The sequence below is a fragment of the Streptomyces sp. NPDC046197 genome (genome assembly GCF_040646295.1).
In the GTDB taxonomy this organism is placed as follows: Bacteria; Actinomycetota; Actinomycetes; order Streptomycetales; family Streptomycetaceae; genus Streptomyces.
In genome coordinates this window covers 1-56820 of the sequence record NZ_JBEYZY010000038.1, presented here as the reverse complement: position 1 = coordinate 56820, position 56820 = coordinate 1, and the positions used below count along the sequence as shown (strand labels likewise).

Here is a 56820-nt window from a genome sequence, read left to right as displayed (position 1 = left end):
CGGACGGTGCCCTGCGGGATGCCGACGTAGTCCTGGGCGAAGACGAAGACGTCGTTCCAGAGGCGGGCCTCCAGATGGGACTCGGTCTTCGGGAGGTAGAAGTACGGGCCCTTGCCGAGGTCGAGCAGCCGCTGGGCGTTGTGGAAGAAGTACAGGCCGAAGTCGACGAAGGCGCCGGGGACCGGCGTGCCCTGCTCGTCGACGAGGTGGCGCTCGTTCAGGTGCCAGCCGCGCGGCCGCATGACGACCGTGGCGAGCTGCTCGTCGGGGCCCAGGGCGTAGGTCTTGCCGGAGTCCGGGTCCGTGAAGTCGATGTTCCGGGTGTAGGCGTCGATCAGGTTGAGCTGGCCGAGGACGACGTTCTCCCAGGTGGGGGCGGAGGCGTCCTCGAAGTCGGCGAGCCAGACCCGGGCGCCGGAGTTGAGCGCGTTGATGGTCATCTTGCGGTCGGTGGGACCGGTGATCTCGACGCGGCGGTCCTCCAGGGCGGCCGGGGCCGGGGCCACCTTCCAGGAGTCGTCCGCGCGGATCGCGGCGGTCTCGGGGAGGAAGTCGAGGGCACAGGTGCGGGCGATCTCGGCGCGACGCTCGGTCCGGCGGGCGAGGAGCTCGTCGCGACGCGGAGTGAACCGCCGGTGCAGTTCGGCCACGAAGGCGAGCGCCGCGTCGGTGAGGACCTCCTCCTGCCGGGGCAGGGGCTCGGCGTCGACGATGGCCAGCGGGGAGGACGCTGGTGCGGACATGAGCTGTCACTTCCTTCGGGGAGCCTCTTCAGCGAACCACGTTCATCGCCACCATGCCGTGGCACTGGATGCCAAGGGGCGCGAATGGGGTGTTTCGCACCCGGGGCGCGGCCGGGTGCTTCTGATCAGTGGATACTAGTTTCCTCATGGTGGAAGTTCAATGGTTTGTTGATGTCGAGAATCTCCGGCTCGAGGCAAGGTGGCGCTCGGTGCCACCCCGTTCACTCGAGGTGTCCCAGGTCGGCTTCCGTGTCGATGTCGTACGCCTGTGCCACGTCCGCGCACTCGACGAGCGTGATCTCCTCCTCGTGGCTCTTCAGGTAGGCGCGGGCCCCGCGGTCGCCCGTCGCCGTCGCCGCGATGCCCGCCCAGTGGGCGGAGCCGAACAGGACCGGATGCCCGCGGACACCCTCGTACGCGGCCGAGGCCAGTGACGTCTCGTTCCGGTACGCGGCCAGCACCCGGGACACCGCCTCCGGCCCGATGCCCGGCTGGTCGACGAGCGAGACCAGGGCCGCCCGTACCCCCGTCCCGGTGAGCGAGCCGAGACCGGCCCGCAGCGACGTGCCCATGCCCTGCTCCCACTGCGGGTTGTCCACGAGCAGGCAGCCGGACAGGTCCGCCCGCTGCCGTACCGCCTCGGCCTGGGCCCCGAGAACCACATGGACGCGCCGCAGTCCGGCCGCGCGCAGCACCCCGACCGCGTGCTCCACGAGCGGCCGTCCCCGGTGTACGAGCAGCGCCTTCGGCCGCCCGCCGAGCCGCCGCCCCCCACCGGCGGCCAGCACCAGCCCGGCGATGTCCTCTGTGTGTGTCATGCGTCCTGCATACCGGACCGTCCGGCGGCCGCGCGGTCTTCGCGGACTGAATTTCGTTCCCCACGGTGGCGCATCCCGCACCGGGTGGCGTTTACTGGCCCGCGTCCCCCGGCGCCCGACCCGCTCCACAGGGATGTCCCGCGGAGTCGGCGAGGACTTGCACACAACGGGGTGCGAGGGGGAGGGCTGTGTTGCGGAGCTTGGGACAGAGGCCGGTGACGGGCAGCGGAGAGGACCCGAGGGTGGCGGAGCTGCGGACCGCCGTCTCCCGGCTGCGCCGTGAACTCGCAGCTCATCCCGCGGAGTTCCCCGACCGGGCCATCGCCGAGGACGAACTCGCCGCCCTCGCCGCGATGGCCACCCACGGAGTCCCCGAGACACCGCGCCTGCGTCGCTCCCTGCTGCTGATCGCCGGATCGATCGGCTCCGTCAGCGCTCTGGCACGAGGGCTGTCCGAGGTGCGCGCCGCGGTCGATCTGTTCGGGGAGTCACCCCGGCGTTGACGGGTCGTCAAGTTCTGGCTCACCGGGTCCCGGTCGCATTCGGGCCCGTCAAGGTCACGGCCTCGCCCTGACGTTCGTCTTCAGGGCGTCACGGTCGCGTTGGTCGCGTTCAAGGCCCAATTCGCCGGATGACGCCCCGTTCGGTGGCCACCGCCACCGCCACCGCGCCTGACTCCACACCCAACTTGGCGCAGATGTGCACCAGATGGGACTTCCTTGTCCTCCTTGTCCTCCTCCTTGTCCTCCTCCTTGTCCTCCTTCGGTGCCGGCCCCGCGGGCGGACAGGGCAGGGTGACCGCCACCGCCGTGCCCTGGCCCGGTGCCGACTCCACGGTGAACCTCCCGCCCAGTGCCTCTGCCCGCGCGCGCATCGCGGGCAGCCCGATGCGGGACGGACGGCTGACCGCGCTCGGGAGGTGACCGGACCCGCCGGCCGGTGCGCGGACCGGGGCGGTGGCGCTCGCCATGATGTGGGTCAGGCCGCCGGTCCCGGACTCGTCAGCGCCTGCGACAGCTCGGCCGCCACCTGCTGCAGGACCGGCACGATCTTGTCCGTCGCCGCCTCGGTGACCCGGCCGGCGGGGCCGGAGATGGAGATCGCCGCGGCGGTGGGCGATTCGGGCACCGGGACCGCGAGGCAGCGGACCCCCATCTCCTGCTCGTTGTCGTCGAGGGCGTACCCGAGCCGGCGTACGTCCTCCAGCGCCGTCAGGAAGCCCTCGGGCGTGGTGATCGTCTTCTCCGTGGCGGCCGGCATGCCGGTGCGGGCGAGCAGGGCGCGCACCTCGTGGTCGGGCGTGTGGGCCAGCAGTGCCTTGCCCACGCCGGTGGAGTGCGGCAGCACACGCCGTCCGACCTCGGTGAACATGCGCATCGAGTGCTTGGAGGGCACCTGCGCCACGTAGACGATCTCGTCGCCGTCGAGCAGCGCCATGTTCGCCGTCTCGCCGGTCTCCTCGACCAGCCGGGCGAGGTAGGGGCGGGCCCAGGTGCCCAGCAGCCGGGAGGCCGACTCGCCGAGGCGGATCAGGCGCGGGCCGAGCGCATACCGCCGGTTCGGCTGCTGGCGGACGTATCCGCAGACCACCAGCGTGCGCATCAGGCGGTGGATGGTCGGCAGGGGCAGCCCGCTGCTGGCGGACAGCTCGCTCAGGCCGACCTCGCCGCCGGCGTCCGCCATCCGCTCGAGCAGGTCGAAGGCGCGCTCCAGGGACTGGACGCCACCGCTGGCGGAGGACTTGGCGGAGCCGGTGGTGCTGGCGCTGGACGTCGGCACGGCGCGTTCCTTTCGCGACTGGCAGGAAGGGCCAAAGCCTACCGGGGAGCCGCTCGGCCCCCCGGCCGTGCGGAACCACGTTCTGCTGGCTGGAATTCTAATTTCGCGTTGTGGAAACGTCCAGAGAGTGCTCGCCGGAGGCGCCGCGCGAAGTGTGCCTCTTGACGAGGCGGCGGCACGGGTGAAGACTCCTTCAACAGAACGTTGAAGTCCGTTACATGGGTGTAAATCCGGTTTCCCGGAAGTCAACGGCGGCAGAAAGAGGGGTCCGGGGTGTCCGACGCTGAACTGGTGCTGCGCTCGACGCGCGTCATCATGCCCGAGGGGATGCGCGCCGCGTCGGTCGCGGTCGCCGACGGCACGATCACGGCCGTACTGCCGTACGACGCGAAGACACCCGCCGGGGCCCGCCTGGAGGACCTCGGGGACGACGTCCTGCTGCCCGGTCTGGTCGACACCCACGTGCACGTCAACGATCCCGGCCGCACGGACTGGGAGGGCTTCTGGACCGCCACCCGCGCGGCGGCGGCCGGCGGCATCACCACCCTGATCGACATGCCGCTCAACTCCCTGCCGCCGACCACGACGGTCGACCACCTCCGTACCAAGCGCGAAGTGGCCCGGGACAAGGCCCACGTCGACGTCGGCTTCTGGGGCGGCGCCCTGCCCGGCAACGTCAAGGACCTGCGCCCGCTGCACGACGCCGGGGTCTTCGGCTTCAAGGCGTTCCTGTCACCCTCCGGCGTGGACGAGTTCCCGCACCTCACCCAGGACCAGCTCGCACAGTCCCTCACGGAGATCGCCGGGTTCGGCGGCCTGCTGATCGTGCACGCCGAGGACCCCCAGCACCTCGCCGCCGCCCCGCAGCACGGCGGCCCCAGGTACGCCGACTTCCTGGCCTCCCGCCCGCGCGACGCCGAGGACACCGCCATCGCGAACCTCGTCGCACAGGCGAGGCGTCTGCACGCGCGCGTGCACGTGCTCCACCTGTCCTCCGGCGACGCGCTGCCGCTCATCGCCGACGCGCGCGCCGACGGGGTACGTCTCACCGTCGAGACGTGCCCGCACTACCTCACCCTCACCGCCGAGGAAGTCCCCGACGGCGCCAGCGAGTTCAAGTGCTGCCCGCCCATCCGGGAGGCCGCCAACCAGGACCTGCTCTGGCAGGCGCTGGCCGACGGCACCATCGACTGCGTGGTCACCGACCACTCACCGTCCACGGCCGACCTGAAGACGGACGACTTCGCCACCGCCTGGGGCGGCATCTCCGGACTGCAGCTGAGCCTGCCGGCGGTCTGGACCGAGGCACGCGGACGCGGCCACGGCCTTGAGGACGTGGCGGGCTGGATGTCCGCGCGGACGGCGGCCCTGGCCGGTCTCGACCGCAAGGGCGCCATCGAGGCCGGGCGCGACGCGGACTTCGCCGTCCTCGCACCCGACGAGACGTTCACCGTGGACCCGGCCGCCCTTCAGCACCGCAACCGCGTCACGGCGTACGCGGGCCGCACCCTGTACGGGGTGGTGAAGTCCACCTGGCTGCGCGGCGAACGCATCCTGGCGGGCGGCGACTTCACCGAACCGAAGGGCCGGCTGCTGACCAGGTCCCACTGACATCCTGCCGTTCCGCGGCGGCCGACCCCGAAAGGAATCCCTGATCACCGTGACGGCGCAGCATCCATCCGGCCCGGCACGCTTCACCGGCGACGCGCACCCCTACGCGGGCGGCGACCCGTACGCGGACTACCGCACCGCCGACTTCCCCTTCACCCACCACGCGAACCTGGCCGACCGGCAGCTCGGCGCCGCAGTCGTCGCCGCCAACGACGAGTTCTTCGCCCAGCGCGAGAACCTGCTGGTGCCCGGGCGCGCCGAGTTCGACCCCGAGCACTTCGGGCACAAGGGCAAGGTCATGGACGGCTGGGAGACCCGGCGCCGGCGCGGCGCCTCGGCACAACACCCCTGGCCGACCGACGAGGACCACGACTGGGCGCTGATCCGCCTCGGGGCGCCCGGCGTGGTCCGCGGCGTCGTCGTCGACACCGCGCACTTCCGGGGCAACTACCCGCAGGCGGTGTCGATCGAGGGCACGTCCGTGCCGGGTTCCCCGTCGCCGGAGGAGCTCCTCGCGGACGACGTCAAGTGGACGACGCTGGTCCCGCGCACCCCGGTGGGCGGCCACGCGGCCAACGGCTTCGAGGTGAGTGCCGAGCAGCGGCTGACACACCTGCGCGTCAAGCAGCACCCCGACGGGGGCATCGCGCGCCTGCGGGTGTACGGCGAAGTCGTCCCGGACCCGCAGTGGCTGGAGGTGCTCGGCACGTTCGACGTCGTAGCCCTGGAGAACGGCGGCCGGGTCGAGGACGCCTCCAACCTCTTCTACTCGCCGGCCACCAACACCATCCAGCCCGGCCGCTCCCGCAAGATGGACGACGGCTGGGAGACCCGGCGTCGCCGGGATCGGGGCAACGACTGGATCCGCTACCGGTTGGTGGCCCAGGCGCAGATCCGCGCCATCGAGATCGACACGGCGTACCTCAAGGGCAACAGCGCCGGCTGGGCGTCGGTCTCCGTGCGGGACGGCGAGGACGGCGCATGGACCGAGATCCTGCCCCGCACCCGGCTCCAGCCCGACACCAACCACCGCTTCGTCCTGCATGCGCCGGCCGTGGGCACGCACGCGCGCGTGGACATATTCCCGGACGGAGGCATCTCCCGGCTGCGCCTGTTCGGTTCCCTCACGCGGGACGGCGCGAACCGGCTGGCGGCCCGCCACCAGGAACTGGGCGGCTGACGCCGCACCCGAAGGACCCGTGGGGCGCACCGGCCGGACAGCACCGGTGCGCCCCACGCTCGGTGCGGTCCGCGCGCCGCACACGCGGTGTGCCCGTGGCGCGTTCACGCGGTGTGGCCGCCGTCGACGGTCCACTCCGCACCCGTGACGTAGGCCGCGTTCATCCTGCGGTCGCTCACCATCGAAAGCCTCGCCAACGCCCTGAAGAAGGCCCAGGGCGGCGACAAGCAGGGTCCGACGGGCGGACCGTTCTCCTCACACGTCGGATGAACCCGCCGGGGCCGTGAGGGGGCGTCGCCTCCTCGACCCCGACGGCTCCCTGCCCGGCAGGGCACCACGCTCGCTGTTTGTGAGGATCAGGTGAGGGTGCCGGTCGGCAGGTTAACTCCTTGAAAACGCACGAGACTTGCCGGGGAATTCTCCATGGTTGACGTTGACATGCCATTGTCTACGCGCGTCATCCTGTGGCCATGAGATTTCCCCCACGCACCACTCGTATCGGCGCCGCAGCCGCCCTCCTGTCCGCCCTCCTCGTCGGCGGCACCGTCTCCGCCGGCACGGCGGACGCCGCCGCCACCTCGGTCGGCAGTGTCTGCTACGGCGATCTCCCCTCCCAGGCTCACGACACGCTCGACCTGATCGACCAGGGCGGCCCCTTCCCCTACTCGCAGGACGGGACCGTCTTCTCCAACCGCGAGGGCGTGCTCCCCAGGCAGTCGAGCGGCTACTACCACGAGTACACCGTCATCACCCCCGGCTCCCCGACTCGCGGCGCCCGGCGCATCGTCACCGGCGAGCAGTACGAGGAGGACTACTACACCTCCGACCACTACGCCACGTTCGACCTGATCGACTTCGGCTGCTGAGCCCATCTTCCAGTCCCACCCCGGTCGCAACGGAAACGGCGCGACCAGCCGGAGGCCCGGACCGTGCCCGTCCGGGCCTCCGGCCGCGAGCCGTGGTCGACGGCAGTCCATGGGTCTGCCGGCCGTGACCGGGTGGGGCGCGCCGGAAGTGTGCTCCCCGTGGCCTCGGTCGCGTCCGAAGTCCACACCGCCGCGACTTTGGTCGCCGATGCGTCCGCGCGGGGCACTGCGGGTGCCGCCGCTGCGTAGATTGGTTCGCCGTGACGGGAGACGCGACGACGCAGGTGCCGCCGGTGTTCGCGCGGCGGCGATGGCTGCTGCCGTCCGCCGTCGCCGACGAACTCGACCCCGACGCCGGACGCACCGGGCGGTCCCGGCGCACTGCCCGCGACTGGGCCGTCGACTTCTCCTGCTTCCTCCTCGCCGTCGCCATCGGCCTGGCAGCCGCGAACTCCGTACGCCACGACCCCCACACGCCGTACACCCTCGCCGTCGTGGACCAACTGCTGGGCGCACTCGCCGTCCCCGCCTCCGTGGGCCGCACCGCCTACCGCATCGCCCAGGAGGGCCTGACCAACGCCCGCAAGCACGCTCCTGGCACGGAGGTCACCGTGACGGTCACCGGCGCTCCCGGCGAGGGGCTCGTCGTGTCCGTGCGCAACCCGGCCCCCGAGGGCGAGGTTCCCCCCGTCCCCGGGTCCGGCCAGGGCCTGATCGGCCTGACGGAACGGGCCACCCTGGCAGGCGGCACCCTCCAGCACGGACCGACCCCGACCGGCGGCTTCGAAACCCGGGCCGGACTGCCCTGGGGGGAGGGGCTCGACGGCCGTCGTAGGAGTTGAGGGCGGTGGTGCGGTCCGATTGCCGTGGGGGCAGCGGTCCGGTTGCCGTGGGGACGAGGCCCCGAGGTCTCGTCCGCTCGCCCAACCCGGGCTCAGGGGCGCAGCACCACCCGGCGCCCGTGGATTTCTCCCGCTCCCTGCGGCGGTGCATGTCGGCCGCAGCGCTCAGGGGGTGGCATGCCACGGCGCGCGGGCGCAGCGCGCCGGTTGCCGACAGCTCGTTGATCGCCGGCCGCCTCGGCCAGGACCGCGACCGTCGCATGGGAGCGCCGGCGAAGCGGCGCAGGGAACCGCCCTTCGTGTACGGCGGGCCGGCCTCCTGCGCGCCCGGGCGCGGACATCAGCGTGGTCGGCGGAGCGGCCGGCGCGAGCACGCGCGCGTGGGCCCGCGCCGCGAAATCCACCAGCGCACTGCCTACGGTGCACCCCGCCCCGCCGACCAGGACCGTCCCGCCCGGCCGCAGGCCGCCGCGTGTGAAGAGGGCCGGATGGGCGGTGACGGCGGGATGGAACACGGCCACGGCCTCGTCGGGGGGCACACCGGGCGGCAGCCGGTGGAGGCGGTCGGCCAACGACCGTGAGCGCGAGGTCGCGGTCCGGGTCGGCCGGGGCCTGTCCAACGCCCAGATGGCTGCGGAGCTCTTCATGAGCGTCGCCACCGTCAAGGCCCACGTCTCCCGCACACTCGCCAAGCTGACCCTCGACAACCGAGTGCAGATCGCCCTGCTCGCCTACGACGCGGGATGTCTCGAAGAAGACGCTCCCTGGGGGCACTTCTCCGCCGTCCCGAGCGTTCTCCGATCACGGGACGCCGTTCGTGTCCCGGGAGGGAGGGGTTGTGTCGGATGTGATCGACCTGAAGGAGTACGGGGAGGGGTTCCGTGCGGACCCGCACTCCGTCTACGCCGAGTTGCGTGCCCTGGGCCCGGTGCACCGGGTGCGGCTGCCTCCGCCCGAGGAATACGAGAGCTGGCTCGTCGTCGGGTACGAGGAGGCGCGCGCCGCGCTCGCCGACCCACGCCTGGCCAAGGACGTCGGAAGCGTCGGCGCGGCACTCCTCGAGGAGCAGCTGATCGGCAAGCACATGCTGGCCAGCGACCCGCCACAGCACACGCGGCTGCGCTCGCTGGTCACCCGGGCCTTCACCGCGCGCCGCGTCGAGGCGATGCGCCCGCGGATCCAGCAGATCACCGACGAGTTGCTCGACGCGATGCTGCCGCGCGGCCGCGCCGACCTCGTGGAGGCGTTCGCCTATCCGCTGCCGATCACCGTCATCTGCGAACTGCTCGGCGTGCCCGAGCGGGACCGGGCCGTCTTCCGGGAGATGTCGACGGAGGTCGTCGCGCCGACCAGCGAGGAGAGCATGGAGCGGGCCTTCGAGCGGTTCGGCGCCTATCTCACCGAGCTGATCGAGGACAAGCGGCGCGCGGCCCCGGCCGACGACCTGCTCAGCGCCCTGATCCGCACCACCGCCGAGGACGGCGACCGGCTGTCGCAGCGGGAGCTGCGCGGCATGGCCTTCCTGCTGCTCGTCGCGGGCCACGAGACCACGGTCAACCTCATCACCAACGGCGTGCACGCCCTGCTGACACACCCGGAGCAACTCGCGGCCCTGCGCGCGGACTTCGGCCTGATCGACGGCGCGGTCGAAGAGGTGCTGCGGCACGAGGGCCCGGTGCAGAACGCCACGTTCCGCTTCGCCGCGGAACCGCTGGAGATCGCCGGCACCGCGATCGAGCAGGGCGCGCCGGTGCTGATCGGGCTCACCGCAGCCGACCGGGACCCTGCGCGTTACCCCGCGCCGGAGCACTTCGACATCCACCGCGACACCCGCGGCCACCTGGCCTTCGGCCACGGCATCCACTTCTGCCTGGGTTCCCCGCTGGCCCGTCTGGAGGCCCGCACAGCGATACGCACCCTGCTGCAACGCGCCCCCGGCCTGGCCCTGGACGGCCCGCCCGGTGAGTGGTTGCCGGGGATGCTGATGCGGGGAAGGCGAAGCCTGCCCGTGCGGTGGTAGGGCAACCGGCGCGGCCGCAGGGTTTCAGCGACGGGCGGCCCGGAACACCGGTCGCCGGTGGCCCTTGGACCTTCATCTGGACCTTCATCGAGGGCGCACCGCGGCCCGGGGCGGGGCTGCGCCGGGGACAGGGGTCCGTCGGGGCCGGGGGAGCGGTGCCCACACAGCGCGCCGCCTCCCCGGGGGCCTTCCACGCAGGCCCACTTATGGCCGGCGCCGGTGGCTCCCGCCCTCGCGTCGGTCGTGCAGGCCTCACCGGCGGTCGGCGGGAGTGGGTCTCGCCGTCGTGTCAGTCACGTAAGACTCACCGATGGCCGGGCGGCAGCGGCTCCCGCCCTTGCGTCGGTCGCGCAGGCCTCGCCGATGGCCGCAGGGAGTGGTCGGCGCTGTCACGGCACTGGTTCACGGGAGTGCGGCCTGGGCCGCGCCGGGGATCTCGGGCAGGGCCACCGGGCGGCGCTCGCGCCGGGAGACCTCGCACGCCTCGGCGATGCGCAGCGCCTGCAGTGCCTCGCGCCCGTCGCACGGGTTGGGCCGCTCTCCGCGCACCACCTCGACGAAGGCGGACAGCTCGGCCTCGTACGCGGGGCCGAAGCGCTCCAGGAACCCCGTCCACGGCTTGTCCGCGGCCGGTGGTCCGGTCGGCTCGGTGGACGCGATCGGCGTGCGGTCGTCGAGGCCGACCACGACCTGGTCCAGCTCGCCGGCCAGCTCCATGCGCACGTCGTAACCCGCACCGTTCAGCCGGGTCGCCGTCGCCGTGGCAAGGGTGCCGTCGTCGAGGGTGAGCACCGCCGCACCCGTGTCCACGTCGCCCGCCTCACGGAACATCGACGGCCCGGCGTCGGACCCGGCCGCGTACACGTGAACGACCTCCCGTCCGGTCACCCAGCGCAGGATGTCGAAGTCGTGGATCAGCGTGTCCCGGAACAGCCCGCCGGACAGGGGAAGCCATGACGCCGGCGGCGGTGCCTGGTCGGACGTCAGCGCGCGGACCGTGTGCAGCCGCCCCAGCCGTCCCGAGCGCACCGCCTCACGGGCACCGGTGTAGCCCGTGTCGAAGCGGCGCTGGAAACCCATCTGCAGAATCGTTCCCGCTGCCTCCACCTCGGCCAGCGCCTGCAGTGTGCCCGGCAGGTCCAGTGCGATGGGCTTCTCGCAGAACACCGGGAGCCCGGAGCGTGCTGCCCGACCGATCAGTTCGGCATGGGCCGGCGTCGCCGTCGTGATCACCACGGCGTCCACGCCCCACTTGAAGATCTCGTCCGTCCCCGGCGCGGCGGTCTCGCCCAGCCGGTGCGCGAGCTCCTGGGCGCGCGCCGGATCCACGTCCGTGAGGATCAGCGAGCCGACGTCGCGATGGCGGCTGAGCGTGTTCGCATGAATGGTGCCGATGCGGCCCGTACCGATGACCCCGATGCGCATGGAATCAAAGTGAGGGCCGACCCCGGGCGCTGTCAATGCGCATGTCCGGACAATCGAACTACACAACTTCCCGTCAACCGGCCACGGAGCTACGCTCGCCCCGTGCCGAAACCAGAAATGGACCCGACCCTTTCGTTGGAGCTCAGTGTGGACCGGAGCTCTCCGGTCCCGTTGTACTTCCAGCTGTCCCAGCAGCTCGAGGCCGCGATAGAGCACGGGACCCTCACCCCCGGAAGCCTGCTGGGGAACGAGATCGAGCTCGCCGCACGGCTCGGCCTGTCCCGGCCAACCGTCCGCCAGGCCATCCAGTCCCTCGTGGACAAGGGCCTCCTCGTCCGCCGCCGCGGTGTCGGAACGCAGGTGGTGCACAGTCAGGTCAAGCGCCCCCTGGAACTGAGCAGTCTCTACGACGACCTCGAGGCGGCCGGGCAGCGCCCGGCGACGAAGGTCCTGGTGAACAGCGTTGTCGCGGCGTCGGCCGAGGTTGCGGCCGCCCTGGGGGTGACCGAGGGCTCGGACGTGCACCGGGTGGAGCGGCTGCGGCTCGCGCACGGCGAGCCGATGGCGTACCTGATCAACTATCTGCCGCCCGGCCTGCTCGACCTGGCCACCGGCCAACTGGAGGCCACCGGCCTGTACCGCCTGATGCGCTCCGCCGGAATCACCCTGCACAGCGCCCGTCAGTCCATCGGTGCCCGGGCCGCCACCTCCGCCGAGGCCGAGCGCCTCGGTGAGACGGAGGGGGCACCACTGCTCACCATGCAGCGCACCACCTTCGACGACACCGGCCGCGCGGTCGAGTTCGGCACCCACACCTACCGGCCGTCCCGCTACTCCTTCGAGTTCCAGCTGCTCGTTCGGTCCTGACGAGCTCCTGAGCGCCCGGTGCGCTCGTCCCGATGTCCGGACAATGTGACCGAAGCCCGCTCCCCGCCTTCGGGACCCTTGGTGGCTGTGTTCGATAATGCGTCGTTTGGGGCTGGTCAGACCATCACCGGCCCCTTGCGTACGTCGGAACACAGCAAGAAGGGCTCGGCCTCGTGGCACGGTTTCAGACCTGGGTAGGCGTCGCGCTGGCGGGGGCACTGTCCGTGTCCCTCGCCGGTTGCAGCAGCACCGGCGGCAAGCGGGCGGAGGACGCCCGCAAGGCCGCGGCGGCCCAGGGGAGGGCGGCGGTGAACACGCCCCGCTGGACCTTTGCGATGATCACCCACTCCGGTGACGGCGACACCTTCTGGGACATCGTGCAGAGCGGCGCCAAGCAGGCCGCCGTGAAGGACAACATCAACTTCCTGTACTCGCACGACGCCGAGGCCCAGCAGCAGGCGCAGCTGGTGGACGCGGCGGTCGACAAGAAGGTCGACGGCATCATCGTCACGCTCGCCAAGCCCGACGCCCTGAAGGCCGCCGTGGCCCGCGCCGAGAAGGCCGGCATCCCGGTGATCACCGTGAACTCCGGCTCCGCGGAGTCCAAGGCGTTCGGCGCGCTCACCCACGTCGGCCAGGACGAGACGGTCGCGGGCGAGGCCGTGGGGGAGGAGCTGGCCAAGCGCGGGAGGAAGAAGGCGCTGTGCGTCCTGCACGAGCAGGGCAACGTCGGTCACGAGCAGCGCTGCGCCGGTGTGGCGAAGACCTTCGGCGGCACGGTGGAGAACCTCTACGTCAACGGCACCAACATGCCCGACGTGCAGTCCGCGATCGGGGCGAAGCTGCAGGCCGACAAGTCCATCGACGCGGTCGTCACGCTCGGCGCCCCGTACGCCGACACCGCCGTGAAGGCGAAGGCGGACGCGGGCAGCACCGCCGAGGTCGACACGTTCGACCTCAATGCCAAGGTCGCCGCCGAGCTGAAGGACGGCACCCTCGGCTTCGCCGTCGACCAGCAGCCGTACCTCCAGGGCTACCAGGCCGTCGACCTGCTGTGGCTGTACAAGTACAACAGCGACGTCCTCGGCGGTGGCCGGCCGGTGCTCACCGGCCCGCAGATCGTCACCGGGGACCAGGCCGCCGCGCTGGAGGAGTACACCAAGCGGGGTACGCGATGAGCGCCGCCACCGACGAGACGAAGTCCCTCGCCGTCGAGACGGAGGCCGTCGCTGACGAAAGGATTCTGCGGACCTCTGTACTGCGGAAGCTGCTGTCCCGCCCCGAACTGGGCTCGGTCGTCGGCGCGGTCGCCGTCTTCCTCTTCTTCGCCTTCGCCGCGGACGGTTTCCTGCGCGCCTCCAGCCTCAGCACCGTCCTGTACGCCTCCTCGACGATCGGCATCATGGCGGTGCCGGTCGCGCTGCTGATGATCGGTGGGGAGTTCGACCTGTCGGCGGGTGTCATGGTGACGTCCTCCGCGCTGATCTCGTCGATGTTCAGCTACCAGATGACGGCGAACGTCTGGGTGGGCGTCGGCGTGTCCCTCCTGGTCACCCTCGCGATCGGCGCCTTCAACGGCTTCGTGCTCAGCCGGACCCGCCTGCCCAGCTTCATCGTCACGCTGGGCACGTTCCTGATGCTCACCGGGATGAACCTGGGCTTCACCAAGATGATCGACGGCACCGTCTCCACGAAGACGATCGCCGACATGGAGGGCTTCCCCACGGCGCACGCCGTCTTCGCCTCCACACTCACCGTCGGCGGCGTCGACTTCAAGATCACGATCCTGTGGTGGCTGGCCCTGGTCGCCCTCGCCTCCTGGATCCTGCTGCGCACCCGCTCGGGCAACTGGATCTTCGCGGTCGGCGGCAACCAGGACGCGGCCCGCGCGGTCGGCGTGCCGGTCACCAAGACCAAGATCGGCCTGTACATGGCCGTGGCCCTCGGCGCCTGGATCTCCGGCCAGCACCTGCTCTTCTCCTACGACGCGGTGCAGTCCGGCGAGGGCGTCGGCAACGAACTGATCTACATCATCGCCGCCGTCATCGGCGGCTGCCTGATCACCGGCGGTCACGGCAGCGCCGTCGGTTCGGCGGTCGGCGCGTTCCTCTTCGGCATGACCAGCAAGGGCATCGTCTTCGCCGAATGGAACCCGGACTGGTTCAAGTTCTTCCTCGGAGCGATGCTGCTCCTCGCGACCCTGCTCAACGCCTGGGTGCGCAGGCGGGCGGAGGCCACCAAGTGACACAGACCCAAGCACGTACGGCGCTCGTGGAGCTGTCCGGCGTCAGCAAGCACTACGGCACCGTCCGCGCCCTCGAGGGCGTCTCCCTGGAGGTCCACGCCGGGGAGATCACCTGTGTCCTGGGCGACAACGGCGCGGGCAAGTCCACCCTGATCAAGATCATCGCAGGGCTGCACCAGCACGACGGCGGTGTGCTGCGCATCGAGGGCGAGGAGACCCGCCTGTCCTCCCCGCGCCAGGCGCTCGACCGGGGGGTGGCGACCGTCTACCAGGACCTCGCCGTCGTGCCGCTCATGCCGGTGTGGCGCAACTTCTTCCTGGGCTCGGAGCCGCGCAAGGGCCTCGGCCCCTTCAAGCGCATGGACGTCGACTTCATGCGCGACACCGCCCGCGCCGAGCTGCGGCGGATGGGCATCGACCTGCGCGACGTCGACCAGCCGATCGGCACCCTGTCGGGCGGCGAGCGGCAGTGCGTGGCGATCGCGCGGGCGGTCTACTTCGGTGCCAAGGTCCTCGTGCTCGACGAGCCGACGGCGGCGCTGGGGGTGAAGCAGTCGGGCGTGGTGCTGAAGTATGTGGCGGCGGCACGGGACGAGGGCCTGGGTGTTGTCTTCATCACCCACAACCCCCACCACGCGTACCTGGTGGGAGACCGCTTCGTGCTCCTGAAGCGGGGCGGGATGGTGGGCAGCCACCTGCGGGACGAGATCTCGCTGGAGGAGCTGACGCGCCAGATGGCGGGCGGAAACGAGCTGGACGACCTGCGCCACGAGCTGCGGCGTTCCTAGGGGCGCGGGGCGCTGCTGAGACGCGGCTCTGTCGCACGGGCGCGACCGGCCCGGCGGCACCCGCACCCGGCAACGTCACATATCCCCTTCGCTCCCCCGTACGGCACCCTCACCGCCGGTGCGGCAGAATCGGGGCCGATGAGCACCTACCGCGACTTCAGCGCCCCCATCGGTTCCCGGCGTGCCCCGGTACTCCGCACGGTCGGCACCCGGGAGCGCCGGTCCCACCTGACGGCGCCCCGGGTGCCGACGGTGGGCATCGACATCGGCGGTACCAAGGTGATGGCGGGCGTCGTCGACGCGGACGGCAACATCCTGGAGCGGCTGCGCACGGAGACCCCGGACAAGTCCAAGAGTCCGCAGGTCGTCGAGGACACCATCGTGGAGCTGGTGCTGGACCTCTCCGACCGGCACGACGTGCACGCGGTAGGCATCGGTGCGGCCGGCTGGGTCGACGCCGACCGCAACCGCGTGCTGTTCGCCCCGCACCTGTCCTGGCGCAACGAGCCGCTGCGCGACCGGCTCTCCGAACGCCTGTCGGTTCCGGTCCTGGTCGACAACGACGCCAACGCGGCCGCCTGGGCGGAGTGGCGCTTCGGCGCCGGCCGTGGCGAGGACCACCTGGTCATGATCACCCTGGGCACCGGCATCGGCGGCGCGATTCTGGAGGACGGGCAGGTCAAGCGGGGCAAGTTCGGCGTCGCCGGCGAGTTCGGGCACATGCAGGTCGTGCCCGGCGGCCACCGCTGCCCGTGCGGCAACCGCGGCTGCTGGGAGCAGTACAGCTCGGGCAACGCCCTGGTCCGGGAGGCGCGCGAGCTGGCCGCGGCCGACTCTCCGGTCGCCTACGGGATCATCGACCACGTCAAGGGCAACATCGCCGACATCACCGGCCCGATGATCACCGAGCTGGCCCGCGAGGGCGACGCCATGTGCGTCGAGCTGCTCCAGGACATCGGCCAGTGGCTCGGCGTCGGCATCGCCAACCTGGCCGCCGCCCTCGACCCGTCCTGCTTCGTCATCGGCGGCGGTGTCTCGGCCGCCGACGACCTGCTGATCGGCCCCGCGCGGGACGCCTTCAAGCGCCACCTCACCGGCCGCGGCTACCGCCCCGAGGCCCGTGTCACCCGTGCCCAGCTCGGTCCCGAAGCCGGCATGGTCGGCGCCGCCGATCTCGCCAGGCTGGTCGCCCGCCGCTTCCGGCGCGCCAAGCGGCGCCGGGTGGAGCGGTACGAGCGCTACGAGCGGTACGCGCAGGCCCGGCGCGCCGCCGGGGGGGCGCTGTGACCATGTCGCTGCCACGCCAGGCGGCGCCCCCGGACGAGCCGCCGCCCCGCCCGCCCGAGGACCGCCGGCACAGAAACCGCCGCAGGGCCCTCACCCTGCTGATCATCGTGCTGCTCATCGGCGTACCGGCCGGCTACCTGGTGATCTCCGCCAACCAGAGCCGCAACAGCGGCAAGGACAAGGAGGACAAGTACTCCGCGACCGGCCTCACCGCCGGGTACCCCTCGAAGGTCCAGGAGCGCCTGTACCAGGTGCCGGTCCCGCACCCGGCCGACCGGATCGCCTACTACGAGACGAACAACTGGAAGACCAGCCGTCTCTACGTCCAGTTCCGCACCACCGAACCCGGACTGGACAGCTTCCTCGACGCCATGGGCGTCAACCGCAAGGAGCTCAAGAAGGGCGACATCGCCATCGGCGTCCGCGACCAGAAGGTCTCCGGCTGGTCGTTCACGGGTCCCGGCCCCTGGTGGGGGCTCACCCACGAGCAGAAGAACCCCGCGCCCACCCAGGACGTGGTGGTGAACCTGTCCAACCCGGTGCTTCCGATGGTCTACATCGTCTCCCGCACCATTCCCTGACCGCGGCTCCCGGCTCACCGCCGGCCGCCGGCCGCCCGCGCTGGCTCCGGGAACCGGGCCATTGGGCCGCCGGGGCCGGTTGTCGGACCCCGCCCGTAGAGTCGAAGACGTCCACGCACGAGCGACGAGCGGGAGGTGACACGGCGTATGACCGACGTGGGGGTGACGGTGGCGGACACGGCGGCCGATGCCGTGTCGGTGCGGCTCGCCGCGGTCTTCCTGCCCGCGCCCCTCCCGCGCGACGGGCGCATCGCGTTCTGGGACCCCGACGGCGACGTGTGGTCCGGATCCGCGGACGCCCCACCCGCGCATACGGAGCTCACAGTCGTACGACGGCACGGGCCGGGCGCCCGCCGCAGGACCGCCCGCGCGCTGTCGCTGCCGCTGGAGGAGGCGCTGCCGCACCTCGTGCGCGCGCGGCACGACCCGGCGGCCCACCCCGCCACCGCCTGCTGGGGCGCCGCCGCCCTGCACGCCCTGCACATCGCCGCCCGCGGCCGCCTGCTGCCCGGCCTGACCGCCGCCGGACACGACGCCTGGCGCGCGGGCCCCCTGGACCCCGGCGACATCGCCCACCTGCGCGCGATCGCCGCCGCCCTGCCCTACGAGGGCCACGCCGTGCCGCTGCCCGGCCCCGGCCCGCTGCGGCTGCCCGTACCGGAAGCACTGATGCGGGCCTTCCTCGACGCGGTCGCGGACACCCTGCCCCGCACCCCGGCCGCGCCGTACGCCTGCGGGCAGCCCTTCGCGGCCCGCGCACCCCGGCACCTGCCCGACGCCCACGTCTGGGCTGCCGAGGTCGCCGCCGGCATGGACGCCGGCGTACGGATCTCGCTCCGCCTGGACCTGTCGGCCTACGACCTGTTCGACGCCGCTGACGGGGCCCGCCGCGCGGGCGCGGCGATCGTCCAGGTGCACAGCCTCGCCGACCCCACGCTCGTGTCCGACGCCGCGGCCCTGTGGGCGGGCGAGGCCGACGCGGCCTTCGGTCCCCGCGCGCGCGTGGACGCCGCGCTGGCCGTCCGGCGCGCCGCCCGGATCTGGCCGCCGCTCGACCGGCTGGCCGACCAGGACGTGCCCGACGTCCTGGCCCTGTCCGAGGAGGAGCTCGCGGACCTGCTCGGCGTGGCGGCGCCGCGGCTCGCCGCCGCCGGCGTCGCCGTGCACTGGCCACGCGACCTGGCACAGGACCTGACCGCGTCCGCGGTGGTGCGGCCCGCGCCCGGCTCGGCCACCGACGGCACGGGCTTCTTCGAGAGCGAGGAACTGCTGCAGTTCCGCTGGCAGCTCGCGCTCGGCGGCGACGCGCTCACCGAGGCCGAGATGGACGTGCTCGCCGAGGCCCACCGCCCGGTCGTACGGCTGCGGGACCGCTGGGTCCTCGTCGACCCAGCCCTGGTCCGCAAGGCCCGCAAGCGGGAACTGGGCCTGCTCGACCCGGTCGACGCCCTCTCCGTCGCCCTCAGCGGCACCGCCGAGGTCGAGGGCGAGACGGTCGAGGCGGTGCCGGTGGGCGCGCTGGCGGCGCTGCGGGACCGCCTGACCGCCGGAGTGCGGCCCACCGTGCCACCCCCGGGCCTGCGCGCCACCCTCCGCGACTACCAGCTCCGCGGTCTGGCCTGGCTCGACCTCATGACCTCCCTCGGCCTCGGCGGGTGCCTCGCCGACGACATGGGTCTCGGCAAGACGGTCACGGTCATCGCCCTGCACCTGAAACGGGCGCGCGGCGAACCGACGCTGGTGGTCTGCCCGGCCTCGCTGCTGGGCAACTGGCAACGGGAGATCAACCGGTTCGCGCCCGGTGTGCCCGTCCGCCGCTTCCACGGGCCCGACCGCACCCTTGAGGAACTCGACGGCGGCTTCGTGCTCACCACGTACGGCACCATGCGGTCGACGGCGCCCCGGCTCGCCGAACGGTCCTGGGGCATGGTCGTGGCCGACGAGGCACAGCACGTGAAGAACCCGTACTCGGCCACCGCCAAGGCCCTGCGCACCATCCCGTCGCCCGCGCGGGTCGCCCTGACCGGCACGCCCGTGGAGAACAACCTCTCCGAGCTGTGGGCGCTCCTGGACTGGACCACCCCCGGACTACTGGGCCCGCTGAAGTCCTTCCGCGCCCGGCACGCCCGCGCGGTGGAGACCGGGGAGGACGAGGAGGCGGTGGAGCGCCTGGCCCGCCTGGTGCGGCCCTTCCTGCTGCGCCGCAGGAAGTCCGACCCTGGAATCGTTCCCGAACTTCCGCCCAAGACCGAGACGGACCATCCCGTCCCGCTCACCCGCGAACAGGCCGCGCTGTACGAGGCGGTGGTGCGCGAGTCGATGCTCGCCATCGAGACGGCGGAGGGCATGGCCCGCCGCGGCCTGGTCCTCAAGCTGCTGACCTCGCTCAAACAGATCTGCGACCACCCGGCCCTCTATCTGAAGGAGGAGCACCCGCGCGGCGGCGGTGACAGGCTCGTGGCCCGTTCCGGCAAACTGGCCCTGCTGGACGAACTGCTCGACACACTGCTGGCCGAGGACGGCTCGGCCCTGGTCTTCACCCAGTACGTCGGCATGGCCCGCCTGATCACCTCCCACCTCGCCTCGCGCGCGGTCCCCGTGGACCTTCTCCACGGCGGTACGCCGGTCCCGGAGCGCGAACGCATGGTGGACCGCTTCCAGGACGGCGCCACACCCGTTCTGGTCCTCTCCCTGAAGGCCGCCGGCACCGGCCTCAACCTCACCCGCGCGGGACACGTCGTCCACTTCGACCGCTGGTGGAATCCCGCCGTCGAGGAACAGGCAACCGACCGCGCCTACCGCATCGGCCAGACCCAGCCGGTCCAGGTGCACCGCCTCATCACCGAGGGTACGGTCGAAGACCGCATTGCCGAGATGCTGGCCTCCAAGCGCGCCCTGGCAGACGCGATCCTCGGCTCCGGCGAATCGGCCCTCACGGAACTGACGGACCGCGAGCTGTCCGACCTGGTGTCACTGCGGAGGGAGGCGTGATGGCACAGAGGGATCCGGTGGATGACGGGCACGCGGTGAGTGACGAACGGGCCCCGGCGCAGGCGTACCCGACGGACGCACCGTCCGGCTCGCCGCAGGGCCTGTGCGCTGATGCGGTGTCTGGTTCGTCGGGGGTTCGGTCTGCTGATGCAGGGGCTGGTTCGTCGCGGGGTCTGTGCGCTGATGCGGTGTCTGGTTCGTCGGGGGTTCGGTCCGCGGACGCACCGTCCGGCTCGCCGCAGGGTCTGCGCGCTGATGCGGTGTCTGGTTCGTCGGGGGTTCGGTCCGCGGACGCACCGTCCGGCTCGCCGCAGGGTCTGCGCGCCGATGCGGCGCGCGGTTCGTCGCAGGCGCGGCCCGCCGACGCGGCTCGTCGGGCCCTGCGGGCTGCACGTGAACACGCCCTGCCGCCGGCCGAGGAAGCCGCTGACCCCGATCCCGCGCCGGGCGGACCCACGGCCCGGTCGGCCCGCCCGGCCGACGCCGCTCGCGCCGCCCTGCGCGACGCGGTGTCCGCCAGACGAGCCGACCCGGTCGCGGGCGGTCCCCCGGCCGGGAACGAGCCGCAGCCGTCGACGGAGAGTCCGGATCTCCCGGATGGATCGCGTGGGCCCGGCCGGCCGGTGCGACCGGGGCGGCGACCGGCGGAGAGGCCGGACGGGCCGCCCGGCTCTGCGGCGGCCCCGGAAGGTGACGACGAGGCGGGACGCCGAGGGGCGCGTCCTGCTGATGCCGTGCGTGAGGCGCTGCGTGCCGCGCGGGCCCGCGACGAAGCGCAGACGCAGAAGGAGGCAACGGGCACCGCGGCAGGGGCGGCCGAGGAAGCGCGCCGGGCTCCCCGGCCGGTGCCGAGCGCCGACCGACGGCCAAGTAACCTGCGGGACCGAGGTGTCGAGGAACGGGACGGTGATGTACGGAAGTTGCTCGCCGAGGCCATGGCGATGCCCTCGACGGCGGCTGCGCCAGGGGACGTTCACCCGGACAACGGTGTTGAGCGGCAAGGGGACTGGCCCGCTCCGGCAGCCCTGAGCTCGCCCTCGGTCGAGGGCCCGGGGGACCCGCTCCCGGCCGGATCCCCCGTCGACGCCCCCTACGCCCCGGCAGCCGCGCGCGTCCCCCGCACCATGGCCTCCCCGCGCCGCGACGGCGAACTGCGCCGTACCTTCCCGCCGCTTCCACCTTGGCAGCCCGAAAAGCTCGAAAAGCCCGAGGAATCCGAGAAGTCCGAGGAACCCGAGCAGTCCGCGTTCGCCGAGACCTGGTGGGGGAATGCGTGGGTCACGGCGCTGGAGGAGGGCGCGTTGGACGCGGCGCGGCTGGCCCGAGGGCGCGGTTACGCGCGTAAGGGCAATGTGGACGCCATCACCGTGACCCCCGGGCTCGTACTGGCATATGTGCAGGGCAGCCGCGCACGGCCGTACCGGGTACAGGTGCGGCTGCGGACGCTCGACGACGCCGCCTGGGAGCGGTTCCTGGATGCCGCGGCCGAGCGGCCCGGCCACATCGCCGCGCTCCTGGACAAGGAGATGCCCCACTCCCTCGCCGACTGCGGGGTGCCCCTGCTGCCCGGCCCCGGCGACCTGGAGCCGCACTGCAGTTGCCCCGATAACGGCCACCCCTGCAAGCACGCCGCCGCCCTCTGCTACCAGACGGCGCGCCTGCTGGACGCCGACCCGTTCGTCCTGCTGCTGCTCCGCGGCCGGGGCGAGCGCGAACTGCTCGACGCCCTGTCCCGCCTGAGCGCCGCCCGCGCGGCCCGTGCCGCCCAGAACAGAGAACCGGAGCCCCTGCCGGGCGTGCGTGCGTCCGACGCCCTCGCCGAGGGCCGACTTCCGCCCCCACCGCCACCATTGCCCCCGCCACCGCATCCCGGGCAGCCACCGGTGTACCCGGCGGCCCCGGGCGGTCCCGACCCCTTCGCGCTGGACCAGTTGGCGACCGACGCCGCCGCCCGTGCCCATGCCCTGCTCACCACCGGTCGTGACCCGGTCGGCGAGTTGACGTTGTGGCAGGACGCGGTGCGCCTCGCCGCGGGCCGCCCCGGTTCCGGGCTGACCGGCGCCACGCGTGCCCTCTACGCGGCGCTCGCCTCCGCCGCCGGACGCACCCCGGCCGGGCTGGCGCGGGCGGTGGCCGCGTGGCGGCAGGGCGGCCTCGAAGGGCTCGCCGTCCTGGAGGAGCCCTGGGACCCACCGGCGGGGAAGTTCGACCGGGCCCGCCCGCTCCTGCTCGCCGCGGACCTGCCCGCCTTCCGCCCCTGGCGCAACCACCTCACACACCCTCGGGGCCACGTCCAACTCCGCCTGGGGCGAGACGGGTTGTGGTACGCGTACGAGTCGGAGCCGGGCCACGACGACTGGTGGCCCCGCGGCACCCCCGACCTCGACCCGGTGGGTGCCCTCACCGGCCTGGGCACGCCGAGCGACCTCTGAGAGCGGGAGGCGGTCCGGGCCGTCTTCCGTCGGCAGCCCTTCGACGCTGCGGCCGCTGTCAGGTGAAGACGGTGTGAGAGTTCGCCGTTGATCCTCGGGAGGCCCGTGTGGACAGTGGGGGTCAAGGGGCGAGGGTGTCCGAAGGGGCGGTTAGCGTGGAGCGGTGAGTGAGACGACGTCCCCTGCCCTCCAGTACCGCTTCGACGGCCCGGAAGACGCCCCCGTCCTCATCCTCCGTCCCTCGCTCGGGACGACCTGGCATATGGCATAGGGGCAGTCCATGAGGTTCGCCGAGTGTCCGTGGCGTCCACTACGTCCAGGTCAGAGTGCGTGCGTCGCCTGTCTCTCGTCATGTCTGTGAGACGTTCGTGAGACGGCGGCCGCGCGTCGGCGGCCGTCGGGCACGCTACGGCCCCGGGTGGCGGAGGTTTCTGGTGCGAAGGTGCCTTCGCTGAAGACGCTGGGATTGAGGTGACGGCTGCCCCGGACTCCATGCCGTAAAACGGGCGACCAGTACGGCACCGGGCTGGTGGATACCCGGCGTTCGTGAAGTCAGGTACCAGTAAGTTGCGCAGGTGCCGCTCTTGCCGGGGCCGGTAGCCGTGGTGTTGAAGAACGCTTCGCCCAGACGCCAGGAGTTGAATGGCAGCAAAGGCTTGCTGGGGAATGAGGCGCTGTTTCGCTTGCAGCTGCCGGTCATGGTGGCCTGTCCGCTGATGGATGCCTTCAGGGCGTCTCCCCAGCCGCGGGTGGCGGCGACTTCGATCTGGTGGGTTTGATCGAGTGCACGTCAAAGCTTTGCGGTCTAGACACTAGGAGACGGGTGTGGCGCGCACAGGCGGTGCGTAGGGACTGGTGTTCGGAAAAGGGTCCTTTGCGACAACGCGTGAGGGGGCCGTGAGCTGCACAGCAGTGGTACGAGAGTCGATCGCCATGTAGATCACTTCCCTTGCACAGGCGGGAATTTGACGAAAACGTGTCTCTGGCATCCAGACCACGGACGCATGACGAAGATCCGCGTTCATGCGCGGGGGCTTTGGCAGCAGCTACAGCGAGACCCTGCGGCACGCCAAGGCGCAGGTGGGGCATGTCCGGCTCCAGGCGCTGGCCGAGGAGCAAGTCGATACGTGAGTCACCTGGTTGCTCACCGCCGGTCGGGTCCGCGGGAGTCGAGCAGGGACAGGCCTGTCGACCATCACCGTCGACATGGCGCTGGGCCGGCTGAAGGAGGTTCTCGGCCGGGCCGTGACGAAGCGCATGGTGCCCCTCAGCGTTGCCGCGAACGTCTCTGTACCCCGCAAGGCCAGGAAGCAGGAGCGTAAGGAGAAGGTCGTCGTCGCGCCGTGGAACGTGGATGAGGTCCACACGTTCGTCGCCGGTATCAGGGAGGAGCGGCTGTACGCGCCGTTGCTGCCGGGCCTCATGGGGCTGCGGCCGGCGGAGGTCTGCGGACTGCGCTGGGAGGACGTCGACCTCGAGTTGAGGACCTGATCGTTGCGAACACGCGCACTCTGATGAACAACAGCGTGGTCGTGGAGAAGGACACCAGGAGTGAGGCCGGTGAACGGGTCCTGCCGCTACCCGGGCCGCTTGTGGAGGCTTTGAAGAAGTTCCGTGCCTGTCGGGCCCGGGAGAGGCTGGCGCTCGGCCGGGATTACTTGGACTCCGGGTACGTGACGGTGGATGAGTCCGGCTCTCCGCAGTCGGAGTGGACCGCGCCGCGGCCGAACCGGGCCGACGAACCAGCCTGAGCAGCCCGACCAGCTCCACCTCTTCGGCCTGACGTCGGCCTTCGAGACCTGGTTGTGGTCTTGAAGGCCGACGTCGTCATCTGGGGTGCGAGTGGATGTCGTTGCGGCTCACGGGCCTGGGGAGGTCCCGGCGGAGACGGTGCCGGTGGCGCGGCAGCGCTCCCGAGGGGAAGCCTGGCACTCCGGCTGCTGGGCGAGTTGGGCCGCTGTTCCGCGACGAGGAGTTCACCCATCCCTTCCCCGCGCGCGGTCGGCCTGCCTGGTCGCCTGCCGGGCCGGCGCTCGTGCCGGTGCCGGTGCCGCAGTTCGTGGAGGGGCTGACCGATTCGGTGACCGGCGCGGCGCCGCGGTGAACTGCTGAGATCCCCGGCCGTGGTCCGGTCCACCCCCGTCCGACAGACCCGGCCCGATCTCTTGCACCATTTCCCGATGTTCGATGGGTGTTCGATGGGCATGTGTTCTAACCTCCTGACGATCCGTAATGGGGCGATGACCGCGTTGGCGAGGCGGTCGGCTGTGGCGTGCGCGAAGCCCGGCCGACTGGCCTTTGCCCGCGTTGCAGACGTGCTGCGCGTCATCCGAGCAGTCAGCGCGCCATGAGAACAGCCCTGATGTGAAGGCGACACCTGCCCATGACCGAGCACGGAAACAACCCCAGCGGAGCGATGAGGCGAAGAACCGTCCTGCGTGGTGGTGGCGGCCTGCTCGCCACGGCCGCGGCGGGCCTGCTCCCGGGGTGCTCCGGGTCCGGCGGCGACGACTCGGGAGCCAGGACCCCGAAGAAGGGCGGCGTCCTGCGCGTCGGCTGCACCGGCGGCAGCGCAAAGGACACCCTCGACCCTCACAATCCCGTCATCTGGCCCGACCACGCACGGGCGGTGAACCTGTTCGAGCGGCTGTTCGTCCATGACGAGAGATACCGCGTCAAGCCCCTGCTCGCGGACTCGATGGAGCCGTCCAAGGACGGCAGGGCCTGGACGCTGAGGCTCCGTTCCGGGGTGGAGTTCCACAACGGCAAGACCCTGGACGCCGACGACGTCATCGCCTCCCTGCGCAGGATCGCGAACCCCAAGGCGCCCGCCGCCGGGGCCAGCAGCCTCGCCGTGGTCGACGTCGCGGACCTCAAGCGGATCGACTCCCTGACCGTGCGGATCCCGCTGAAGACTCCGTACGCCCTGCTGGAGGACCTGCTCGCGCAGACCGTCATGGCTGTCGTCCCGGCGGACTTCGACCTCAGGAAACCCATCGGCACCGGCCCGTTCGTCTACAAGTCCTTCACCCCCGGGGACGAGAGCGTCTTCACCAGGTTCGACAACTACTGGCGTCGCCCGGCCCATGTCGACCAACTGCACATCATCGACTTCCCCGACGACACGGCCAGGGTCGACGCGCTGCTCAGCCGGGAGATCGACGCCATGGACAACCTGCCGCTCGAGCAGATGGAGCTGGTCAAGGCCCAGGGCTGCAAGGTCCTGATCTCGGAGCCCGGGGCCTGGACCCCGCTGACCATGCGCCTGGATACCGGCCCCTTCGACGACGAGCGGGTCCGCCAGGCGATGCGGCTGATCGTCGACCGGCCGCAGATGGTCCGCCAGGTGCTCAGAGGACAGGGACGCATCGGCAACGACCTCTACGCACCCTTCGATCCGGCGTACAACCACGATCTGCCGCAGCGCGTCCAGGACCTCGACAAGGCCAGATTCCTGTTGAAAGCCGCCGGGCACGAGGGGCTCAACGTGGAGCTGGTCACCTCCAACGGCATCGGCATCGGCGCGGTCGAGACCGCGCAGCTCTTCGCCCAGCAGGCCAGGGGCGCCGGGGTGACGGTGCGGGTCCGCAAGACCGACTCCGCGACCTTCTACGGCGACAAGTACCTGAGCTGGCCGTTCGCCATGGACTACTGGTTCACGCGGAACTACCTGGCGCAGGTGGAACAGGGATCGATCAAGGGCGCCCCTTACAACGAAACGCACTGGAGGGACCCGGAGTTCGTCTCCCTCGTCAACCAGGCCCGCGGCCAGTTCGACGAGGGCAAGCGCAACGAACTGCTCAAGGCGGCCCAGAAGATCGAGTACGAGCGCGGCGGCTACATCGTCTGGGGCTTCAAGAACCAGGTCGACGCGTACGCGGCCGGGGTCAGCGGACTGGTCCCGACCCCCAGCCACCCCTTGTCCGACTACCGGTTCCGCGACTTCTCCGTCGACGGCTGAGGGCCGAAGCCGTGCTGGGCGCCGCCCGGCAGGGCAAAGACCGCCGCCCGAGCGCCGGGCTCCTCGAAGGCCCGGCCCCGGACCGGCCGGCACGCCCATCGTCACCGTTCTCTCTGCACGACGCTTGAACCCCACGGGCAAAAAGGCTGTAGTCTCCGCCCGTTCGGACAAGCGATACAGATCAGCACGGCAACTCACCCAGGCAACAGAGCAGCTTGCCCGTACGACATCGTTCCGGAGGCTTGGTGTCCCCGCACAAGGTGGAAGCAGCGGAACAGGCACGTCGGGGAGCGCGGGTTCGGCGAAGGGCCGACGTGTTCCTCGACCGCTGGCCGTTCCAGCGCAAGCTCAATGTGCTGGTGATCATCCCCGCCGCGGTGGTCGCCGCCATCCTCGCCTACGTCATCGCGGGCCAGGTCGCACAGGCGCAGTCAGCGGCGCGCACCGCGGCCCTCGTCCGCAGCAGCGAGCAGGTCGCCTCCCTCGTCGACGACCTGCAGAGGGAGCATCAGCAGGCGATTCTGCTCTCGGTGCGCTACCAGGCCGCGGAGCCCGGTGGGCCCGCGCCGTCGCCGCGGGACTACCGCCGGGCCCAGTGGGCCGTCGACCGCCAGGTCGCCGAGGTCCGCTCCGCGTTCGGATCCCGCCTTCCCGCGGCGGAGACCAGGGCGTTGCGGGGCGTCGCCGGGCTGACCGGGCTGCGCAAGACGGTCGAAGGCGCCTACCTCCCGGCCGACAGCATCGACCCGGCCTATGACTCCATGGTGTCCAACCTCATCGACGGGCTCGGCCTCGGCGGATCCGCGGGCGGTGCGGTGTCGTCGCCCGAGAACGTCCTGGACACCCTGCTGCGCGCGGACGCCGCGCATGCCGCGTTCGAGACCGGTGTCTTCTCCGCCCAGACCGGCGACTCCAGCGCGCTCACGGAATTCACCGGCGCGGTGGGCAGCCTCCAGCTCTACAACCACCACGCCCAGCGCTTCAGCCGGATCGCCTCGGTGGCCCAGAGCGGCCGGCTGGCCCGGATCGAGCGCAACGCGCACCAGAACGCCATCCGGTCCGAGTTCGCGTCCCTCCAGTTCGATCCCTCCTCCCTGGAGGCCAGGGACCTCGACGAGGTGCGGGCGGCCGTCGACAAGGCCATCGCGGCGTATCCGACGTACGAGAAGCAGGCGTCCACCCGGCTGGAGATCACCCGGTCACTGATCCACCAGATCGCGGACGACGGCGACCGGGCCTCTTCCGAGGCCTGGTGGCGAGTGGGGTGGCTGCTGACCGCGGTGGTGCTGATCTTCGCCTTCTGGCTGCTGCTCTCCCTCCTGGTCCGGCGCTCCGTCGTGCGGCCCGTGCGGATGCTGACCGCCGCGGCCCAGCAGGTGGCCAGGGCGACCGGGCAGGAGCTCGCGCGGGTGGCGGACGACGAGGCCGAGGACGACGGCCGGCTCAGGCTGAACGCAGTCCCGGTGCGGGCACGCGACGAGATCGGCACGCTGGCGGAGACGTTCAACGAGGTACAGGAGGCGGCCGCCGCCCTGCTGCAGCGCCAGGTGCTCAGCCGGCGCAATGTGGCGGAGATGTTCGGCAACGTCGGGCGGCGCGTCGGCAACCTGACCGCGCGCCAGCTGGCGCTGATCGATGCGGTCGAGCGTGAGGAGACCGACCCCGCGCTGCTCGACCAGCTCTACCACATCGACCACCTGGCGGTGCGCCTGCAGCGCAATGCCGACAGTCTGATGCTGCTCGCCGGGCTGGCGGAGACCGCTCTCGAGGCCCGGCCGACGGCGCTGACCAACGTCGTACGGGGCGCGCTCGCCCAGATCGAGGAGTACCAGCGGATCCACCTGCGTGTGCTGGACGAGGTCACCGTCGCGCCCGACATCGTCGGCGATCTGACCCTGATGCTCGCCGAGCTGATGGAGAACGCGGTGGCGTTCTCCCCTGCCGAGAGCCCCGTCGAGGTGCGGGTGCGCTCCCAGGGCGAGGCGGCGGTGGTCGAGGTCGTCGACCACGGGCTCGGCATGAGCGCCGAGCGTCTGAAAGAGGAGAACGAGCGGCTGGTGCGCCGCGAGCGGCTCGACCTTGTCCCCACCAAGGTCCTCGGGCTCTTCGTGGTCGGCCGGATCGCCCGGCGCTGGGGCATCAGGGTCACGTTGACCGCGACGATGGGCGGTGGGGTCACCAGCAGGGTCTTCATCCCCTCGACGCTGCTCATGCCGTTGAGCCACGTGCCCACGGTGTTCGCGGGCGAGGACTTTTCCTCGTCGGTCCTCCCCACCCGGAGTCGGCCCGTGGGGCCCGCCAAGCCCCCAGCGCTCACCGGGCCTGCCGTCACATCCGCCGTTCCCCAGCAGCATCCCCAGCCCTCGCGGCGAACCCCCGCGGATGGCGCACCGCGGGACAGCACCGGGAAGGAGCCCGCACCGTTGCCGCGACGTGTCCCGCGGACCGCGCACACGGCCGGTCCGCCCCCCGAAACCCGGTCCGCGAACACCGCCGAAAGGGCCGCAGCGCAGGCGCAGGAACACCCGGATGGCGAGGCACTCACCCCGGCACCGGCCGCGCCGCCGCTACGGCGCCGCGTGCGCGGTGCCACGCTCGAGAACGCCGCGGCGGCACGCCGGCCGACGCCGACGTCGCGCCGGCCGCTCGACGCGGAGGCGGTCCGCTCCTCGATCGAAGAGTTCGAGGAGGCGGTGGCCCGGGCCGAGCGCGAGAGCGCGCAGCCGGGGCAACAGCCGACTCGGATGCCGGCATCACCAGAGTCCCAGGAGGGACCGGAAGGAGTGGGGCAGTGACCACGTCGACAGGTGGTACTCAATTCAACCCAGTGGAGCCCGTTGACCTGCGTGCCGCCGCAGAGGACTTCACCTGGCTGCTCAACCGATTCGCGACGGAGACCGCGGGCGTGGTGGATGCCATCGCCGTCTCCTCCGACGGTCTGCTGATAGCGGTCTCGCGGCTGTGCGACCACGCGGACTCCGAGCGTCTCGCGGCGATCGTCTCGGGAATCACCAGCCTGGCCGCCGGCGCTTCGGGCAACTACGGCCTCGGCGCCCTCAACAAGGTGATCATTGATCTGGAAGGAGGCCATCTCCTCGTCTCCGCGATCGGCAGCGGATCCGTGCTCGGCGTCGTCACCTCGAACGAGGCGAAGCTGGGGAACGTCGCCTACGAGATGACCCTGTTCGCCAACCGGGTGGGCGCGGCCCTCAGCCCCGAGCTGGTCCTCGAGCTCAAGAACAGCGTCGGTTCCCCGGCCACCGGGTGAACCGTCCGCCACCACATGCAGCAGGAAGGAAAGACCCAGAATGGCGTCCGAGGGTGGTCAGCACCACCCGGGCTCCGGCGGTTCGGGATCCGCCGGCCGCCCTTCGGCGATCCGGCCGTTCCTGCTGACCGCGGGAAGGGTTGCGGGCAGCGACGCGGTAGCGCCGCTCCCCATCGAGACCCAGGTCGTGACCACCTCGTTGGGCTTGGCCACCCTCGAAACCCTGGCCTTCGAACACCGCGACATCGTCGCCGTATGCCGGCGGCCGCAGTCGCTGGCCGAGGTCGCCGCGAAGCTGCACCTGCATCTGAACGTCGTCCGTGTGCTCGCGGCCGACCTGCGCGCCCATGCGCTCCTCGCCGTATACGTGCCCAGTGCCGATGCCTCCCGCGACGTCTCCGTTCTGCGAAGGGTGATCGATGGTCTCCGCGGCGTCGCCGAATCCGAAGGGATACACCGTGACAGCCAACGGGATTGACGCACCGTGCGTCCCACACGAGACCGAACGGCCGCCCCTTCCCGTGAAGATGGTGATCGCGGGCGGGTTCGGCGTCGGCAAGACCACGACGGTGGCGTCAGTCTCGGAGATCGAACCGCTCACCACCGAGGCGTCGATCACCGAGGTCGCGGCGGGCGTGGACGATCTCAGCCACACCCCTCACAAGACCACCACCACGGTCGCCATGGACTTCGGCTGCATCACCCTCGATCCGACCCTGAAGCTGTACCTGTTCGGGACGCCCGGCCAGGAGCGTTTCGGCTTCATGTGGGACTACCTGGTGGAGGGCGCCCTGGGCGGATTGGTGATCGTCGACACCCGCCGCCTCGACGACTGCTTCGCCGCGGTCGACTACTTCGAGCACCGGGACATCCCGTTCGCGGTGGCCGTCAACGCCTTTGACGGCGAGGTCGCGCACGAGCTTGACGAGGTGCGCTGGGCGCTGGACGTCAGCGACCACGTCCCGCTGTTCGTCTTCGACGCCCGAGAACGGGGCTCGGTGCTCGACGCACTGCTGGTGGTACTCGACCATGCGCTGAAGCGGGCGGAGGCGTAGGCGGTACACGCCCGTCCGCAGGTGGTCGGCGGCGGCGACGGTGACGGCCGTCTCCACCGCGGCACGTGCCGGCCTGCCCGCTGCGCCTGCCGCACCCAGCGGCGACCGCGTCGTACGGCGCCGTAGCCGCCGTACGGAGACCACCACGACCACCATCAGCAGCAGGGCGGGCGCCGCTTCGGTGCGGGCGCGCTCATCGGCGCCGGTGCGGCGGGCCTGGTCGGCGGCGCGCTGCTGAACGAGGTGTTCGATGACGACGAGCCGGAAGTGGTCGTCAACAAGTGCCACGAGGGCTGACCGTTCCCCCTTCCCTCGCCCCTGGTCCGTGGTGCAGGCGGGCGGCCGGGCCGGTGGTGCGCGGGCGCCTGCACTGGGCGGGCGCACGGGCGTCTGCCGTGATGCGGGCGGGAGGGGAGAGGACTGTGGCGGGGAACGTCGGTGGCTTCCGGGACCCGTCTGCGGAGGTACTGGCCGAGGCGGCCGCCGCGTTCGGGCTTCTTGCCTCGGCGGCCCGGCTGCACATCATGTGGGCCCTGTCCCAGGGCGAGAGCGATGTGACCCACCTCGCCGACCGGGTGGGCGGTGCCCTGCCGGCGGTCAGCCAGCACCTGGCGAAGCTCAAACTCGCCGGGCTGGTGCGCTCCCGCCGTGACGGCCGACGGCAGATCTACTACGTCGACGACCCGGATGTCGTGACCGTGGTGCGTGTCATGGACGGGCAGCTGATCGCCCGCGCCCACGAAGCGCCGGCACCGGCGGGCCTACTGCACCGGACCGGTGCCTGAGCCCACGGCGGCCGCCGGGGGGAACGTCGGCCACGTGGAGCGTCCGCATGCGGCGCGCGTCCCTGACGCTGCCCGCGACCGACGCCGACCTGGTGCGCGCGGAGTCGGAGCCGTTGCTCCGCCCCTACGACGAGACGGCCGAGGGCTACCGCTGGAAGGGACCCGTGTCGGGTTAGTCCGGAGCCTCGGAAACCGGCCTCCCCAGTCCGCCGGAGCACGGAGGGCCGGCACGTCGCCTACTCCGGGGGCGTGGGGGTCTCGGGGGTGCGGTACATCGCCTGGACGTCCAGCTCCAGCTGCACGGTCGGCCCGACGACCGAGATGCCACGGGCCAGCATCGAGCGCCAGTTGAGGGTGAAGTCCTCCCGGTGCAGCTCCGTCTTCGCCAGTGCCGCGCAGCGGAGTTCCTGCTCGTAACCGCCGTTCACCGTACCGAGGTACGTCGTGTCCAGGCCCACGGAACGGCTGGTGCCATGCATGGTGAGCGTGCCGTGCAGCGTCCACTTGGAGCCACCGCGGTAGACGAACCGGGTGCTGGTGAAATCGATGTACGGATAACGCTCGACGTCGAGGAAATCCGCGGAACGCAGGTGGTTGTCGCGGGTCTTGTTGCCCGTGGTGATGCTGGAGGCGTCGATGCGTACCGACACTTGGGAGGCGGACATGTCCGATGCGATGCGTATGCCGCCCTCGAAGCGGGTGAAGCGGCCGTGGACGTGCGCCATGCCCACGTGCTTGGCGATGAACCGGATCGCGGTGTGCGGAGGGTCGAACAACCAGGTGCCGCGCGGCGGGAGTTCCAGCTGACGGGCAGGCAGTAGCGCGATGTGCGTCGGGGAGACGACGACTCCGGCGGCTATGTCGGCACTCTCGCGAGCCGGTGCGAGCCCCTCCGCCGTGGCCATCACGCTGTAGGAGGCGGGCGGCAGCATCGCCACGAACAGGCCGTAAGGATCGGTGGTGCCACGGGCGACGACGCGGTGGCTGTCCAACGCGGTCACCGTGACCTCGGCACCCGCCAGAGGCTGTCCCAAGGGATCGACGACCTCGCAGCCGTATGCGCCCGCCCCGGCCGGCAGGGGTACCGAGAGGCCCGACGCGGCAGTGCGGGAACGCCGACGCCGGAGCAGTCCGAAGGCCATGCTCTTCACCTTTCTTTACCCGCATCACGACCGCGAGCCTCGCAAACGTGCCGACGTCCAAGGGCGGCCAGATCTTCCGGATACTGGTTGCAGACGCGATGAGGTCAAATTTTCAACGATCATAGAGCAGGTGATGCGGAGCAGTTCCTCGCTGATGTCGACGTGCGGCAAGGTGCTCCAACGCGTCCGGCCACCGTCAACGGCCGTATTGCTGGGCCTATATGGCGACTCCTTGCCCTTGCGCTTTGCATCACTGCTGTGGCGAACGGCACCCAGAATTCCGCGAGGCTTACGCACGGCTCGCCGTTCCCTCACGCGGTCCACACATCCTGCGCACGTCGGGACGGCGCAGAGCCGGGGCCGGAACCCGTGGATGGGTCCGGGCCCGGCCCAGCCCGGCCGCAGGTGCCCCATGCATCGCATGCCGCGCGCGTCCGAGAGGCCCCTCGGCGGCGTCAGTCGACTCCGTCCATCTGCTGGGATCCGTGAGCGGTGGAGGTGTCGATTTCCGCCCAGACGGTCTTGCCGCCCGGCGGGTACGGTTCCGAGGCCCAGCGGTCGGCCAGGGCGGTAACGATGAGGAGGCCACGGCCTGTCTCACTGACGGGCCGTGTCCCGAAGTCCGTGGAGGCTGACGGGGCGTGGTCGCCCCGAGCATCGGTGACCGCGATCCGCAGGAGTCCGGCCGGGGGGTCAAGGCGGAGCGCCAGGCGGAAGTCGCGGCCCTGAAGCCGGCCGTGCAGTGCCGCGTTGGCCGCCAGCTCAGCCACGATCTGCTCCGCGCGCTCGACCACGGACGGTGATACCTGCCAGGCCCGCAACTCCGCAGCCGTGAGCAACCGGGCGAGCCTTGCGCCGCGACGGGTGGAGGACAGTTGCTGCGCGAAAGTGCTGACGGTGGTGGATGCGTGGGGAGTGGTCACGTTCATGAGAGCCACCGTGAGGGGCACGCGGGGGCGCACGCCAGGGGATGCGCCCGTACGCTGCGTGAGGGTACGGGCGTATTCCCTGGACGGTACGACGGTCAGCTGTCACTGAGCACGGTGCGGCAATGCCGAGGGGCTGTCAGTAGTGCTCCAGGTCCAGCAGGACGTAGCATGAAGCCTTACGTCTCGGCCAACCCGGCCGTCGCGCACGGCCGGGACAGCCGCCGGCCGACCATCTCGCGCACTGCGTGGATGGTCTTCCGACCAGGACCACGCCCCCATGAACCCGTGGGGACGAGTACCGATCTCCCTGCATGACGTGTAAGGGGGTCCTTCGTTTCACAGGAGGCCCTTGTGCACGCCACTGACGCAACCGGCACGCCTCGTAACTGGGATCTCTACCGGATTGCGGTCGCCCACATCCAGTTCCAGGACCGGACGGTACGAGTCGAACCGCGTCCCAGGGGCTCAGCTGAAGGGTCTTTCCCGGAATCAGTCGGCAGCGCTACCGTCCACGTGATCACGGCCTGGAATCCCCGTGGGCGTACGGCTTCCGCCGACGACAACGCCCGCGCTCAGGGCCTGTTGCTCGACGAGATCCGCAGCCGTGCGCTCACCTGGTGGTCCGCCGAAGGAGGCGACGCGTGCGGCACGCACCGCGAGGAGAGCGTCGCCGTCGCCGGCCTCAGCGATGCCGCTGCGCGTGATCTGGGGCGGCGTTTTGGCCAGGACGCGATCTTCGCCTGGACTCCCGACGCCTGGCGCGTCCTGGCATGCGACAGCGAGGCTGCGGCTGTGAGTGGATGGGCCTCGTGCCAGAGCGGCCGGCTTTCATCGCTTCGCCCGAGCGGCGACGCCGGGTGCGAACGCTCGGACGGGTCGTCGGAGCGGCACCTCGGTGAGAGCTGACATACACAGGAGATGAACCAATGGGCATGTATCCCATGCGCACGCCGGACCACTGCCCCCGCTGCGGCAGAAAGCTGGCCGGTCCGCCTGCCCAGCGGATCAAGGCCGACGGCTTCCCCGCGGAGGTGACCTACGAGACCGACCCGGTGTGCGGCGCGCGCTGGCACGTGTGGGACAAGACGTCCCCGCTGCGCCACTTGGCCCGCCCCCATGTGGAGGGCACGATCTGACACAGCCAGGGTCCGTACGTTGAGTCAGCGTACGGACACGTTCGGTGGACAGTACGAATTCGAGGCGGTCAGGCTGGGGTGTCGATTCGGGGTTTGGCACGTGCACCCGGAGGTGGGCCTCGAATGACGACCGACCACGTCGAACCGGTGGGGCTGGGCGGAGAGTGCGAGCGGGAACCGGACCCGTCGGACAGTCTGCGGACGTTCGGGGCGGTCGTACAGGCGCTGCGCGAGCATGCGGGGCTGAGCCGGGTGGAGTTCGGGGAGATGGTCCGCTTCTCCAAGCACACGGTGGAGTCGGTGGAGCTGGGGCGGCGGATGCCGGACGCGTCGTTCGTGGAGCGGGCGGAGGAGGCGCTGGGCAACACGGGGGCGCTGCGGCACTCGGCGCGGTTTCTGACTCGGGGGGAGGCGGGGCTGGCGGCTTGGTTTCGGCAGTGGGCTCGGCTGGAGCGGGTGGCGGTGAGCCTGTGCACGTATGAGTGCCGGTTGGTGCCGGGGCTCTTGCAGTCGGAGGGGTATGCGCGGGCGGTATTCGAGGGGACCGTGCCCGTGGCGCCGGACGGTCAGTTGGAGGACTACATGGCCAGGCGGATGGAGCGGCAGCGGATGCTGATCGAGCGGCCGACGACGCCGTTCAGCTTCATCGTCGAGGAGCACGTCTTCCGGCGGCAGTTCGGGGACGCGGAGCGAATGCGGGAGTTGTACGACCACGTGCTGGAACTCAGCGCGCCTCGAAACGTGATGCTTCAGATCGTGCCGTTGGAGGCCGGGTTACACGCTTGCCAGTGGGTCTGTTCCGTAGTCGGTGGTGACGCAGGGTGTGGTCAGCCCAGGAGGATGCGGTGGCGGAGGAGGGGGAAGCTCGCGCGGCCGTACATCTGGCGCTTGATCAGCTTGGATTTGTTGTTCACGCCTTCGGTGCCGCCGTTGTGGTGCGGCAGGGTGAGGGCGGCGTCGACTGCGGCGCGGTCCTTCTCGAGGCCCCGGGTGAAAGCATGCAGGTGGGGCAGGTCCTCAGCCTGGACCGAGGTGATCCAGGTGCTCAGCAGGGTGGCATTGCCGTCGGCGGGATCCAGCAGCACGGCGAAGTGGTGGACGAGGTCGGCCAGAGCGGTCATCTCGTGGCAGGCAGTGCGGGCGGTCTCGATACGTTCCCGCTGGTGGTCCTTGAGGCGGTCGGGACGGGTGAGCAGGTAGCGGGCCAGGCGCCGGGGCGAGAGGGCAGGCCGGTCGGCCTCGACACGGCCCTGGTTGATGTAGCGGACCAGCAGGTTCGAGCTGCCGGTGTAGCCCAGCTCTCTGATCTCCTGGAGGAGATGGGTTTCGGGGACGGCTGGGTTCTCCAGTCGGCGCTTGCGCAGGTGATCGCGGTAGGGGTCCACGAGGGTGGGCCGGTACTTGGGGGCCCGGATGAGGGGCTCGGGCTCGGGCTCGGTGACACGGTCGTAGCGCTTGACGGTGTTCAAGGCGAGGTTCAGGCGCCGTGCGCACTTCAAGAGTCCGACTCCGCGCTCGCGCAGGGCGTGGACCTGCTGCCAGCGCTCGCGGGTGGTGGCAGCCCGTCTCCCCTCAGCCGGGGGCGGGCCCGTTTTCGCCCAGCAGGTGCTGTGCGCGGCGACTTCTTTGCGGACGGCCTCGGCGAGGTTGTGCCACAGGTGCCAGCGGTCGCTGATCTGCACCGCGTCGGGCAGGGCTCGGCGGACCGCCTCGGCGTAGGTGGCCGATCCGTCCCGGCACACGGCCTCGATGCCCGGATGTCCGCGCAGCCAGGCTTCCACAGTGGCGGCGTCGCGGCCGGGCAGTACCTCGATTCGCTCACCGGTCTCGGCGTTGATGATGATCGTGGCGTAGCTCTGCCGACGCCGCAGGGCGAAGTCGTCGACCCCGATCACCCGCGGGATCCGCACCGCCGGCACGGGCACCCGCCGCAGCAGCCGCAGGGCGGAGGCGTACGACACGGGCACGGCCAGCGATCGGGCGAGTCGGGCGGACGCCCGGCCGCATAACTCCTTGACCAGCTCTGCGAGCTGACCGGTCAGACGTGTGGTGCGGCGCTGATGGCGCTCCAGAAGCCCGGGAACCTGCTCTCGGAAGGTCTGCCGCCGGCAGCCCAGGACCGGACAGACCAGCCGTCGTATCCTCACCCGGACCACGACCTGCCGGCCGTCGACCGGCACATCCCGCACCGTCCGGCCGTGATATCCGTGGACCCTCCCCGTCACGACCCCGCACACCGGGCAGGGAACGGGAACATCCCGGGTCCGAGCCGTAACCCGGACTACCTCGCCACCGTCCGCCACTTCCTCGATGACCAACGCCGACAACCCCGAAAACACCGTTCCTATAAGCGCGTTCGCATCATGCACGCTCAATGATCACAGGCGGACACTCACCGTCACCACCGACTACGGAACAGACCCAGTGACCGTACAGTCCCGTCTGCCGGAACGTTGGCCGACCGGTGACGCCTTCCCCCGGATCGACCCGAGATGACGCCAGCGGCACCGTCAGTCTCGACAGCGGCACCCCGGTGAGATCACCTCATGCGCACGGCAGCGTTCGGTAGGGGCCTCTGCGTGGACTGGGCAGCCCGCTCGACCGGGTTCGGGGAGCATCTGTCGTACACCGGGCGGACGCCCTGATCGGCCAGCCGACGCTGTGCCGCACACCAACGTAGTGGCCTGTGGCCGCAGGCCGAAGGCTGGGAGCGGATCTGGCTTGTGGGCGGGTTCTCGGCCGCCGGGCCGCGCTTTAGGATGCGACCGCTCCGAAATCTGACGATCTTTTGGAGGGTGCACGGGATGAACCGAGCTCTCATGACCGCCTTGGCGGCAGCAGCGTTGATCGTGTCCGGGGGCAGCACCACCGCCTCCGCTTCCGATGCCCCGCCGCGAACCACGCACGGTCCTTGCCAGTACACCCAGACCCCGGACGAGCAGGCGGCGCGGCGGGTTCCCCTGCCGCCCGACCCGCGGCACACCCCCAGTCACGGCACGGTCGATATGGCTGTCCGGACCAGCCAGGGCCCGCTCCCGCTGCGTCTGGACCGGGCGAAGGCGCCGTGCACGGTCCAGAGCTTCGTGCACCTGGCGCGGCATCGGTTCTACGACCGTACGGTGTGCCATCGGCTGACGGCGTATCCGACGCTGAAGGTCCTGCAGTGTGGCGACCCGACCGGCACTGGCGAGGGTGGGCCGGGGTACGAGTACAAGGACGAGCTGCCGGTGGACCTGCCGCCGGCACCGAGCGATCCGACCGGCACCCGTCGCCTTTACGGGCGCGGTCTGCTGGCGATGGCCAACGCCGGACCGAACACGAACGGTTCGCAGTTCTTCGTCGTCTACGGCGACTCCGCGCTGCGACCGAACTACACGGTGTTCGGCACGGTCGGTGCCGCCGGCCTGAAGACGCTCGACAAGATCGCTGCTGGCGGAATCGAGCCAACTACGCAGGACCCGGCGCCTGTCGACGGCACGCCCGTGCTGAGGACCGAACTGCTCAGCGTCCGGCCGTCCTGCCGGCTCTGATGAACTGCGCGGCGGTCACCGTAGGTCCAGCCACGTGCCTGGTCTCACGGTGATGTGAAGGAGCCGTTGCCGAGTCCGCCCGGTTGACGTCGCCGATGCTGTCGTAGACAAAAAGGACGTGCGTTCAGACTTCTGCGAGTACCCACACGGGGAATCGCAACCAGCCGCCCGGTCTCTGGACCGTCGCGGCCCCATGCCGCGTGCTTGATGCCTTCCACAGCCAGAGGGCGTGATGGGCTCGACCCCGGAATGCGAGGGGCGAACCAGTGCGCGATTTCACCGTAGTGACACAACAGCACACCGACCGCACTGTGATCACCGTGTGCGGCGAGATGGACCTGCAGACATGCCCAGGACTGGCACAGGCCGCGTCCGGCGTCCCGGTGGGCGGCAAGCCGCTGCACCTGGACCTGTCGGGCGTGTCCTTCATGGACTCCAGCGGGCTGAACCTCCTGCTGCACCTGCGCCGACGTCTGCAGGCCGAGGGCGCCCTCCTCGCCGTCACCGGGCTGCAGCCCCAGCCCGCACGGCTGCTGCAGATCACGCAGACAGGGCCAAGGCCGACGAACGCGAGACCCTGCTGGACCTGCTCGCCGCCGAACCTGGGCTGACCGCCGCCCGGTCCGGACAGACGCTGATCGGCGACAGGACTACTTCGGCCGCGACTTCGAGCACCAGGTGGCCGAGAAGGACATCCGCTGCTCCGGCCAGCCCGCAAGGGCGAGCCCGAACGGCCCGGCGCCTCGCTGTTCAAGCCGTTGCGGCAGGTGATCGAATCGGTCAACGAGACCGTCAAGGGCCAGCTCAACCTCGAACAGCACCGAGGCCGCACACCGGGCGGCGTCATCGCCCGCGTGATGCAGCGCATCCTCGCGCTGACCACTGCGATCTGGCACAACGACCACACCGGCCAGCCCGTCCTTCGCTCACTGACCGCCTACGACCACTGGCAACAGACCCCTTGGAATTGATCATCTAGGGATGCGGTCGGCTACCGCAGCCTCGCCGGCGTTCACCATCACGGCCATCCCGGCTGCCACCGCTCGCTCCCTGCGGCAGCGTCGTGCAGGGCGTACTGCTGTGCGAGCGTGAATCTACTGCAATACGTGCGCCAGCAGGTCCTTGCGAGTGGCGGCACAGCGGGAGCACGCGGCATACAGCCCCCCGTCCAGCGCGTCCGGGAGCTGACTGACACCGACGTTCCCAAGCGCCGGCCGCGGACGAATGCCGGTGCTGGTCGTAACAGGTCTGCCCATTTACGAGCCTCCCCGGCGAGTCTCCAAGGGATACCGGTCCGCATGCAGACGAAGATCCCATTGATGACCTGCCGGTGTTCCATCCACCGGCCGCCTCGGCCGGCACGGTGAGCCTGCTCGTCTGTGACAGCGGGGGCTCTTCACGGAAGGGCGCATGCACGTTACACCTGCCCCGCCTGGACCAGCACCGCCGACCAGTTCGTGGAGACTTCTCCAGGTGCGCCCGTACTCCAGCGGCACTCGAACTTACCATCCAGGTTCAAACCGGGTCAGTAGTGGCCATGTCGGTCGATCATGAGTAATCGGGCCCCTCCGAGCGCAGGCGAAAGTCGATTGGGCCGATTCCGATCGGTGCCGTACAGTTCACCGTACCGACGCGGGGTGGAGCAGTTCGGTAGCTCGCTGGGCTCATAACCCAGAGGTCGCAGGTTCAAATCCTGTCCCCGCTACTCAAACGTGAAGGCCTGGTATCCACCGGGCCTTCACTGCGTGTGTGCCGGGTCGGACCTGGCTCTCGGCGAACAGGGCACCGCGGTCCCAGAAGGCGTCAACGCACTGTGCTGCACCGACGCCGTACGCTGCCTCAGCCACCGTGCTCACGGAATCGCGGATCTGACACGAGGAGACAACCCGTTTACACGGCGCAGCCTGCCGTGCTGTCGGCAGGCTGCGCCGAGGGATCGGACCCCGCCGACCATGGACAGACAGCAGAGCCATGGGCATCGCTGGTTTCCTGGCTGCTTTTCGGTCAGGAACAGCCGACGGTTTCGATGCGGTGCCAGACGGTCACGAGCACGGTGATGCCCAGAGGGAGTGCGCCTCGTGTCGGCGGGCATGTCGCTCACAGCTGTGCTTCGCCGTCGGGGCGGGGTGCGGGAACGGCCAGGACGGCGGTGTCGTCGTCCATCCCGGTGCCGAAGGCGTCGAGGGGGCTGCAGCGCACTCACCCAGCACGCGCGGGCACTGTCGAATTCCCGGCGGATGACTTTCGCGGGATCTGCCGGTCACCCGGCAGACACAGATGGTTCACCGGGCAGGCATGGGTAACCCGACAGATGGCTCCCACCGGGTGCGCAGAGCACCGGTCGGCGGCGGCCCAGAGCACCCGCGCTGGAGGAACCTCGTGAACGGCGAATCGACCATCCCATCGTGCGAGACGCGCTTCCCCGCAGTCACGGCGAGCATCACCGCCGCCCGGCACTGGGTCCGCGACTGCGTGGACGGTTTCGGCGACCCGCTGCGCCAGCACCGGATGATCGAGACCGCCGAACTGCTCGTCTCGGAGCTGATCACCAATGCCATCCGCCACGGCTCCGGCCCGCCCCTGGTCCAGCTCACCTGGAACGGGTGGTGGCTGCACATAGCCGTCAGCGATTCCAGCGACCGTTGGCCCCGCAAACGCGCCACTGCGAACACCGAGCCCGGAGGTTTTGGCATCCAGCTCCTCGACCGACTCGCCCGACGCTGGGGCGTCACCCCGGCTCAGCCCGGCAAAACGGTCTGGGCCGAACTCGGCCTCGACTCCTGAGCGCGGTGCGGAGCTGACCACCAACAGCGTCGTCCACGGCGCCGGTTCGGGCACGCTGCGGATCTGGGCCGAGAGCGACTGGATCGTCTGCGAGGTCCACGACGGCGGACTCGCGCGACACCGCATCACGGCCGGGCCACGTATCAACCACCCCCGAGAGCGTTACCGATCAACGTCTTCCCCACCGCTCACCGGCACGTGAGTGACGCTCAAAGGTGACTGTGTATCGCCGTGCTCATCCCCTGCCACCCCACCGTCGAGCAGGCCCGCTCCCCGTAGGGACTCAGGAGTAGGCCATCATGGCTGCGGGGTCGGGGCTCGGTCCGGCCGGACGGCTGCGATTGCTGTGCCAGTCCAGTATCAGGACCGTGGCGTCGTCCTTGAGGTTGCCGTGGCAGGCGTCGAGCACCGCGGCGGTCAGGGTCCGGACGGCTTCTCGCGGGTGCAGCGCGCGGGTGTCGTGAATGACCGAGGCCAGGTCGACGGCCGCGGCACCGCGTTCCTGCATTCCGTCGGTGAGCAGGACCAGGCGGTCCCCGTGTCTCAGGAGTAGTTTCTGTAGGCGGTAGGTGGTGGGTGCCGCCACACCGAAGGGCAGGTTGACGGCGAGTTTCACCTCTTCGACGGCGTTGTCACGCAGCAGCAGGGGCCGGGGGTGGCCGGCGTTGACCAGTTCGCACAGGCCCGTTGCGAGGTCGACGCACAGCAGCTGTCCGGTGGCCAGGCCGCGGCTGTGGCTCAGCAGGGCCTCGTGGGCGTGGCGGGCCTGCTTGAGGGCGTCACAGCCGCTGCGACGTGCCCGCCGCAGCGCGCCGACCAGCAAGCTGGCCAACAGAGCAGAGTTCGTGTCGTGACCCATGGCATCGGTGATCGACAGGTGCAGAGTGTCGCGGTCCAGCGTGTAGTCGTAGGTGTCGCCACCGATGTCGTCGGCCGGGACCAGTCCGGCGGCCAGAGTGAACTGGTCCGCCTCGCAGCAGGAGGCCGAGGGAAGCAACTGGTGCTGGATCTCCGCCGCCAGGCTGGTCTCGGTAGTGCGCCGGCCCTGGTGGTACAGATCGGTGAAGCGGCGGTCCGTGACGATGATGTAGGCCAGCGCGTGGGCCGCGTGGCGGACCTGGCGCAGCACGGTGTCGTCTGCGGACTGCAGGCTCACCTCCAGGACGCCGATGCAGTCGCCGCGGTTGGTGACGGGCGTGATGACGCGTCGTCCGCCTTGGCCGTCCGGTTCCACATTCTGGCGCTGGCTTTGCAGAACGCTGTCATAGACGCTGCCCTGCAGGTCGATCGGCTCGCCAGGGTCGGCGGCCTTGTCACCGGTCGCGGCGAGGCGTACCAGCCGCTGGCCGATGAGGTCGACGAACAGGAAGGACACGGCCTCGGCACCGAACCGCTTCTGCAGGTCGTGTGCCACCACGTCGACGGATTCACCGGGCGGGGCCGCTTCCGCAGCGGCCAGCAACTCGCCCAGTTCCAGATCTCCACCCTCCACAGCAACCTCCTGTCGGTTGCCGCACCTTCTTCCCCGAGTCTGTGCAACCTCACATATTTTGCCCATCAGGGCGGGATTCCAGATCGGTGCGAGCACGTCCCGCCTTCGTCGGGCGGCGTTCGTGGGCGATCGTGCGGCCGGTGCGTCGGCGGACATGGGACGCGGAGGAAACAGCATGTCGACTGCATGGCGAGCGATCCGGGAACGGGCCGATGCCGCTCCGGTCCACGGTGGTTGCTCGACTCGGTGCCGGTGCGGCCCTATTCGGCCAGGTTTGGTTGCCAGTGGAGGTGGGCGACGCCCGATCCCAAAAGCTGGTGCCCGCGTGTCCGACCGAAAGATCATTACGGGGCCGTTCGCCGCCTGACGTCGCGGCCGCGCCGACGGCGGGAGATGGTGTCAGGAGCTGGCACGGCCGGGTTCGGGGAAGATGTTTGTTCGGGCGTGATCGGTGCAGACGATGAGCTGACACAGCCTTTATATGACGAAGTGGAAAGGCGCCATGGGCATCATCGCGTGGATCATCATCGGCCTGCTCGCCGGCGCCATCGCCAAGGCTTTGATGCCGGGCAAGGACCCGGGCGGCATCATCGTCACCATGCTCATCGGCATCGTCGGCGGTCTGCTCGGCGGCTGGCTCGGCAAGGTCATCTTCGGTGTCGACTCCATCGACGGGTTCTTCGATCTCTCCACCTGGATCGCCGCGATCGCCGGCTCCGTCATCCTGCTCGCCCTCTACCGCCTCGTCACCGGCAACCGGCATTCGCACCGTCACGCGACCCGCTGAAGGCACAACGTCTCCGGACACACCTGGACGGCTCCCGTCCTGTTCGCAGGACGGGAGCCGTCCAGGTGTGTCCGGCCGGGCCCCCGTGGCCCGTCCGCCGGTTGCCGTCGTCCGGGGTCCACCGCGTCGTTCCACCGTCCGAACAGGCGTCTGTGCAGGCCGGTGGCGTGATCGTGCTCCTCGTGGGCAGGCGACCGGCGTGTCGTGCGTCCCGGCTGAACTCCTGTCCCGGGTGAGCTCTTGCCGGTCCAGGCCGGCTTTGAGGTGCTGGGCGACGCGGACACCGGGATTCCGGGGCTGCGGGTGACCGAGGTGTCCGCGGGCGCGCTGGTCAGCTGGACGGCCTCGGACGGGTTCATCGCGCTCGCCCGCCGACAGTGGCCGCGGCGCAGTCGGTGACGTCACACTCAGCCCGACGTGCCTGCGCGGCGGGGGAATCCCTGCGCCGGACTGAGCCTCGGAGCTGCTTGAACCAGCCATGGACCGGTCGAGGCGGATTACCTCGTCTTCGAGCGCTCAGGAAATCTATGTCAGCCAGAGTAGACATTCGGTGGTGGTGTGGTTATGGTTTCTCTCGTAGCCGAGATCGAGTGAGGTCCGGCAGAGATGAACTGCCGGCCGGCAGTACCGCAGTTGCAGTTCGCAGGGCGGTGCGGTGGTGGAGTTTCGAAGCCAGAGCGGTTGCAGGACGGCGACGGGACTGACGACCGGACCGGGTGGCCCGCAGTGATCAGGGGCCGCCAGGAGCAGTACCGCAGTGGCAGTACGCGTAAGTGAGTAGTTACTCAAGAGGGAAGAACGGAGGAGCCGAGCGCCATCAGGATCGCCCGGGCAGAAGTCTTGGCCCCGGGTACCGCAGGACATCGATAGTGAGGTGGTCTCCGGTCAGGCAACCGCGATCCCCGCGCCCCCGACAGCTTCTCGGTCGGGTCTGCGGAAACAGAGGGCCGGTGCAGTGTCAGGGCCGGCAGATGGTGTAGTAGTTCCTTCGGGGCCCTGGTGCCAGTAAGGCGCCAGGGCCCCTCCACGCGTTCCACAGAGAGGTGCAATGACAGCAGACGACACGTTCAGCCGTCTCGACGACGACACTTACCCCGCCTACACCATGGGCCGGGCCGCCGAGATGCTCGGCACCACACAGGGCTTCCTCCGCGCCATCGGCGAAGCCCGCCTCATCACCCCTCTGCGCTCCGAAGGCGGCCACCGCCGCTACTCCCGGTACCAACTGCGCATCGCCGCCCGCGCCCGGGAACTAGTAGATTGTCGCGGCTAAGTGTTGTTCTGGTTGGTGGAGTTGGGGTCTGGCAAGCTCCCCTTGTCGCTTCCGTTCGGCCGGGCAGGGGTGCCGTGTCCTCACAGAAGAAGTATCCGGTTGCGTTAAGTGCCGAAGATCGTCGGGCGTTGGTGCGTGTGACGACGACGGGGGTCCGCAGCGCGTCGATGATCAGGCGGGCGCGGGTGCTGCTCGCGTTGGACACCTCGGTCGGCGAGGTCGATCCGCGGGCGGTGATCGCGGACCGGGTCGGGATTTCGTGCGAGTAGGTCCGCCTGATCTCGAAGCGGTACGCGGAGACCGGCGGCGATGTGTGGGCCACGGTCGGCCGGAAGGAACGCGCACGCGCGCCGGTGCCCTCCCCGGTGACCGGCGAGGTCGAGGCGAGGCTGATCGCACTGGCCTGCTCGACGCCGCCCAAGGGACATGCCCGGTGGTCGCTGCGCCTGCTGGAGAAGCACGTCGCGCTGGTCGAGGACATCCCGGATCTGGACCACTCCACGATCGGCCGGGTGTTAAAAAAACGGAATTGCGTCCTCACGTGAAGAAGTGCTGGACCATCCCGCCTGCTGCGAATGCGGCCTTCGCCGCGGCGATGGAGGACGTCCTGGCGGTCTACCGCCGGCCCTTCGATCCGGCGCGTCCGGTGGTGTGCATGGACGAGAAGCCGTACCAGCTGCTCGGCCACGTCCGCGATCCGCTTCCCGCGCGGCCGGGCCGTGACCGGCGCGAGGACAACGAGTACGTCCGCTCGGGGACCTGCTCGATCTTCTGCTGGGTCGAGCCGCTGCGCGGATGGCGGCGCGTGGACGCCCGGCCCCGCCGGGCCAGGGCCGACTGGGCGTACCAGGCCGAGCACCTGCTGACCGTGGACTATCCCGATGCCGCCACGATCGTGCTGGTGATGGACAACCTCAACACCCACTCCACCGCCTCGCTCTACGAGGCGTTCGACCCGGGGAAGGCCTTCGCGCCGGCTCAGCGCTTGGAGATCCACCACACCCCCAAACACGGGTCCTGGCTCAACATCGCCGAGATCGAGCTCTCCGCGCTCACCCGCCAGTGCCTGGACCGCCGCATCGACGACCTCGCCGTGCTCAACGCCGAACTTGGCCGCCTGGCAGCAGCACACCAACAGCAACCAGCGCCAGGTCGACTGGCACTTCACCACCGACGACGCACGCGTGAAACTGCGCCACCTCTACCCAACCACACAGCAAAATTAAGCCGCGACAATCTACTAGTCGATCGGGGCACCCCCATCGAGGCCGCCTGCCGGATCGTCATCCTCGAAGACCAGCTCGAGGAAGCCCAGCGCATCAACGCCGAATATCGCCGCGCCGCCGAATCAGCGAAACCGACGGCAGCAGCATGAGATGAGCGTGCCCGTCAGCGCCGGCGGGCACCGCACGCACGATCTCGGTATGCGGTGTGATCATTTCCTGTGGTGACGCGGTGTGTGGGCGTGTAACGTCTGGGTCAGCTGTCGTGGTTCGGAATTCCCTCTTGCTCACGCCTCTGGTGTGGGCGTTTTGCTGTGCTGTGCCGCAGGGACCAGGGCGATCACCTCCGTCTGTCACAGGGAGTGGGAGGCGTTCATCGACTGGAAGGCATAAGACATGGCAACGGGAACAGTGAAGTGGTTCAACGCGGAGAAGGGCTTCGGCTTCATCGCCCAGGACGGCGGCGGCCCGGATGTCTTCGCGCACTACTCCGCGATCAACTCCACCGGCTTTCGTGAGCTCCAGGAGGGCCAGGCCGTGACGTTCGACGTCACCCAGGGCCAGAAGGGTCCGCAGGCCGAGAACATCAACTTGGCCTGACCTCGCAGACCTGCTCGAGGGATCGCGCACGCCGCGTCCGGTGGCTGCCGCCCACCTGGACGAAGGCGCGTGCTCTCGTGCCGGGTCGGTGCAGGATCAGGGGCCGCGCAGCAATGGCTGCGCGGCCCCTGATCTGTGGGGGCCCGGGGCCGCTGCGACTTCGGCTTGGAACTTCCTGACCTCAGTCGCTGCAAGCGTCGTCGGGCACGGGATCCGCATGTCTGGCGCGGCTACCGTGCAGCTTGGAGGAGCCGACGTTCAGACGCTCGTCCAGGCGTCGAGGAAGGCTTTCCGTCCAGCCGGATCGTCCGACCTGCGGTCTGCGTGCAGGACGCGCCAGGCGGTGAGCTCGAGATCTCGGAGCCACAGTTCTCCGATGACCTGTGTCTTGAGGTCGGGCAGATGGTCGGACTCGACGAGGGCCTGACCGATCACCTCGCCGGCCGCGCAGCGCTGGGGCGGGGTCATCTCGTCGACGGCCGAGAGGATCTGCCGGGCCAGGGCGGTTCCCTCTCCTGCCAGCGAACGCAGCACCGGATCCTTGATGTTGACGGGCAGCAGGTACGCGGTGCCCGAAGACCTCCACAGGTCCGACCAGAAGCGCTCTCCTGCCGCGGTGGGGGCAGGCAGCGCGGCCAGCAGCCCGAGGAGATGGCCGGTGGCCGCGTAGCCATCGGAGTGGGCGGCTGCGACCACTGCGACGCCGGCGACGCCCTCCACATCGAGCTGGCCCGCCTCGAGATGCGGAGCCAGGTCCAGTTGGTGTTCCAACTGGTCTGCGAGTGCGGTGGATACGTAGGGGCGGACCTCAGGAAGCATCGGCGATCCTTGCGCGTAGGCGAGCGGAGATGCCCGTTCGTAAGCCCTGATCGTTCCCAGGACCAGCCGTTCTACTCGGCTTCGGCAGGCCCGATTGGCGGTAGGTCAACGGGGCTGGAGTTCCCACGGTGGCGAACCGGCCCCCACGGTCAGGCGTGCACACCGAAGAACTCGTACGTGGACCCATGAGGGTCTCGGCAGTGCAGGGGCGTGCCGCGCCGCGAGGTCACGAGCCGCCGGGTTCCCCCGGCCGTGTGAGATTTCGTGAGACGTGAGAGGGTCTGGGGCGTGAGTGAGACACCGTCGAACACCCTGCAATACCGCTTTGACGGGCCAGAAGACGCCGCGGTCCTGATCTTGGGACCGTCGCTCGGGACAACATGGCACAGGTTGTAGAGACCGTCTGTGGGCGTCCAGGCCAGTCCAAGGTGAGCGCGTAATGCCAGGTCAGGGCATTCTGAGCCGGGGGAGTCGACGCAATCGGTGATAGGCGTGTGAGAGCGGCGTGCGACGAGAAGCCCCGCGGGTGCGGCCTGGCGGGGTTTCCGAACAGGTGGGTTGCAACGCCGGCGCGGGGGGCCGTTGCACTCGGTTGTCCTCTTGGGCGCCACCCGAAGCAAGGCACAGCGACGGCACGCGTCATACGGCCGATGCGCAACACACGCCCCAGGGACTTGGTGCGATCAACCAGGACACTTACGTTTGCTGACGCAAAGCCCAGTGTCTCCTGATGTGGCTCACGAGGCCAGCCTGAAGTCGTCCTGCACAGGCTGACCCTCGCTGCGGCAGGCCCGGGGGAAGCAGCGGTTGACCACCCCGTTCTCCGGCTCTTCCGCAGCGGTTCGGGCGTCGCAGTTGCTGTCGGCATGCGGCCGATGCGGCGGCAGTGACTTGGTCGACCGGGGCCCGGGCAGGCGGTCCCCGGGAGCGGTGCAGGAATCCTGCCCGAGCAACCGACCCGCCGCACGACGGCACACCCCGGTGCGAAATACTCTCCCGATGAGTTCACGCACTTCCCCGATCGGCCAGCCGATCACGATACGGAGGGCCGTCGCGCGGGATGCCAAACGGCTCACGCGGCTCGTGCGTGGTTCAGGCGCCTACGCGGGTAAGTACGCAGCCGCAGTCGCGGGCTACCGGGTCGGGCCTGATTACATCGAGGCCCACCGCGCCTTTGTGGCCGTCGGCGCCGACGAGCATGGCGGCCGGGTCCTCGGGTTCTACTCGCTCGTCCTCGCTCCACCGGAGCTCGACCTGCTGTTCGTCGCCGACGAAGCGCAAGGACGGGGTATTGGACGGCTGCTCGTCGCGCACATGCAATCCGAGGCCCGTGCCGCCGGGCTCGACCGTGTCATGGTCGTGTCGCACCTTCCCGCGGAGGACTTCTACCACCGCGTCGGTGCAGTGCGGATCGGGACCGCGCTCGCGAACCCGCCCGCCGTCCTGTGGGACCGTCCCGAATTCGAGTTTCGCATTCCTTCGGAATGACGCGGTGTGCCGGTTGGCGAGGCACCGGCTTCGCTGCGTGGTGGCCGGCTTGCATGAGCCGCTGGACGCCGCGCGCTCCGTGTGTGTGGTCTCCTCTGCCCTGGCGCCGTGATCGCCTGCGCCAGCGGTCTGCCACCCAAGGCCCCGGACGTCCCAGGCCAGGGCCTGGGCGGGATCTTCATAGAGATCTGCCAGGCGGTGAGCGAGAGAGCAGCGGTGAAGCGGGTCGCCCGTGACACCGACCGCGGACCACAGGGTCAGAAGCTTCTGGCGGGCAGAAGCGAGGTCACCGGCTCGGCCTTCGGTGCCGGCTTGGCTTATGGCTTCCATGGTCGGGTCGGGGCTGGCGGGTGCGATGGTCATGGGTGTTCCTCGTCGTCTTTCTCAGGCGGAGCGGCCGGGCTTGACGGGCATGGCCAGGGTGGTGAGATCGCCGCGGTCGGCAGAGCGGATCGTGACGGGCTGGTCGTTTCCCCTCAGGTCGAGCATCACGTCGGGGCCGGATCGGGGTGCTCACGGCGGGATAGAGCGTGGTCAGCTCGAAGCAGATCTGGAGGGTCTGCCCCGTCGCGGTAGCCGGGAGCGGGATGTCGGGGTGCTCGTCATCTGCTGACACGACGTCACTCCCTGGGCGGCAACGTGCAGCGCGATGCGCTCGCCGGGGTGTTCTTCCAGGGCTCGCAGAAGCAGTTCCTAGACCGTCACACGGGTGGTGACCTCGCCCAGTGACGCGAGCATCAGCCGATAGTCGGGGAACTCCTCGGGCAGCAAACGGCAATGCCGGTCCTCCCGGTCGGCCACGCGGAGCCAGATCCCGTGCGGCAGTCGCACCAGCCCGCTGCGGCGGATATCGGCGACCGCGGCCGGCATCTCATCGCCGTTGACCGTGCCGGCCCATGTCTGCCTCGGTGGTTCGGTCGGCACCAGGGTTCGGGTGGAGAGCCGGTATCGGTCAGTCGCGGTCAGGGTGTCCGCCTCATGACTCGCCTCGATACGCAGGCCAGCAAGCACCGGCATGCCGGGCTCGCGTGCGGTCGCGGTCAGGACCTGCTCGACCGCATCCGCCAGCACGGGACCCTTCAGCGCCGTGATCGGAAGACCCGGCACGTTCCCGAGCGCGGACTTGATGACAGCAGCCTTCTGCTGTGCGGCCGCCGCGTCTCCCACGACCTTCGACACATGCTCATCGAGAAGCCGGGATACCTCGGCAGCCCCGGAACCCAGTACCGCCTTGACACCAGCGCGGGGCATGGCAATCTCACGGAACTGGCGCAGCACGGTCGCCCGCGCCACCTGGTCAGCGCTGTAGTAGCGGTAGCCCGAGATCGGGTCGACGTCGGCAGGGGGCAGCAGCCCGGAGTCGGCGTAGAACCGCAACGTGCTGGAGGTCAGACCACTGCGCTGGGCAAAGACCCCGATCGGCATCAGCTCAGAAGTGGGCACCTCGCCATCGTTGAGCTTCAACCAACTCGAAGGTCAACACCTACGAGCGGCTCCACCAACCTCATGGCCAGCAACATCTAGGAGTGCTGAATGCCGCGCACCATGCATAAGTCCAAGATCTAGCGTTTTGGAACTTCCGCAGGTCGAAGCGTTGATCGCCACGTCCGGGTCAGCAAATGGTCAGCATCGGGCCGGACGGCGTCCGGCTTGCTGACCTGCACCCGCAGCAGGGGCCTGGTGCCCCGCCCGGCGCCCCGCTCGTAAGGCTCGAGGCGCGGCTCGACAGCTCGCCCGTGGGGTGGGGCCGTTCTTCAAGGGGAACGGTTGTTCCAGGCCGATCCGCTGCCAGCACCCGTACACAGGGGCGATCGGTATCAGCGGCGCGAGGTTATGCCGTGTGTTAGTCTCACGCGTTTGCGTGGTCGTCGCGGTGGGCGATTCTGTCTGTTCCGTTCGGCTTGTGCGTGGGCTGTTCAAACCTGCCGGGCCTTCCTCGGTAAGTTCCCTTGCGGAAGGCTGTTTATGAAGCATCCCAATGACTCCGGCATCGCTCACGGCAGTCCCGCCCAGCCCGAGGCAACGACCCCGGCGCTGCTCCCGGCCGTCACCTTCGCCGGTCTGGAACTGCCGACGGAGGTGCTGCGGACACTGAGCGAACTCGGGGTGCGCGAGCCCTTTCCGATACAGGCCGCCACACTGCCCGATGCCCTGGAGGGGTGCGACATCCTGGGACGCGGGCGCACCGGATCAGGCAAGACGCTCGCTTTCGGCCTGCCGCTGCTCGCACGGACGGCTGGGCGCCGCGCGGAACCGAAGCAGCCCCTTGCTCTGATCCTGGTGCCCACCCGGGAGCTGGCCCAACAGGTCACCCAGGCGCTGGCGCCGTACGCCGAGGCACTGCGGCTGCGGATCGCCACGGTCGTCGGTGGAACGTCGATCGGTCGGCAGGTCGCCGCGCTGCGCCAGGGAGCTGAGGTGGTCGTCGCCACCCCCGGACGCCTGCACGACCTGATCGAGCGCAACGCCTGTCGCCTGGGACGGGTGAGAGTCACTGTGCTGGACGAGGCCGACCAGATGTGCGACTTGGGATTCCTGCCGCAGGTTGCCGACGTGCTCGAGCAGGTGCACCCCGACGGTCAGCGGATGCTTTTCTCGGCCACTCTCGATCGCGACGTCGATCAACTGGTCCGCCGCTACCTCCACGACCCCGTCGTCCACTCGGTCGACCCGGCCGCGGGCACGGTCACGACGATGGAGCACCACGTTCTGGTCGTCCACGGCCCTGACCGCTACGCCGTCATCACGGAAATCGCCGCCCGCGACGGCCGCGTACTGCTGTTCCTCGACACCAAGCACGCCGTCGACCAGCTCACCCGGCATCTGCGGGCCAGCGGGGTGCACGCCGGGGCCCTGCACAGCGGCAAGTCCCAGCCACAGCGCACACGGACCCTGGCGCAGTTCAGGAACAGCCAGATCACCGTTCTGGTGGCGACCAATGTCGCGGCCCGTGGCCTGCACGTCGACGACCTCGATCTCGTGGTCAACGTCGACCCGCCCACCGACGCCAAGGACTATGTGCACCGGGCGGGCCGCACCGCCCGCGCCGGTGAGTCCGGCAGCGTGGTCACGCTCGTGCTGGCGGGCCAGCGCCGCGAGACGAGCCGCATGATGGCCGGGGCCGGCATCGAGCCGACCGTCACCAAGGTGCGCTCGGGCGAGGCGGAGCTGAGCCGGATCACCGGCGCCAAGACTCCATCCGGGATCCCGCTCGACGGCGGGCCCGCCGTCCCCCGACCCAAGAACACCAACGCTCCCTTCCGCGGCCTCGGCACCAGCAAGGGCGCCTCCCGCGGCGCCGGCGGCAAGTCCCGAAAGGCCGGCGAGGCCCGCAAGCTCGCCGAGGCCCGCAGGGCCGCCCTCGTGCGTCGCAACGGCTGAGAGCCGTTGCCCTGGCAGCCCGGCCACGGGATCGACAACCCTCGGCCCCGCCCGAAGCCGTCATGTGCGCCTCACCTACGAAGTCAACGCCTTTGGCCGCGAGAGGGATACCCGCCGCAACGGAGCAGGATGACGTTGCCGGCGCCTCGCACTGCGCCCAGCATGACAAGCTGTGCTTGCCCACCCCCGAACCCAGGAGGTCACCATGACCGCAGAGCCCGCATCTACAGAAGGTTCGGAGCCGGCTGCCCCCGAGACGTCCCCTCTGGAGCCGGACAGCGACGGCAACTACGACCTCAAGCGCAAGTTCCGCGAAGCCCTGGCCCGCAAGCGCGGTGCGCAGGCGGACGCCGCTGATACTGCCGCCAAGTCCGATGCGTCGAAGGTGCGTTCGGCGCACGGCCCGGCTGCGAGCCAGCGGTCGTTCAGGCGCAAGAGCGGCGGCTGAGTCGTGAGTCCCGCGATCTAACCGCTTCACCGGCACTCGCGCTGTCCACTCGCGCGTCCCGTGCAGTGGCCCGCGACGTACGCATGCCGTGCGCGCGTTGCGGGCGGGGCGTAGCCGGCGGACTCGCCTGGGGGAATGGCCCAGATGTGGTTGGTTCGGGTCGGTGGCGCCGCCGAACTGGAATTCCGGGATGAGAGCACTGCCTTGTCCGAGGGGGCGCGGCCGGTGTGGCGCGCCTTGCGTGCCCCTGTACCGATGTGAAAAACGAATGCGGCTGTCGTCAGTTCCTCGCCGTCCGGGCCTGAGGCTCGTACGGCGGGCCACAGCACCGTCTCGTTCACGAAGGCATGGCTGAAGACCAGCTGCACCGCTTGCTTCAGAACGCGTTCCCGCTGGTGAAGGTCGTCGAGGGTCAGGTACTGATCCGTCAGCCGCCGTTTCCTCGTGCTCACGGCGTTGCCACACCAGGATGCTGCTGTTTCCACCGAGCTGATCGACGGTCTGGTCCTTGATGGTCTTCGATATGGCCGCTCCCGTGCGTGCGCCGGAGACGGGCCGTGACGCTTGCCGGCGCCACCCTGATCTCCACGCCCGCCCGCACCATCCCTTGGGGGAGCAGTCCTTACGCTGGGCGCGCCCCCAATGCTTCCCGAAACGTTGCGCTCCGGCTGGGTCAATATCTGTGCCCGCGAGCTGAGATTTCAACGGAACAGGCAGGCAGATTCTCTACCGCATTAAGTGGAGTGGGATTCTTCACCGTACACAGGCCGCTGCGGCGTGCTACTGTCGATCTCAGTTGCAGTTGTGGTTCCCAAAACTCCAAGTGTCCTCCGGGCGGCGCCTGTGCCGTTGGAAGCGCTTTTGTTATCCGGTCTTTTTCCGGACGGGCTGATCATCGCGGCGACACGGGGTCCGCGCAGTGCGGATCCCGATGCACTGCCCCAAAGGAGAAATGACATGGCTGCTGGCACCGTGAAGTGGTTCAACGCGGAAAAGGGCTTCGGCTTCATCGAGCAGGACGGTGGCGGCGCTGATGTGTTCGCCCACTACTCGAACATCGCCGCCCAGGGCTTCCGCGAGCTGCTGGAGGGCCAGAAGGTGACCTTCGACATCGCTCAGGGCCAGAAGGGCCCGACGGCCGAGAACATCGTTCTCGCCTGACGCCGACTGTCGCGTAGTTGTAGCTGGGGCCCGCGTCCTTCGGGGTGCGGGCCCCAGCTGCTCGCATTTTCCCGCAGTGGTCTCGCCTGCGGACGACAAGCAGGAAACCCGTAGGCTCACCGCATACGGAGCATCCTTCAGGGGTGCACGCATCCCTTCATGGGCTTCGTAGCAGCGCACGCCCGGACACTGCGTCCGCTTCGCGCCACTCATTCCAGCGCCTGTGCCCGCACGGATTTTCCGTCGGTCAGATTCGCTCTCGCATTCCACCGGTCCATTCTTGCAATTCTCTCTGCTGCTCATTGCTGCGGGAATTCCTTGATATGTGCCGTATCGAGGAAGGTTCCGCATGAACCGCACACGCACGAACGACCGCTTCGCCCGCACCCGTAACGGCAGTACCGACTCCGGTAGGGGCGGCAGCCGATTCGGCTCGTCGGCCAGGAGCCGCTCCGGCGGGCCGGGCCGTTCCGGTGGTTACGGCCGCGGGCCCGCCGCGGTCCAGGGGGAGTTCGCGCTGCCCAGGACGATCACTCCCGCGCTTCCCGCCGCAGAGGGCTTCGCCGATCTCGACATGCCCGGGGCGCTGCTGGCTGCGCTCGGCTCGCAAGGCGTGACCATGCCCTTCCCGATCCAGGCGGCGACCCTGCCGAATTCCCTCGCCGGCCGGGACGTACTGGGCCGTGGCCGTACCGGCTCCGGCAAGACCCTCGCTTTCGGGCTGGCGCTGCTGGCCCGTACGGCCGGGCAGCGCGCCGAGGCCAGGCAGCCGCTGGGGCTGATCCTCGTACCCACGCGTGAACTGGCGCAGCAGGTCACCGACGCGCTCGCCCCGTACGCCCGCTCCGTGAGGCTGCGGCTGGCCACAGTGGTGGGCGGAATGCCGATCGGCCGACAGGCGAGCGCGCTGCGCGCCGGCGCCGAGGTCGTCGTCGCCACGCCGGGACGCCTCAAAGACCTCATCGACCGTGGCGACTGCCAACTGAACCAGGTTTCCATCACCGTCCTCGACGAGGCCGACCAGATGGCCGACATGGGCTTCATGCCGCAGGTCACCGCCCTCCTCGACCAGGTCCGCCCCGAAGGGCAGCGCATGCTGTTCTCCGCCACTCTCGACCGCAACGTCGACCTGCTCGTGCGCCGCTACCTCAGCGACCCCGTCGTGCACTCCGTCGACCCCTCGGCCGGCGCGGTCACGACGATGGAGCACCACGTGCTCCACGTTCACGGCGCCGACAAGCACACGGCCACCACCCAGATCGCCGCACGCGACGGCCGCGTGATCATGTTCCTCGACACCAAGCACGCCGTCGACGGCCTCACCGAGCACCTCCTGAACAGCGGGGTACGGGCCGCCGCCCTGCACGGCGGGAAGTCCCAGCCACAGCGCACCCGCACGCTGGCACAGTTCAAGACCGGACACGTCAACGTGCTGGTAGCGACCAACGTCGCGGCGCGCGGCATCCACGTCGACAACCTCGACCTCGTCGTCAACGTCGACCCGCCGACCGACCACAAGGACTACCTCCACCGCGGCGGCCGTACCGCCCGCGCAGGAGAGTCCGGCAGCGTCGTCACCCTGGTCACCCCCAACCAGCGCCGCGGCATGACCCGCCTCATGGCAGCGGCCGGCATCGTCCCGCAGACCACCCAGGTCCGCGCCGGCGAAGAGGCCCTGCACCGCATCACCGGCGCTCAGGCACCCTCCGGCATCCCGGTCGTCATCACCGCACCGGTGGTCGAACGCCCCAAGAAGCGCGGCGCCACCTCACGCGGCCGACGCCGCCCCGTCTCGGCGGCCCGCCGCGCGCTCGTACGGCAGTCCACCGCCGGTGCGGCGGCATAGAACCTTCGTGTCAGGAAGCCCGCCCAACTTCGCAGGAGGCACCCTTTGACGCTGGACCAGACGCAGTTCCGCTCAACACGTACCAACGCCGTGCAGACGGCGGCCGATCCCGCGGACGCGGCCGGACCGCAGGTCTGGGAGGACATGACCGTGGAGGTGGCACTGTCCGTGATGGCCGCCGCCCGTACAGGTCAGATGGTCGTCTGCGACGAGGACGGTATGTGCACCGGCCTGGTCACCCGGGCCGGGCTCACGGCCGTTCGTGACGGTTCCGGATACACGGACCGGATCCGCCTGCGTGACATCGCCGACGTCATCGGGCCATTCGCGTCGCCGCTGGCCACGAGGGCCGAAGCCGAACGTGCGATGCGCTGCCGCTGGCTCGGGGCCGCGCCCGTGGCCGACGAACACGGCAACGCTCTGAGCGCCCTCGCCCTTTCCCGCTGAACCGCCCTCACCCCACCCGGCCCCGTCTTCTCGTCTCCCTGGAGGCATCATGCGCTGTGTCATCGCTCGCTTCCCGTTCGACCTGACCAAGAGCGGCGTGGTGGAATCGATGAAGGGGGTCAGACCCGAGCCGGTCACCGGTGAGTTTGTCATCATCGGACGACGCCACTACCCCGCTAAGCAGGTCGGCGAGGTCGTCACACGCCAGGACCGGCGTGATTTCAGCACCGGCGAAATCCTCAGGGCCATGACCCAACTCGGCTTCACCTGCCGCACCCGCCCCGCCGCCGCATCTGCGCCCCTGGCCGGCCCGTACGGGCCGGTTTCCGCAACGCTCGGCGCTCCCCCTGTCCGCCTGACGTACGGACAGGTGTGAGCCGAACCGAGCAGTGAGGCCCCACCGGCGTGGGCGAATTCCGGGAGGCGTAGCAACACTGCGGTGAGTTGATCAAGCGGCGAGCAGTTTGGACAGACGCTCGGCTGGGGTCTCCCAGTCGAGCGTTTTGCGTGGGCGGCTGTTGAGTTCGGTGGCGGCGGCGTTCAGGTCCTCGCGGGTGTGGCGGGATGGGTCGGTGCCCTTTGGGAAGTACTGCCGCAGCAGGCCGTTGGTGTTCTCGTTCGAGCCGCGCTGCCAGGGGCTGGCCGGGGCGCAGACGTAGACCGGGATGTCCGTGGTGATGGTGAAGGCGCGGTGATGTACCTCGCGGATGCCTGCCGGCCGTAGAGCCGACGCTTGCCGGTGCGGCGGTTGATGCCGATGATCCGGCAGGCTTCCGTGTTCCCTATTCCA

The 56820-nt window shown here is 70.1% G+C and carries 51 protein-coding genes, 1 tRNA gene and 14 pseudogenes (1 of these 66 only partly in view); 53 read left to right on the top strand and 13 right to left on the bottom strand.

Annotation, left to right across the window (positions count from 1 at the left end):
* Together aceB and AB0A61_RS34440 are read right to left on the bottom strand one after the other, a co-directional pair.
* On the bottom strand, positions 1-743 hold the 5' portion of the coding sequence (gene aceB / locus AB0A61_RS34445; RefSeq protein WP_361301338.1) for a malate synthase A. It extends 883 nt beyond the left edge of the window; 743 of the gene's 1626 nt are visible here — the first part of the coding sequence; it begins with the start codon at positions 741-743; its stop codon lies off the left edge, out of view.
* A gap of 221 nt (positions 744-964) precedes the next feature.
* Entirely contained in the window at positions 965-1561 is a 597-nt protein-coding gene (locus tag AB0A61_RS34440) for a nucleotidyltransferase family protein (RefSeq protein WP_361301335.1), read from the bottom strand.
* Between the two features lie 188 nt (positions 1562-1749).
* On the opposite strand from AB0A61_RS34440, the gene AB0A61_RS34435 reads away from it, so the two are divergent.
* Positions 1750-2064 (top strand): DUF5955 family protein, encoded by a 315-nt coding sequence (locus AB0A61_RS34435; protein ID WP_361301332.1) that lies wholly within the window; start codon positions 1750-1752, stop codon positions 2062-2064.
* Positions 2065-2173: 109 nt separating this feature from the next.
* Here AB0A61_RS34435 and AB0A61_RS34430 read toward each other — a convergent pair.
* Together AB0A61_RS34430 and AB0A61_RS34425 are read right to left on the bottom strand one after the other, a co-directional pair.
* Positions 2174-2293 (bottom strand): annotated as a pseudogene (locus tag AB0A61_RS34430) (DNA-binding response regulator); the annotation flags it as partial.
* A 246-nt stretch (positions 2294-2539) separates the two neighbouring features.
* A complete protein-coding gene (locus AB0A61_RS34425) occupies positions 2540-3340 on the bottom strand; it encodes an IclR family transcriptional regulator (protein ID WP_361301329.1) in 801 nt (266 codons plus the stop codon).
* A gap of 273 nt (positions 3341-3613) precedes the next feature.
* On the opposite strand from AB0A61_RS34425, the gene allB reads away from it, so the two are divergent.
* The 7 genes and pseudogenes from allB (at position 3614) to AB0A61_RS34390 (ending at position 9859) form a co-directional block, all read left to right on the top strand.
* Positions 3614-4951, top strand: coding sequence for an allantoinase AllB (gene allB / locus AB0A61_RS34420; RefSeq protein WP_361301326.1), 1338 nt, complete (start codon positions 3614-3616; stop codon positions 4949-4951).
* Between the two features lie 49 nt (positions 4952-5000).
* Positions 5001-6131 carry an allantoicase gene (alc, locus tag AB0A61_RS34415; protein WP_361301323.1) on the top strand — a complete coding sequence of 377 codons (1131 nt, stop codon included), beginning with the start codon at positions 5001-5003 and terminating at the stop codon, positions 6129-6131.
* Positions 6132-6293: 162 nt separating this feature from the next.
* Positions 6294-6401 (top strand): annotated as a pseudogene (locus AB0A61_RS34410) (AIM24 family protein); the annotation flags it as partial.
* Between the two features lie 200 nt (positions 6402-6601).
* Positions 6602-6997: a ribonuclease domain-containing protein gene (locus tag AB0A61_RS34405; RefSeq protein ID WP_361301320.1), complete on the top strand. Its 396-nt coding sequence runs from the start codon at positions 6602-6604 to the stop codon at positions 6995-6997.
* A 260-nt stretch (positions 6998-7257) separates the two neighbouring features.
* Positions 7258-7839, top strand: coding sequence for a hypothetical protein (locus AB0A61_RS34400; RefSeq protein WP_361301318.1), 582 nt, complete (start codon positions 7258-7260; stop codon positions 7837-7839).
* A 570-nt stretch (positions 7840-8409) separates the two neighbouring features.
* Positions 8410-8598: pseudogene (locus AB0A61_RS34395) on the top strand (LuxR C-terminal-related transcriptional regulator); the annotation flags it as partial.
* Between the two features lie 79 nt (positions 8599-8677).
* Positions 8678-9859, top strand: coding sequence for a cytochrome P450 (locus AB0A61_RS34390; protein ID WP_361301315.1), 1182 nt, complete (start codon positions 8678-8680; stop codon positions 9857-9859).
* 402 nt (positions 9860-10261) lie between these two features.
* Here AB0A61_RS34390 and AB0A61_RS34385 read toward each other — a convergent pair whose 3' ends face one another.
* Positions 10262-11284: a Gfo/Idh/MocA family oxidoreductase gene (locus AB0A61_RS34385; protein ID WP_361301312.1), complete on the bottom strand. Its 1023-nt coding sequence runs from the start codon at positions 11282-11284 to the stop codon at positions 10262-10264.
* Between the two features lie 117 nt (positions 11285-11401).
* On the opposite strand from AB0A61_RS34385, the gene AB0A61_RS34380 reads away from it, so the two are divergent.
* From AB0A61_RS34380 to AB0A61_RS34285, 20 genes and pseudogenes are all read left to right on the top strand, one after another.
* The gene (locus AB0A61_RS34380; protein WP_361301367.1) at positions 11402-12151 is read left to right on the top strand and encodes a GntR family transcriptional regulator; all 750 of its coding nucleotides are present in this window, start codon (positions 11402-11404) and stop codon (positions 12149-12151) included.
* Between the two features lie 173 nt (positions 12152-12324).
* Positions 12325-13329: a sugar ABC transporter substrate-binding protein gene (locus tag AB0A61_RS34375; RefSeq protein WP_361301309.1), complete on the top strand. Its 1005-nt coding sequence runs from the start codon at positions 12325-12327 to the stop codon at positions 13327-13329.
* Entirely contained in the window at positions 13326-14396 is a 1071-nt protein-coding gene (locus AB0A61_RS34370) for an ABC transporter permease (protein ID WP_361301306.1), read from the top strand. Before AB0A61_RS34375 ends, AB0A61_RS34370 begins: the two co-directional genes overlap by 4 nt.
* Positions 14393-15184 (top strand): ATP-binding cassette domain-containing protein, encoded by a 792-nt coding sequence (locus AB0A61_RS34365; RefSeq protein WP_361301304.1) that lies wholly within the window; start codon positions 14393-14395, stop codon positions 15182-15184. The genes AB0A61_RS34370 and AB0A61_RS34365 overlap by 4 nt, the downstream gene beginning before the upstream one ends.
* Before the next feature lie 138 nt (positions 15185-15322).
* Positions 15323-16471 carry an ROK family glucokinase gene (locus AB0A61_RS34360; protein WP_361301301.1) on the top strand — a complete coding sequence of 383 codons (1149 nt, stop codon included), beginning with the start codon at positions 15323-15325 and terminating at the stop codon, positions 16469-16471.
* Entirely contained in the window at positions 16468-17052 is a 585-nt protein-coding gene (locus AB0A61_RS34355; protein WP_361301298.1) for a sugar kinase, read from the top strand. The genes AB0A61_RS34360 and AB0A61_RS34355 overlap by 4 nt, the downstream gene beginning before the upstream one ends.
* 147 nt (positions 17053-17199) lie before the next feature.
* Positions 17200-20043 carry a DEAD/DEAH box helicase gene (locus AB0A61_RS34350; RefSeq protein ID WP_361301295.1) on the top strand — a complete coding sequence of 948 codons (2844 nt, stop codon included), beginning with the start codon at positions 17200-17202 and terminating at the stop codon, positions 20041-20043.
* 317 nt (positions 20044-20360) lie between these two features.
* Positions 20361-22475: an SWIM zinc finger family protein gene (locus AB0A61_RS34345; protein ID WP_361301364.1), complete on the top strand. Its 2115-nt coding sequence runs from the start codon at positions 20361-20363 to the stop codon at positions 22473-22475.
* A gap of 163 nt (positions 22476-22638) precedes the next feature.
* A pseudogene (locus AB0A61_RS34340) lies at positions 22639-22740 on the top strand (3-oxoadipate enol-lactone hydrolase); the annotation flags it as partial.
* Positions 22741-23050: 310 nt separating this feature from the next.
* Positions 23051-23254: a hypothetical protein gene (locus AB0A61_RS34335; protein WP_361301293.1), complete on the top strand. Its 204-nt coding sequence runs from the start codon at positions 23051-23053 to the stop codon at positions 23252-23254.
* Between the two features lie 427 nt (positions 23255-23681).
* Positions 23682-23966 (top strand): hypothetical protein, encoded by a 285-nt coding sequence (locus AB0A61_RS34330; protein WP_361301290.1) that lies wholly within the window; start codon positions 23682-23684, stop codon positions 23964-23966.
* A 23-nt stretch (positions 23967-23989) separates the two neighbouring features.
* Positions 23990-24226 carry a hypothetical protein gene (locus tag AB0A61_RS34325; RefSeq protein ID WP_361301287.1) on the top strand — a complete coding sequence of 79 codons (237 nt, stop codon included), beginning with the start codon at positions 23990-23992 and terminating at the stop codon, positions 24224-24226.
* Positions 24227-24317: 91 nt separating this feature from the next.
* Positions 24318-24552 (top strand): annotated as a pseudogene (locus tag AB0A61_RS34320) (hypothetical protein); the annotation flags it as partial.
* Positions 24553-24858: 306 nt separating this feature from the next.
* Positions 24859-26436, top strand: coding sequence for an ABC transporter substrate-binding protein (locus AB0A61_RS34315; RefSeq protein WP_361301285.1), 1578 nt, complete (start codon positions 24859-24861; stop codon positions 26434-26436).
* Positions 26437-26750: 314 nt separating this feature from the next.
* Positions 26751-29231, top strand: coding sequence for an ATP-binding protein (locus tag AB0A61_RS34310; protein WP_361301282.1), 2481 nt, complete (start codon positions 26751-26753; stop codon positions 29229-29231).
* On the top strand, positions 29228-29704 hold the full coding sequence (locus AB0A61_RS34305; protein WP_055495024.1) for a roadblock/LC7 domain-containing protein: 477 nt from the start codon (positions 29228-29230) through the stop codon (positions 29702-29704). The genes AB0A61_RS34310 and AB0A61_RS34305 overlap by 4 nt, the downstream gene beginning before the upstream one ends.
* Before the next feature lie 40 nt (positions 29705-29744).
* Positions 29745-30182, top strand: coding sequence for a DUF742 domain-containing protein (locus tag AB0A61_RS34300; protein ID WP_055495025.1), 438 nt, complete (start codon positions 29745-29747; stop codon positions 30180-30182).
* A 49-nt stretch (positions 30183-30231) separates the two neighbouring features.
* Positions 30232-30759 carry an ATP/GTP-binding protein gene (locus AB0A61_RS34295; RefSeq protein ID WP_055495080.1) on the top strand — a complete coding sequence of 176 codons (528 nt, stop codon included), beginning with the start codon at positions 30232-30234 and terminating at the stop codon, positions 30757-30759.
* Positions 30760-31181: 422 nt separating this feature from the next.
* A complete protein-coding gene (locus tag AB0A61_RS34290) occupies positions 31182-31544 on the top strand; it encodes a metalloregulator ArsR/SmtB family transcription factor (RefSeq protein ID WP_361301277.1) in 363 nt (120 codons plus the stop codon).
* 47 nt (positions 31545-31591) lie between these two features.
* Positions 31592-31720, top strand: a complete 129-nt coding sequence (locus AB0A61_RS34285; RefSeq protein WP_361301274.1) for a hypothetical protein — start codon at positions 31592-31594, stop codon at positions 31718-31720.
* A gap of 60 nt (positions 31721-31780) precedes the next feature.
* Here the strand turns inward: AB0A61_RS34285 and AB0A61_RS34280 are convergent, their stop codons facing one another.
* Together AB0A61_RS34280 and AB0A61_RS34275 are read right to left on the bottom strand one after the other, a co-directional pair.
* Positions 31781-32686, bottom strand: coding sequence for a YceI family protein (locus AB0A61_RS34280; protein ID WP_361301271.1), 906 nt, complete (start codon positions 32684-32686; stop codon positions 31781-31783).
* Between the two features lie 455 nt (positions 32687-33141).
* Positions 33142-33615, bottom strand: a complete 474-nt coding sequence (locus tag AB0A61_RS34275; RefSeq protein ID WP_361301268.1) for an ATP-binding protein — start codon at positions 33613-33615, stop codon at positions 33142-33144.
* A 513-nt stretch (positions 33616-34128) separates the two neighbouring features.
* Between AB0A61_RS34275 and AB0A61_RS34270 the strand changes: the two genes are divergently transcribed.
* The 3 genes and pseudogenes from AB0A61_RS34270 to AB0A61_RS34260 form a co-directional block, all read left to right on the top strand.
* Entirely contained in the window at positions 34129-34521 is a 393-nt protein-coding gene (locus tag AB0A61_RS34270; protein ID WP_361301265.1) for a DUF3293 domain-containing protein, read from the top strand.
* Between the two features lie 20 nt (positions 34522-34541).
* The gene (locus AB0A61_RS34265) at positions 34542-34751 is read left to right on the top strand and encodes a hypothetical protein (RefSeq protein ID WP_361301262.1); all 210 of its coding nucleotides are present in this window, start codon (positions 34542-34544) and stop codon (positions 34749-34751) included.
* A 123-nt stretch (positions 34752-34874) separates the two neighbouring features.
* A pseudogene (locus tag AB0A61_RS34260) lies at positions 34875-35537 on the top strand (helix-turn-helix transcriptional regulator); the annotation flags it as partial.
* A gap of 41 nt (positions 35538-35578) precedes the next feature.
* On the opposite strand, the gene AB0A61_RS34255 reads toward AB0A61_RS34260, so the two are convergent.
* Positions 35579-37090: an ISL3 family transposase gene (locus tag AB0A61_RS34255; protein ID WP_361301361.1), complete on the bottom strand. Its 1512-nt coding sequence runs from the start codon at positions 37088-37090 to the stop codon at positions 35579-35581.
* A gap of 465 nt (positions 37091-37555) precedes the next feature.
* On the opposite strand from AB0A61_RS34255, the gene AB0A61_RS34250 reads away from it, so the two are divergent.
* The 6 genes and pseudogenes from AB0A61_RS34250 to AB0A61_RS34225 all read left to right on the top strand — a co-directional run.
* Positions 37556-38281 carry a peptidylprolyl isomerase gene (locus AB0A61_RS34250; RefSeq protein ID WP_361301259.1) on the top strand — a complete coding sequence of 242 codons (726 nt, stop codon included), beginning with the start codon at positions 37556-37558 and terminating at the stop codon, positions 38279-38281.
* 266 nt (positions 38282-38547) lie between these two features.
* Positions 38548-38892: an STAS domain-containing protein gene (locus AB0A61_RS34245; protein ID WP_361301256.1), complete on the top strand. Its 345-nt coding sequence runs from the start codon at positions 38548-38550 to the stop codon at positions 38890-38892.
* A pseudogene (locus AB0A61_RS34240) lies at positions 38835-39252 on the top strand (transposase); the annotation flags it as partial. The gene AB0A61_RS34245 and the pseudogene AB0A61_RS34240, both read left to right, overlap by 58 nt.
* Positions 39253-39912: 660 nt before the next feature.
* A tRNA-Met gene (locus tag AB0A61_RS34235) sits at positions 39913-39986 on the top strand.
* Positions 39987-40660: 674 nt separating this feature from the next.
* A complete protein-coding gene (locus AB0A61_RS34230) occupies positions 40661-41065 on the top strand; it encodes an ATP-binding protein (protein WP_361301253.1) in 405 nt (134 codons plus the stop codon).
* 7 nt (positions 41066-41072) lie between these two features.
* Positions 41073-41174: pseudogene (locus AB0A61_RS34225) on the top strand (sensor histidine kinase); the annotation flags it as partial.
* Positions 41175-41348: 174 nt separating this feature from the next.
* Here the strand turns inward: AB0A61_RS34225 and AB0A61_RS34220 are convergent.
* Positions 41349-42557: a PP2C family protein-serine/threonine phosphatase gene (locus AB0A61_RS34220; protein WP_361301250.1), complete on the bottom strand. Its 1209-nt coding sequence runs from the start codon at positions 42555-42557 to the stop codon at positions 41349-41351.
* A gap of 502 nt (positions 42558-43059) precedes the next feature.
* On the opposite strand from AB0A61_RS34220, the gene AB0A61_RS34215 reads away from it, so the two are divergent.
* From AB0A61_RS34215 to AB0A61_RS34180, 8 genes and pseudogenes are all read left to right on the top strand, one after another.
* Entirely contained in the window at positions 43060-43344 is a 285-nt protein-coding gene (locus tag AB0A61_RS34215; protein WP_361301358.1) for a GlsB/YeaQ/YmgE family stress response membrane protein, read from the top strand.
* 240 nt (positions 43345-43584) lie between these two features.
* On the top strand, positions 43585-43743 hold the full coding sequence (locus AB0A61_RS34210; protein ID WP_361301247.1) for a hypothetical protein: 159 nt from the start codon (positions 43585-43587) through the stop codon (positions 43741-43743).
* Between the two features lie 649 nt (positions 43744-44392).
* Positions 44393-44605 (top strand): annotated as a pseudogene (locus AB0A61_RS34205) (MerR family transcriptional regulator); the annotation flags it as partial.
* A 140-nt stretch (positions 44606-44745) separates the two neighbouring features.
* Complete coding sequence (locus AB0A61_RS34200) at positions 44746-44886, top strand: hypothetical protein (protein ID WP_361301244.1); 141 nt, start codon at positions 44746-44748, stop codon at positions 44884-44886.
* A 6-nt stretch (positions 44887-44892) separates the two neighbouring features.
* Entirely contained in the window at positions 44893-45162 is a 270-nt protein-coding gene (locus tag AB0A61_RS34195) for a helix-turn-helix domain-containing protein (RefSeq protein WP_361301355.1), read from the top strand.
* A pseudogene (locus AB0A61_RS34190) lies at positions 45051-45695 on the top strand (IS630 family transposase); the annotation flags it as partial. The gene AB0A61_RS34195 and the pseudogene AB0A61_RS34190, both read left to right, overlap by 112 nt.
* 147 nt (positions 45696-45842) lie before the next feature.
* Positions 45843-45992, top strand: a pseudogene (locus AB0A61_RS34185) (MerR family transcriptional regulator); the annotation flags it as partial.
* A gap of 244 nt (positions 45993-46236) precedes the next feature.
* A complete protein-coding gene (locus AB0A61_RS34180) occupies positions 46237-46440 on the top strand; it encodes a cold-shock protein (RefSeq protein WP_030052720.1) in 204 nt (67 codons plus the stop codon).
* 258 nt (positions 46441-46698) lie between these two features.
* On the opposite strand, the gene AB0A61_RS34175 is transcribed toward AB0A61_RS34180, so the two are convergent.
* On the bottom strand, positions 46699-47259 hold the full coding sequence (locus tag AB0A61_RS34175) for a hypothetical protein (RefSeq protein ID WP_361301240.1): 561 nt from the start codon (positions 47257-47259) through the stop codon (positions 46699-46701).
* Positions 47260-47547: 288 nt separating this feature from the next.
* Here AB0A61_RS34175 and AB0A61_RS34170 point away from each other — a divergent pair.
* A pseudogene (locus tag AB0A61_RS34170) lies at positions 47548-47646 on the top strand (3-oxoadipate enol-lactone hydrolase); the annotation flags it as partial.
* Positions 47647-48258: 612 nt separating this feature from the next.
* Positions 48259-48747: a GNAT family N-acetyltransferase gene (locus AB0A61_RS34165; RefSeq protein ID WP_361301237.1), complete on the top strand. Its 489-nt coding sequence runs from the start codon at positions 48259-48261 to the stop codon at positions 48745-48747.
* A gap of 138 nt (positions 48748-48885) precedes the next feature.
* Here AB0A61_RS34165 and AB0A61_RS34160 read toward each other — a convergent pair.
* Positions 48886-49110, bottom strand: a pseudogene (locus tag AB0A61_RS34160) (hypothetical protein); the annotation flags it as partial.
* A gap of 21 nt (positions 49111-49131) precedes the next feature.
* Positions 49132-50190 (bottom strand): annotated as a pseudogene (locus AB0A61_RS34155) (MerR family transcriptional regulator).
* A 522-nt stretch (positions 50191-50712) separates the two neighbouring features.
* Here AB0A61_RS34155 and AB0A61_RS34150 point away from each other — a divergent pair.
* The 6 genes from AB0A61_RS34150 (at position 50713) to AB0A61_RS34125 (ending at position 56406) form a co-directional block, all read left to right on the top strand.
* Positions 50713-52128 carry a DEAD/DEAH box helicase gene (locus tag AB0A61_RS34150; RefSeq protein ID WP_361301234.1) on the top strand — a complete coding sequence of 472 codons (1416 nt, stop codon included), beginning with the start codon at positions 50713-50715 and terminating at the stop codon, positions 52126-52128.
* Between the two features lie 205 nt (positions 52129-52333).
* Positions 52334-52576 carry a DUF5302 domain-containing protein gene (locus AB0A61_RS34145; protein ID WP_361301231.1) on the top strand — a complete coding sequence of 81 codons (243 nt, stop codon included), beginning with the start codon at positions 52334-52336 and terminating at the stop codon, positions 52574-52576.
* 957 nt (positions 52577-53533) lie between these two features.
* Positions 53534-53737: a cold-shock protein gene (locus tag AB0A61_RS34140; protein WP_014145516.1), complete on the top strand. Its 204-nt coding sequence runs from the start codon at positions 53534-53536 to the stop codon at positions 53735-53737.
* Between the two features lie 349 nt (positions 53738-54086).
* On the top strand, positions 54087-55583 hold the full coding sequence (locus AB0A61_RS34135) for a DEAD/DEAH box helicase (protein ID WP_361301228.1): 1497 nt from the start codon (positions 54087-54089) through the stop codon (positions 55581-55583).
* 45 nt (positions 55584-55628) lie between these two features.
* A complete protein-coding gene (locus AB0A61_RS34130; RefSeq protein WP_361301225.1) occupies positions 55629-56030 on the top strand; it encodes a CBS domain-containing protein in 402 nt (133 codons plus the stop codon).
* 49 nt (positions 56031-56079) lie between these two features.
* A complete protein-coding gene (locus tag AB0A61_RS34125; RefSeq protein ID WP_361301222.1) occupies positions 56080-56406 on the top strand; it encodes an SCO5918 family protein in 327 nt (108 codons plus the stop codon).
* Between the two features lie 72 nt (positions 56407-56478).
* Here the strand turns inward: AB0A61_RS34125 and AB0A61_RS34120 are convergent.
* A partial coding sequence (locus tag AB0A61_RS34120) for an IS30 family transposase (RefSeq protein WP_361301219.1) occupies positions 56479-56820 on the bottom strand: 342 nt, incomplete at its 5' end.

What these genes read in the sequence shown, in the direction of transcription:
- AB0A61_RS34280 (WP_361301271.1), bottom strand. Translation starts at nt 32,686, where the DNA reads ATGGCCTTCGGACTGCTCCGGCGTCGGCGTTCCCGCACTGCCGCGTCG.
- AB0A61_RS34350 (WP_361301295.1), top strand. Translation starts at nt 17,200, where the DNA reads ATGACCGACGTGGGGGTGACGGTGGCGGACACGGCGGCCGATGCCGTG.
- AB0A61_RS34175 (WP_361301240.1), bottom strand. Translation starts at nt 47,259, where the DNA reads ATGCTTCCTGAGGTCCGCCCCTACGTATCCACCGCACTCGCAGACCAG.
- AB0A61_RS34360 (WP_361301301.1), top strand. Translation starts at nt 15,323, where the DNA reads ATGAGCACCTACCGCGACTTCAGCGCCCCCATCGGTTCCCGGCGTGCC.
- AB0A61_RS34295 (WP_055495080.1), top strand. Translation starts at nt 30,232, where the DNA reads ATGGTGATCGCGGGCGGGTTCGGCGTCGGCAAGACCACGACGGTGGCG.
- AB0A61_RS34385 (WP_361301312.1), bottom strand. Translation starts at nt 11,284, where the DNA reads ATGCGCATCGGGGTCATCGGTACGGGCCGCATCGGCACCATTCATGCG.
- AB0A61_RS34285 (WP_361301274.1), top strand. Translation starts at nt 31,592, where the DNA reads ATGCGGCGCGCGTCCCTGACGCTGCCCGCGACCGACGCCGACCTGGTG.
- AB0A61_RS34315 (WP_361301285.1), top strand. Translation starts at nt 24,859, where the DNA reads ATGACCGAGCACGGAAACAACCCCAGCGGAGCGATGAGGCGAAGAACC.
- AB0A61_RS34125 (WP_361301222.1), top strand. Translation starts at nt 56,080, where the DNA reads ATGCGCTGTGTCATCGCTCGCTTCCCGTTCGACCTGACCAAGAGCGGC.
- AB0A61_RS34250 (WP_361301259.1), top strand. Translation starts at nt 37,556, where the DNA reads ATGAACCGAGCTCTCATGACCGCCTTGGCGGCAGCAGCGTTGATCGTG.
- AB0A61_RS34275 (WP_361301268.1), bottom strand. Translation starts at nt 33,615, where the DNA reads ATGAACGTGACCACTCCCCACGCATCCACCACCGTCAGCACTTTCGCG.
- AB0A61_RS34440 (WP_361301335.1), bottom strand. Translation starts at nt 1,561, where the DNA reads ATGACACACACAGAGGACATCGCCGGGCTGGTGCTGGCCGCCGGTGGG.
- AB0A61_RS34180 (WP_030052720.1), top strand. Translation starts at nt 46,237, where the DNA reads ATGGCAACGGGAACAGTGAAGTGGTTCAACGCGGAGAAGGGCTTCGGC.
- AB0A61_RS34300 (WP_055495025.1), top strand. Translation starts at nt 29,745, where the DNA reads ATGGCGTCCGAGGGTGGTCAGCACCACCCGGGCTCCGGCGGTTCGGGA.
- AB0A61_RS34135 (WP_361301228.1), top strand. Translation starts at nt 54,087, where the DNA reads ATGAACCGCACACGCACGAACGACCGCTTCGCCCGCACCCGTAACGGC.
- AB0A61_RS34370 (WP_361301306.1), top strand. Translation starts at nt 13,326, where the DNA reads ATGAGCGCCGCCACCGACGAGACGAAGTCCCTCGCCGTCGAGACGGAG.
- AB0A61_RS34150 (WP_361301234.1), top strand. Translation starts at nt 50,713, where the DNA reads ATGAAGCATCCCAATGACTCCGGCATCGCTCACGGCAGTCCCGCCCAG.
- AB0A61_RS34380 (WP_361301367.1), top strand. Translation starts at nt 11,402, where the DNA reads ATGGACCCGACCCTTTCGTTGGAGCTCAGTGTGGACCGGAGCTCTCCG.
- AB0A61_RS34325 (WP_361301287.1), top strand. Translation starts at nt 23,990, where the DNA reads ATGAACAACAGCGTGGTCGTGGAGAAGGACACCAGGAGTGAGGCCGGT.
- AB0A61_RS34265 (WP_361301262.1), top strand. Translation starts at nt 34,542, where the DNA reads ATGGGCATGTATCCCATGCGCACGCCGGACCACTGCCCCCGCTGCGGC.
- AB0A61_RS34145 (WP_361301231.1), top strand. Translation starts at nt 52,334, where the DNA reads ATGACCGCAGAGCCCGCATCTACAGAAGGTTCGGAGCCGGCTGCCCCC.
- AB0A61_RS34140 (WP_014145516.1), top strand. Translation starts at nt 53,534, where the DNA reads ATGGCTGCTGGCACCGTGAAGTGGTTCAACGCGGAAAAGGGCTTCGGC.
- AB0A61_RS34215 (WP_361301358.1), top strand. Translation starts at nt 43,060, where the DNA reads ATGGGCATCATCGCGTGGATCATCATCGGCCTGCTCGCCGGCGCCATC.
- AB0A61_RS34165 (WP_361301237.1), top strand. Translation starts at nt 48,259, where the DNA reads ATGAGTTCACGCACTTCCCCGATCGGCCAGCCGATCACGATACGGAGG.
- AB0A61_RS34405 (WP_361301320.1), top strand. Translation starts at nt 6,602, where the DNA reads ATGAGATTTCCCCCACGCACCACTCGTATCGGCGCCGCAGCCGCCCTC.
- AB0A61_RS34330 (WP_361301290.1), top strand. Translation starts at nt 23,682, where the DNA reads ATGGCGCTGGGCCGGCTGAAGGAGGTTCTCGGCCGGGCCGTGACGAAG.